General features: G+C 61.5%; 53 protein-coding genes and 3 pseudogenes (1 of these 56 running past the window's edge). 29 read left to right on the top strand and 27 right to left on the bottom strand.

Annotated features, from left to right (window positions below; genetic code table 11):
- Both CO667_RS29765 and ilvN read left to right on the top strand, forming a co-directional pair.
- On the top strand, positions 1 to 1,530 hold the 3' portion of the coding sequence (locus CO667_RS29765) for an acetolactate synthase 3 large subunit (RefSeq protein WP_097621757.1). It extends 261 nt beyond the left edge of the window; the window shows 1,530 of its 1,791 coding nt (coding positions 262-1,791); its start codon lies off the left edge, out of view; it ends in the stop codon at positions 1,528 to 1,530.
- Positions 1,531 to 1,561: 31 nt separating this feature from the next.
- On the top strand, positions 1,562 to 2,134 hold the full coding sequence (gene ilvN / locus CO667_RS29760) for an acetolactate synthase small subunit (RefSeq protein WP_097621756.1): 573 nt from the start codon (positions 1,562 to 1,564) through the stop codon (positions 2,132 to 2,134).
- A gap of 170 nt (positions 2,135 to 2,304) precedes the next feature.
- Here ilvN and CO667_RS29755 read toward each other — a convergent pair whose 3' ends face one another.
- Positions 2,305 to 3,153, bottom strand: coding sequence for an aldo/keto reductase (locus CO667_RS29755; RefSeq protein WP_097621780.1), 849 nt, complete (start codon positions 3,151 to 3,153; stop codon positions 2,305 to 2,307).
- Between the two features lie 153 nt (positions 3,154 to 3,306).
- On the opposite strand from CO667_RS29755, the gene CO667_RS29750 reads away from it, so the two are divergent.
- Positions 3,307 to 3,900, top strand: a complete 594-nt coding sequence (locus tag CO667_RS29750) for a LysE family translocator (RefSeq protein ID WP_097621755.1) — start codon at positions 3,307 to 3,309, stop codon at positions 3,898 to 3,900.
- Here CO667_RS29750 and CO667_RS29745 read toward each other — a convergent pair.
- Positions 3,892 to 4,368, bottom strand: coding sequence for a DUF2269 domain-containing protein (locus CO667_RS29745; protein ID WP_097621754.1), 477 nt, complete (start codon positions 4,366 to 4,368; stop codon positions 3,892 to 3,894). The two genes, CO667_RS29750 and CO667_RS29745, sit on opposite strands and share 9 nt — an antisense overlap.
- On the bottom strand, positions 4,368 to 5,642 hold the full coding sequence (locus tag CO667_RS29740) for an SDR family oxidoreductase (protein WP_097621753.1): 1,275 nt from the start codon (positions 5,640 to 5,642) through the stop codon (positions 4,368 to 4,370). The genes CO667_RS29745 and CO667_RS29740 overlap by 1 nt, the downstream gene beginning before the upstream one ends.
- Before the next feature lie 332 nt (positions 5,643 to 5,974).
- Between CO667_RS29740 and nthA the strand changes: the two genes are divergently transcribed.
- From nthA to CO667_RS29725, 3 genes are read left to right on the top strand one after another with little or no spacing between them, the layout of a single operon-like run.
- A complete protein-coding gene (gene nthA, locus CO667_RS29735; protein WP_097621752.1) occupies positions 5,975 to 6,628 on the top strand; it encodes a nitrile hydratase subunit alpha in 654 nt (217 codons plus the stop codon).
- Positions 6,625 to 7,284 (top strand): nitrile hydratase subunit beta, encoded by a 660-nt coding sequence (gene nthB, locus CO667_RS29730; RefSeq protein WP_097621751.1) that lies wholly within the window; start codon positions 6,625 to 6,627, stop codon positions 7,282 to 7,284. Before nthA ends, nthB begins: the two co-directional genes overlap by 4 nt.
- A complete protein-coding gene (locus CO667_RS29725; RefSeq protein ID WP_097621750.1) occupies positions 7,271 to 7,642 on the top strand; it encodes a nitrile hydratase accessory protein in 372 nt (123 codons plus the stop codon). Before nthB ends, CO667_RS29725 begins: the two co-directional genes overlap by 14 nt.
- A gap of 275 nt (positions 7,643 to 7,917) precedes the next feature.
- Here the strand turns inward: CO667_RS29725 and CO667_RS29710 are convergent, their stop codons facing one another.
- From CO667_RS29710 to CO667_RS29700, 3 genes are read right to left on the bottom strand one after another with little or no spacing between them, the layout of a single operon-like run.
- Entirely contained in the window at positions 7,918 to 8,700 is a 783-nt protein-coding gene (locus CO667_RS29710; protein ID WP_097621749.1) for an anti-sigma factor, read from the bottom strand.
- Entirely contained in the window at positions 8,697 to 9,212 is a 516-nt protein-coding gene (locus CO667_RS29705; protein WP_097621748.1) for an RNA polymerase sigma factor, read from the bottom strand. Before CO667_RS29705 ends, CO667_RS29710 begins: the two co-directional genes overlap by 4 nt.
- A 19-nt stretch (positions 9,213 to 9,231) precedes the next feature.
- A complete protein-coding gene (locus CO667_RS29700; protein WP_097621747.1) occupies positions 9,232 to 9,612 on the bottom strand; it encodes a hypothetical protein in 381 nt (126 codons plus the stop codon).
- 292 nt (positions 9,613 to 9,904) lie between these two features.
- Between CO667_RS29700 and CO667_RS29695 the strand changes: the two genes are divergently transcribed.
- Complete coding sequence (locus CO667_RS29695) at positions 9,905 to 10,393, top strand: Rrf2 family transcriptional regulator (protein ID WP_097621746.1); 489 nt, start codon at positions 9,905 to 9,907, stop codon at positions 10,391 to 10,393.
- 16 nt (positions 10,394 to 10,409) lie between these two features.
- Here the strand turns inward: CO667_RS29695 and CO667_RS29690 are convergent, their stop codons facing one another.
- The 4 genes from CO667_RS29690 to CO667_RS29675 all read right to left on the bottom strand — a co-directional run bounded on the left by CO667_RS29690 (position 10,410) and on the right by CO667_RS29675 (position 13,777).
- Positions 10,410 to 11,891, bottom strand: a complete 1,482-nt coding sequence (locus CO667_RS29690; protein ID WP_097621745.1) for a cyclic nucleotide-binding domain-containing protein — start codon at positions 11,889 to 11,891, stop codon at positions 10,410 to 10,412.
- 97 nt (positions 11,892 to 11,988) lie between these two features.
- Positions 11,989 to 12,405: a cupin domain-containing protein gene (locus CO667_RS29685; protein WP_097621744.1), complete on the bottom strand. Its 417-nt coding sequence runs from the start codon at positions 12,403 to 12,405 to the stop codon at positions 11,989 to 11,991.
- Positions 12,406 to 12,473: 68 nt separating this feature from the next.
- Positions 12,474 to 13,229, bottom strand: a complete 756-nt coding sequence (locus CO667_RS29680) for an SDR family oxidoreductase (RefSeq protein ID WP_097621743.1) — start codon at positions 13,227 to 13,229, stop codon at positions 12,474 to 12,476.
- A gap of 68 nt (positions 13,230 to 13,297) precedes the next feature.
- On the bottom strand, positions 13,298 to 13,777 hold the full coding sequence (locus tag CO667_RS29675) for a carboxymuconolactone decarboxylase family protein (RefSeq protein ID WP_097621742.1): 480 nt from the start codon (positions 13,775 to 13,777) through the stop codon (positions 13,298 to 13,300).
- Positions 13,778 to 13,909: 132 nt separating this feature from the next.
- On the opposite strand from CO667_RS29675, the gene CO667_RS29670 reads away from it, so the two are divergent.
- Both CO667_RS29670 and CO667_RS29665 read left to right on the top strand, forming a co-directional pair.
- Positions 13,910 to 14,836: a LysR family transcriptional regulator gene (locus CO667_RS29670; protein WP_097621741.1), complete on the top strand. Its 927-nt coding sequence runs from the start codon at positions 13,910 to 13,912 to the stop codon at positions 14,834 to 14,836.
- Positions 14,837 to 14,938: 102 nt separating this feature from the next.
- On the top strand, positions 14,939 to 16,066 hold the full coding sequence (locus tag CO667_RS29665; RefSeq protein ID WP_097621740.1) for an ATP-dependent RecD-like DNA helicase: 1,128 nt from the start codon (positions 14,939 to 14,941) through the stop codon (positions 16,064 to 16,066).
- 43 nt (positions 16,067 to 16,109) lie between these two features.
- Here CO667_RS29665 and CO667_RS29660 read toward each other — a convergent pair whose 3' ends face one another.
- A complete protein-coding gene (locus CO667_RS29660; protein WP_097621739.1) occupies positions 16,110 to 16,802 on the bottom strand; it encodes a MerR family transcriptional regulator in 693 nt (230 codons plus the stop codon).
- 441 nt (positions 16,803 to 17,243) lie between these two features.
- Between CO667_RS29660 and CO667_RS29655 the strand changes: the two genes are divergently transcribed.
- Positions 17,244 to 17,990 (top strand): pyridoxine 5'-phosphate synthase, encoded by a 747-nt coding sequence (locus tag CO667_RS29655; RefSeq protein WP_097621738.1) that lies wholly within the window; start codon positions 17,244 to 17,246, stop codon positions 17,988 to 17,990.
- A 173-nt stretch (positions 17,991 to 18,163) separates the two neighbouring features.
- On the top strand, positions 18,164 to 19,996 hold the full coding sequence (locus CO667_RS29650) for a WG repeat-containing protein (RefSeq protein ID WP_245433336.1): 1,833 nt from the start codon (positions 18,164 to 18,166) through the stop codon (positions 19,994 to 19,996).
- A gap of 113 nt (positions 19,997 to 20,109) precedes the next feature.
- On the opposite strand, the gene CO667_RS29645 is transcribed toward CO667_RS29650, so the two are convergent.
- Complete coding sequence (locus CO667_RS29645; protein ID WP_097621736.1) at positions 20,110 to 21,018, bottom strand: SDR family oxidoreductase; 909 nt, start codon at positions 21,016 to 21,018, stop codon at positions 20,110 to 20,112.
- Positions 21,019 to 21,140: 122 nt separating this feature from the next.
- On the opposite strand from CO667_RS29645, the pseudogene CO667_RS29640 reads away from it, so the two are divergent.
- Positions 21,141 to 21,558, top strand: a pseudogene (locus CO667_RS29640) (helix-turn-helix domain-containing protein).
- A 104-nt stretch (positions 21,559 to 21,662) separates the two neighbouring features.
- Here the strand turns inward: CO667_RS29640 and CO667_RS29635 are convergent.
- The 4 genes from CO667_RS29635 to CO667_RS29620 form a co-directional block, all read right to left on the bottom strand.
- Positions 21,663 to 22,886 (bottom strand): MFS transporter, encoded by a 1,224-nt coding sequence (locus CO667_RS29635; protein ID WP_097621735.1) that lies wholly within the window; start codon positions 22,884 to 22,886, stop codon positions 21,663 to 21,665.
- A 99-nt stretch (positions 22,887 to 22,985) separates the two neighbouring features.
- On the bottom strand, positions 22,986 to 23,609 hold the full coding sequence (locus CO667_RS29630) for a TetR/AcrR family transcriptional regulator (protein ID WP_097621734.1): 624 nt from the start codon (positions 23,607 to 23,609) through the stop codon (positions 22,986 to 22,988).
- Between the two features lie 72 nt (positions 23,610 to 23,681).
- A complete protein-coding gene (locus tag CO667_RS29625) occupies positions 23,682 to 24,599 on the bottom strand; it encodes a helix-turn-helix domain-containing GNAT family N-acetyltransferase (protein WP_097621779.1) in 918 nt (305 codons plus the stop codon).
- A 235-nt stretch (positions 24,600 to 24,834) separates the two neighbouring features.
- Positions 24,835 to 25,554 (bottom strand): aspartate/glutamate racemase family protein, encoded by a 720-nt coding sequence (locus tag CO667_RS29620; protein WP_097621733.1) that lies wholly within the window; start codon positions 25,552 to 25,554, stop codon positions 24,835 to 24,837.
- Positions 25,555 to 25,708: 154 nt separating this feature from the next.
- Between CO667_RS29620 and CO667_RS29615 the strand changes: the two genes are divergently transcribed.
- From CO667_RS29615 to CO667_RS29600, 4 genes are all read left to right on the top strand, one after another.
- Complete coding sequence (locus tag CO667_RS29615) at positions 25,709 to 26,173, top strand: Lrp/AsnC family transcriptional regulator (RefSeq protein ID WP_097621732.1); 465 nt, start codon at positions 25,709 to 25,711, stop codon at positions 26,171 to 26,173.
- A 163-nt stretch (positions 26,174 to 26,336) separates the two neighbouring features.
- Positions 26,337 to 26,867, top strand: coding sequence for a BA14K family protein (locus tag CO667_RS29610; protein WP_097621731.1), 531 nt, complete (start codon positions 26,337 to 26,339; stop codon positions 26,865 to 26,867).
- A 288-nt stretch (positions 26,868 to 27,155) separates the two neighbouring features.
- Positions 27,156 to 28,421 carry an NAD(P)/FAD-dependent oxidoreductase gene (locus CO667_RS29605; RefSeq protein WP_097621730.1) on the top strand — a complete coding sequence of 422 codons (1,266 nt, stop codon included), beginning with the start codon at positions 27,156 to 27,158 and terminating at the stop codon, positions 28,419 to 28,421.
- Between the two features lie 494 nt (positions 28,422 to 28,915).
- Positions 28,916 to 30,859, top strand: coding sequence for a TetM/TetW/TetO/TetS family tetracycline resistance ribosomal protection protein (locus CO667_RS29600; protein WP_097621729.1), 1,944 nt, complete (start codon positions 28,916 to 28,918; stop codon positions 30,857 to 30,859).
- Positions 30,860 to 31,218: 359 nt separating this feature from the next.
- Here the strand turns inward: CO667_RS29600 and CO667_RS29590 are convergent, their stop codons facing one another.
- On the bottom strand, positions 31,219 to 32,265 hold the full coding sequence (locus tag CO667_RS29590) for an NAD(P)-dependent alcohol dehydrogenase (protein WP_097621728.1): 1,047 nt from the start codon (positions 32,263 to 32,265) through the stop codon (positions 31,219 to 31,221).
- A 204-nt stretch (positions 32,266 to 32,469) separates the two neighbouring features.
- Between CO667_RS29590 and CO667_RS29585 the strand changes: the two genes are divergently transcribed.
- The 3 genes from CO667_RS29585 (at position 32,470) to CO667_RS29575 (ending at position 36,206) form a co-directional block, all read left to right on the top strand.
- A complete protein-coding gene (locus tag CO667_RS29585; protein WP_097621727.1) occupies positions 32,470 to 33,378 on the top strand; it encodes an AraC family transcriptional regulator in 909 nt (302 codons plus the stop codon).
- A gap of 93 nt (positions 33,379 to 33,471) precedes the next feature.
- A complete protein-coding gene (locus CO667_RS29580) occupies positions 33,472 to 34,524 on the top strand; it encodes a glycosyltransferase family 2 protein (RefSeq protein WP_097621726.1) in 1,053 nt (350 codons plus the stop codon).
- Entirely contained in the window at positions 34,524 to 36,206 is a 1,683-nt protein-coding gene (locus tag CO667_RS29575) for a hypothetical protein (RefSeq protein WP_097621725.1), read from the top strand. Before CO667_RS29580 ends, CO667_RS29575 begins: the two co-directional genes overlap by 1 nt.
- Positions 36,207 to 36,286: 80 nt before the next feature.
- Here CO667_RS29575 and CO667_RS29570 read toward each other — a convergent pair whose 3' ends face one another.
- Complete coding sequence (locus tag CO667_RS29570) at positions 36,287 to 36,652, bottom strand: DUF4087 domain-containing protein (protein ID WP_097621724.1); 366 nt, start codon at positions 36,650 to 36,652, stop codon at positions 36,287 to 36,289.
- A 23-nt stretch (positions 36,653 to 36,675) separates the two neighbouring features.
- Positions 36,676 to 37,116, bottom strand: a complete 441-nt coding sequence (locus CO667_RS29565; protein WP_097621723.1) for a hypothetical protein — start codon at positions 37,114 to 37,116, stop codon at positions 36,676 to 36,678.
- 170 nt (positions 37,117 to 37,286) lie between these two features.
- On the opposite strand from CO667_RS29565, the gene CO667_RS29560 reads away from it, so the two are divergent.
- Genes CO667_RS29560 through CO667_RS29550 form a run of 3 tightly spaced genes read left to right on the top strand, consistent with a single transcriptional unit; the run spans position 37,287 to position 39,878 of the window.
- A complete protein-coding gene (locus CO667_RS29560) occupies positions 37,287 to 37,952 on the top strand; it encodes a TetR/AcrR family transcriptional regulator C-terminal domain-containing protein (RefSeq protein ID WP_012558289.1) in 666 nt (221 codons plus the stop codon).
- A gap of 49 nt (positions 37,953 to 38,001) precedes the next feature.
- Positions 38,002 to 39,021, top strand: coding sequence for a ketol-acid reductoisomerase (gene ilvC, locus CO667_RS29555; protein ID WP_097621722.1), 1,020 nt, complete (start codon positions 38,002 to 38,004; stop codon positions 39,019 to 39,021).
- A 32-nt stretch (positions 39,022 to 39,053) separates the two neighbouring features.
- Positions 39,054 to 39,878 carry a hypothetical protein gene (locus CO667_RS29550; protein WP_143540765.1) on the top strand — a complete coding sequence of 275 codons (825 nt, stop codon included), beginning with the start codon at positions 39,054 to 39,056 and terminating at the stop codon, positions 39,876 to 39,878.
- Positions 39,879 to 39,920: 42 nt separating this feature from the next.
- Here CO667_RS29550 and CO667_RS29545 read toward each other — a convergent pair whose 3' ends face one another.
- From CO667_RS29545 to CO667_RS29525, 5 genes and pseudogenes are all read right to left on the bottom strand, one after another.
- Positions 39,921 to 40,508: a class I SAM-dependent methyltransferase gene (locus CO667_RS29545; protein WP_097621720.1), complete on the bottom strand. Its 588-nt coding sequence runs from the start codon at positions 40,506 to 40,508 to the stop codon at positions 39,921 to 39,923.
- Positions 40,498 to 40,833 (bottom strand): type II toxin-antitoxin system RelE/ParE family toxin, encoded by a 336-nt coding sequence (locus CO667_RS29540; protein ID WP_097621719.1) that lies wholly within the window; start codon positions 40,831 to 40,833, stop codon positions 40,498 to 40,500. The genes CO667_RS29545 and CO667_RS29540 overlap by 11 nt, the downstream gene beginning before the upstream one ends.
- The gene (locus CO667_RS29535) at positions 40,817 to 41,068 is read right to left on the bottom strand and encodes a transcriptional regulator (protein ID WP_097621718.1); all 252 of its coding nucleotides are present in this window, start codon (positions 41,066 to 41,068) and stop codon (positions 40,817 to 40,819) included. The genes CO667_RS29540 and CO667_RS29535 overlap by 17 nt, the downstream gene beginning before the upstream one ends.
- 118 nt (positions 41,069 to 41,186) lie before the next feature.
- Positions 41,187 to 41,382, bottom strand: a pseudogene (locus tag CO667_RS36035) (PIN domain-containing protein); the annotation flags it as partial.
- Positions 41,383 to 41,476: 94 nt separating this feature from the next.
- Positions 41,477 to 42,577, bottom strand: a complete 1,101-nt coding sequence (locus CO667_RS29525) for a branched-chain amino acid aminotransferase (RefSeq protein ID WP_097621717.1) — start codon at positions 42,575 to 42,577, stop codon at positions 41,477 to 41,479.
- Between the two features lie 241 nt (positions 42,578 to 42,818).
- Between CO667_RS29525 and CO667_RS29520 the strand changes: the two genes are divergently transcribed.
- A complete protein-coding gene (locus CO667_RS29520) occupies positions 42,819 to 44,039 on the top strand; it encodes a PLP-dependent aminotransferase family protein (RefSeq protein WP_097621716.1) in 1,221 nt (406 codons plus the stop codon).
- A 131-nt stretch (positions 44,040 to 44,170) separates the two neighbouring features.
- Here the strand turns inward: CO667_RS29520 and CO667_RS29515 are convergent, their stop codons facing one another.
- Complete coding sequence (locus CO667_RS29515; protein WP_097621715.1) at positions 44,171 to 45,214, bottom strand: DUF2278 family protein; 1,044 nt, start codon at positions 45,212 to 45,214, stop codon at positions 44,171 to 44,173.
- A gap of 94 nt (positions 45,215 to 45,308) precedes the next feature.
- Complete coding sequence (locus CO667_RS29510) at positions 45,309 to 46,367, bottom strand: aldo/keto reductase (protein ID WP_097621714.1); 1,059 nt, start codon at positions 46,365 to 46,367, stop codon at positions 45,309 to 45,311.
- Positions 46,368 to 46,642: 275 nt separating this feature from the next.
- Between CO667_RS29510 and CO667_RS29505 the strand changes: the two genes are divergently transcribed.
- The 3 genes from CO667_RS29505 to CO667_RS29495 are packed head-to-tail and all read left to right on the top strand — an operon-like array spanning position 46,643 to position 50,329.
- The gene (locus CO667_RS29505) at positions 46,643 to 47,620 is read left to right on the top strand and encodes an ABC transporter substrate-binding protein (protein WP_097621713.1); all 978 of its coding nucleotides are present in this window, start codon (positions 46,643 to 46,645) and stop codon (positions 47,618 to 47,620) included.
- A gap of 7 nt (positions 47,621 to 47,627) precedes the next feature.
- Positions 47,628 to 49,322 (top strand): iron ABC transporter permease, encoded by a 1,695-nt coding sequence (locus tag CO667_RS29500; protein ID WP_097621712.1) that lies wholly within the window; start codon positions 47,628 to 47,630, stop codon positions 49,320 to 49,322.
- Positions 49,310 to 50,329, top strand: a complete 1,020-nt coding sequence (locus CO667_RS29495) for an ABC transporter ATP-binding protein (protein WP_097621711.1) — start codon at positions 49,310 to 49,312, stop codon at positions 50,327 to 50,329. The genes CO667_RS29500 and CO667_RS29495 overlap by 13 nt, the downstream gene beginning before the upstream one ends.
- A 3-nt stretch (positions 50,330 to 50,332) precedes the next feature.
- Here the strand turns inward: CO667_RS29495 and CO667_RS29490 are convergent, their stop codons facing one another.
- Complete coding sequence (locus tag CO667_RS29490) at positions 50,333 to 50,539, bottom strand: hypothetical protein (protein WP_179874248.1); 207 nt, start codon at positions 50,537 to 50,539, stop codon at positions 50,333 to 50,335.
- Between the two features lie 209 nt (positions 50,540 to 50,748).
- Here CO667_RS29490 and CO667_RS29485 point away from each other — a divergent pair.
- From CO667_RS29485 to CO667_RS29475, 3 genes and pseudogenes are all read left to right on the top strand, one after another.
- A pseudogene (locus CO667_RS29485) lies at positions 50,749 to 50,949 on the top strand (endonuclease); the annotation flags it as partial.
- 498 nt (positions 50,950 to 51,447) lie between these two features.
- On the top strand, positions 51,448 to 52,074 hold the full coding sequence (locus CO667_RS29480; RefSeq protein WP_097621709.1) for a hypothetical protein: 627 nt from the start codon (positions 51,448 to 51,450) through the stop codon (positions 52,072 to 52,074).
- Positions 52,075 to 52,101: 27 nt separating this feature from the next.
- Positions 52,102 to 55,568: calcium-binding protein (locus CO667_RS29475; protein WP_143540764.1), on the top strand; the 3,467-nt coding region annotated here is incomplete at its 3' end.

Genomic DNA, 55,568 nt, shown 5'->3' with positions numbered 1-55,568 from the left:
ACCAATGCGGTCACGCCGCTGCAGGACGCGCTGATGGATTCGATTCCGCTCGTCTGCCTGACCGGTCAGGTTCCGACCCCACTGATCGGCTCCGACGCCTTCCAGGAATGCGATACGGTCGGCATCACCCGGCCCTGCACCAAGCACAACTGGCTGGTCAAGGATGTCAACCAGCTCGCCGCCATCATTCATGAGGCCTTCCGTATCGCCCAGTCCGGCCGTCCGGGGCCTGTCGTCGTCGATATTCCGAAAGACGTGCAGTTTGCGACCGGCACCTATACGCCGCCCGCCGATTACGCGATCCAGAAGAGCTACCAGCCGAAGATCCAGGGTGATCTCAACCAGATCCATGCAGCGATCGAACTGATGGCGACTGCGCGCCGTCCGGTCATCTACTCCGGCGGCGGCGTCATCAATTCCGGCCCCGAGGCTTCCAAGCTGCTGCGCGAGCTGGTCGAGCTCACCGGTTTCCCGATCACCTCGACGCTGATGGGCCTCGGCGCCTATCCGGCTTCCGGCAAGAACTGGCTGAAGATGCTCGGCATGCATGGCTCCTACGAGGCCAACATGGCGATGCACGACTGCGACGTTATGGTCTGCATCGGCGCCCGTTTCGACGACCGCATCACCGGCCGTCTCAATGCCTTTTCGCCGAACTCGAAGAAGATCCATATCGATATCGATCCGTCCTCGATCAATAAGAACGTCCGGGTCGATATCGGCATCCGCGGCGATGTCGGCCATGTGCTTGAAGACATGGTCCGACTGTGGCGGGCGCTGCCGAAGAAGCCGGAAAAGGGCCGGCTCGACGACTGGTGGACCGATATCGCCCGCTGGCGGGCGCGCAACTCCTTCGCCTATACGAAGAGCAATGACGTCATCATGCCGCAATATGCGCTGGAGCGGCTCTTCGCCCACACCAAGGACCGCGACACCTACATCACCACCGAGGTCGGCCAGCACCAGATGTGGGCGGCGCAGTTCTTCGAGTTCGAGCAGCCGAACCGCTGGATGACCTCGGGCGGCTTGGGCACGATGGGTTACGGCCTGCCGGCCGCACTCGGCGTGCAGATCGCCCATCCCGATAGCCTCGTCATCGACATTGCCGGCGACGCCTCGATCCAGATGTGCATCCAGGAAATGTCGGCGGCGATCCAGCACGATGCGCCGATCAAGATCTTCATCATGAACAACCAGTATATGGGCATGGTGCGCCAGTGGCAGCAGCTGCTGCACGGCAACCGCCTGTCGAACTCCTATACCGAGGCGATGCCCGATTTCGTCAAGCTGGCGGAAGCCTATGGCGCCGTCGGCCTGCGTTGCGAAAAGCCGGATCAGCTCGACGACACCATTCTGGAGATGATCGAGGTCAGAAAGCCGGTCATCTTCGATTGCCGCGTCGCCAATCTCGCCAATTGCTTCCCGATGATCCCCTCGGGCAAGGCCCACAACGAAATGCTGCTGCCTGACGAGGCGACCGACGAAGCGGTCGCCAATGCAATCGACGCCAAGGGCCGCGCGCTCGTCTGATAACTAGGTAGAGTAGAGGAAACTCAGGACCATGAACGCACATCTACAGCCCACCGGCTCTGCCTATTTCATCTCGCCGGAGACGGCGGCGGTCGAAAGCCACACGCTTTCGGTTCTCGTCGACAACGAGCCCGGCGTCCTTGCCCGGGTTATCGGCCTGTTTTCCGGCCGCGGCTACAATATCGAGAGCCTGACGGTTTCCGAGACCGAACATCAGGCGCATCTTTCCCGTATCACCATCGTGACCCGCGGCACGCCGCAGGTGCTGGAGCAGATCAAGGCGCAGCTCGAGCGCATCGTGCCGGTGCATCGCGTCGTCGATCTGACGGTGCGCGCCCGCGAACTCGGCCAGGAACGGCCGATCGAGCGCGAAGTGGCGCTGGTCAAGGTGATCGGTGAGGGCGACATGCGCGCCGAGACGCTGCGCCTCGCCGATGCTTTCCACGCCAAGGTGGTGGATGCCACGATCGACCACTTCATCCTGGAGATAACAGGCAAGTCGTCGAAGATCGACCAGTTCGTGGCGATCATGAAGCCGCTCGGCCTCATCGAGGTCTGCCGCACCGGTATCGCCGCGATGAACCGCGGCGGGCAGGGGATGTGAGCTGGCATCGCCCCTTGCTCGGCGTCATCCTCGGCCTTGTGCCAGGGCTGTTCGGTGAGTGAGGAACGGAGAGGCTGCCGCAAAGTCTCTTCTCCCCAGTGGGGAGAAGAGGGAACCGAGAGGTCGCGGCATATTACCGGATAGGCGTGAACAGTCTAACCCGCTGGCGATCAAAGCATCTCCAGCGGCTTTTTTCTTGCCGGCGGCGGGAAGGCGGCGTCCAGCGCATCCCAGTCCTCGTCGGTGATATCAAGCGAGACACAGTCGCGGTTTTCCGCTGCGCGTGCGGCATTCGAGGTTTTCGGGATGACAATGACGCCGTCGCGTTCGAGCAGGAAAGCCAGCGCCAGCTGCGCCGGCGTTGCCTGGTAGGCCTTGGCGATGCGGATCAGCTCGGGATGATGCAGGATGTTTCCCTGCTCGATCGGCGAATAGGCCATGACGGGAATCTTGCGGCTCTGGCACCACGGCAGCAGATCGAATTCGATGCCGCGGCGGGAGAGATTGTAGAGCACCTGGTTGGCGGCGACATTCGCGCCGTCTGGTACCCTGAGTAGTTCTTCCATGTCGTCGGTGTCGAAGTTGGAGACGCCCCAGGCGCCGATCTTGCCGGATGCCTTCAGGATTTCGAAGGCGGCGACAGTCTCGGCGAGCGGATAGTTGCCGCGCCAGTGCAATAGATGGAGATCGATGCGATCGGTGCGGAGCCGTTCGAGACTGCGCTCGCAGGCCTCGATCGTGCCTTTCAGGCTGGCGTTCCAGGGATAGACCTTGCTGACGATGAAGACCTCGTCGCGCCGTCCGCTGATCGCCTGGCCGACGATCTCCTCGGCGCCGCCGTCGCCGTACATTTCGGCGGTGTCGATCAGCGTCATGCCGAGATCGATGCCGGTTCTGAGGCTTTGGATTTCGGCGCGCGCATGGCCGGCATCTTCGCCCATGGCCCAGGTTCCCTGGCCGAGCGCCGGCACTTGCGCGCCGTTCGGGAAGGTGATTGTCGGGATCGGGTCGTCTTGCATGATCTTTTCCATTTTGGTGGAGATTGCCGTCAATTCTTATCTTTCAAGTAATCCTGTCACCATGACAATGATGTCATGGCATCAGCAATTTAGGACAGCTACATTGACCTAAATGAAACCGGCTACGAAGGATGGCCGGTCCCGGGAGGTTTCATGCCGCTGGATACGTTTCTCGCCCTCGTTCTCTTCGCCTTCACGACATCGATCACGCCGGGGCCGAACAATATGATGCTCTTCGCCTCGGGCGTGAATTTCGGCTTCCGCAGGACGATCCCGTATATGTTCGGCATCGGCGTCGGCTTTTTCTCGCTGCTGATAGGCGTCGGCCTTGGGCTCGGCGCGCTGCTGCACACGGTGCCTGTAGTCTATACGGCGCTGAAATTTGCGGGCGGCGCCTATCTCGTCTGGATCGCCTGGAAGATCGCTTCCTCGCGTTCGCTCAGCGACGGCAAGAGCGGCGTCGAGCCGATGTCGTTCTTTTCAGCGGCCGCCTTCCAGTGGATCAACCCGAAAGCCTGGGTGATGGCGGTCACCGCGATGGCGACCTATACCAATCCGGAGCTCTATCTCGTCAGCGTGCTCATCGTCGGCCTGGCCTTCGCGGCCGTCAATGTGCCGAGCGTTTCGACCTGGGCAGGTTTCGGTTCGGCGCTGCGGGAATGGCTTTCCGATCCTGCGCGGCTGAAATGGTTCAATATCAGCATGGCGGTGCTTCTGGTGGCGAGCCTCTGGCCGATGCTAAAATAGAGCGATCGCCGGTTTCGTCAGCATCAGCCAGAGAATGCAGACGACAGCTGAGAAGGCTGGAAAGCCGCAGGCGAACCAGATGCGGTAGAGGCTGAAATAGGCGGGCGGCAGAGCGCTTCCCGACATTGTTGCGGCGCGGGCAAGATCGCGCAGCCGGATCTGGATCCAGACGACCGGCAGCCAGAACAAGCCGGTCACGACATAAAGCAGCAGCGACAGGGCAATCCAGCCTTCCCAAAGATCCCAGCCGATCGATCGCGCCAGCAGCGTGCCGGTCACCGGCTGGAGAATGGCTGCGGTCGCGGTGAAGACCGTATCGGCAATGACGACGGTGCCGGAGACATGGGCGATCAGGACGGGATCACGGGTGCGATGTGCCATGACCATGAAGAAGGCGATGCCGGCGCCGGTGCCGAAGAGCACGGTCGCGCCGATAACATGGGCGAGCAGCAGCGATTCCTCAAGCATCAGCGTTCGTCCAGGGTGGCAAGGGCTGTGAGGGTCAGCAGGATCGACGGCTGCACCTTGACGAGGACCCCAAGCGGATCGAGCCAGAGCACGGGTTCGAGCAGGCTGGCGCCGGCGAGATAGGCGAGCGACACGCCAAGCATGCCGAGAAGGGCGCGTTTCGCCAGGGGACGGACAAGCACGGCGGCGCCGAGCGCGATGTCGATGAGGCAGGTCGCAAGCGTCGTCATCGTTGCCGCCGCCTCCGGCATGAACGGCAGGAAGTGGGCGGATGTCTTCTCCAGCGACAGCAGCGGAAACAGGCCGGAGAGCAGCCAGAAGGCGGAGAGGCCCGATATGACGAGCGGTTTCAGGAGATAGAGGCGGGCAAACCAGAGATCCTGCACGCCGGAAGGGTTGGCTGCGAGCGTTGCCGCCGCCGATGTGGCGGCAAGCCCGCTTTCTCCTCTGACGCTTCGTATGCCCTCCGACATGACGGTCATTGCCGTTGAGCGCAGCGGCGAACGCCAGCCGAGCAGGCCCGCCATATCGGCCAAGCGCGTCACGGGCTTTGCAAGCCACGGGGCAAGAGCAAACACGCGGGCAGGCGGCAGGCCTAGCCATTGCCGATGAAGGCGGACGAGATCGGCGAGCGTCAACATCTCGTCGGCGGCAAGAACAATATCCCCGCGGAGATCGCCTGCGACCGCCCGCGACACGGCTTCCGCCACGTCGTCCACGGAAAGTGTTTCGACCGGGCTTTCGGCATGGACGAGCGGCAGCGCCAGGGGGAAGGCGGCAAGTGCGCGCAAGAGCGACGAGCCGCCATGGGCATTGCGGCCGAGAACGAGGGCGGGGCGCAGTATGAGATGAGGCAGGCCGCTTGCCGCCAGTGCTTCGTCGGCCCGCCGCTTGGTGGCGAGAAAGGGCAGGTCGCCTGCCGGGCCTGCCGTCCTTGCGGATATCTGCACGATCAGAGGGCGCAATGAGCGTTTGGCGGCGGTGTAAAGCGCCAGCATCGCCTCGGCCTGCGTGGCCGCCAGATCGTCCGACAGACCGTCCTGCAAAGCGCCGGCGCAATTGACGACGGCGTGCTGGCCTTGGAGAAGATCGTCCCAGTCCTCGGGCTTCGTCATGCGTGAGAGATCGGCCTGGCGCCAGCCGATTGCAGGCTGCTTCAAGCGCGCTCGCCCGGGATTCCGGCCGAGGCCGGTCACGACGTAGCCGTCGGCCACGAGCCGGACCGCGACGACGGAGCCTATGAAGCCGGTAGCGCCGAGAATCAGGATGTTCATGGCAGGAGATTAGCGGAAAAGTTTGAAGGGGATAGGAGGGCTTGGCGGGCGCGTTGTGTGTGATAAAAAGAGGGAGGAATGCTTCGAAGGAGAACGGGGCTCGCCTCATTCCCCCTTCTCCCCCGGCGGGGAGAAGATGCCGGCAGGCAGATGAGGGGGCGAGCGGCGAAGCCGCGAGTGCACGAAGCGTAAGCGAAGGGCAACCATTACGGACGTGCCGTGCGGCCCCCTCATCCGACCCTTCGGGCCACCTTCTCCCCACCGGGGAGAAGAGGGAGCAAGCCGCGAACTCTGCCTTTCCCTTCAGGCCGCCGTACCAGGAGGACATTGCCTTGCACGATCATGACCACGACGACGAACATCACCGCGATAATCACTATTCCGACATGCAGGCGGGCGTGAAGGCGCTGGAAACGCTGCTGACCGAGAAGGGGCTGATCGATCCGGCGGCGATCGATGCGATCGTCGAGACCTATGAGACGAAGGTGGGGCCGAGAAACGGCGCGCATGTCGTTGCCAAAGCCTGGAGCGACGCCGATTTCGCCGAGTGGCTGAAGCGCGATGCGACGGCGGCGATATCAAGCCTCGGTTATACCGGCCGGCAGGGCGAGCATATGCGCGCCGTCTTCAATACATCAGAGACCCATAACCTCATCGTCTGCACGCTCTGCTCCTGTTATCCCTGGTCGGTGCTCGGCCTGCCGCCGGTCTGGTACAAGGCGCCCGCCTATCGTTCGCGCGCCGTCATCGATCCGCGCGGCGTGCTGGCCGAATTCGGGCTGACGCTGCCGGAGGACAAGAAGATCCGCGTCTGGGATTCGACGGCGGAGTTGCGCTATCTCGTCATTCCCGAGCGGCCGACAGGCACGGAAGGCATGGACGAGGTCGCACTTGCCGGTCTCGTCAGCCGCGATGCGATGATCGGCACGGCCGTTGCAGGCAGCTCGAAGGTCTCGGCTGCCGGCAGCCCGGAGGCTCTGCCATGAACGGACCGCATGATCTCGGTGGCCAGATGGGTTTCGGGCCTGTCGCGCCCGAAAAGGACGAGCCCTGTTTCCATGCCGAATGGGAAAAGCGGGCGCTCGGCATCACGCTTTCCTGCGGCGCTTTCGGCGCCTGGACGATCGATGAGAGCCGGCATGCGCGCGAGAACATTCCGCCGGCCGATTACCTCGCCGCCAGCTATTACGAGATCTGGATCCGCGGCATCGACACGCTGCTGGAACGGCACGGCTTTGCGACGCGCGAGGAGCTGTTGTCCGGGCGGAAGCTGCAAGATGGGACGGCGCCGAAGCGGGTGCTGAAGGCGGAGATGGTGCCGGCGGTTCTGGCGAAAGGCGGGCCTTGCGATCGTCCTGTCGAGGCCGCGCCGCTCTTTGCGGCCGGCGAGCGCGTGAAGACGAGGAATTTCAATCCCGCGACCCATACGCGGCTGCCGCGTTATGCGCGCGCTAAGATGGGCGTGGTCGAGGCGGTACAGGGCTCTTTCGTTTTCCCTGACGACAATGCGCATGGCAAGGGCGAGAACCCGCAATGGCTCTATACCGTCGTCTTCGACGGCGGCGAAATCTGGGGCGAGGGCGCGGACTCGTCGCTGACGGTCTCTATCGATGCGTGGGAGAGCTATCTTGAGCCTGTGTGAAACGCCATCGCAGCTCTCGCAATCACCTGATCTGCCGAAGTCGCCGGAGGGCGACCCCGTCTTCCCGGAACCCTGGGCTGCCGAAGTCTTCGCCATAACCGTGCATCTGCACGAGAAGGGTGTCTTCACCTGGAGCGAATGGGCTGCGGCGCTTTCGACCGCGTTGCACAGGCCCGGCCGGGCCGAAGACGGCAGCGATTATTTCGACTGCTGGGTGGAGGCGCTTTCGGACCTGCTCGTCAGTCACGGCGTGGCGGATGCCTCCGCCATCCTCGATCTGCAGAAGAGCTGGCAGCGGGCGGCCGAAGCGACGCCGCATGGGCATCCGATCGAGCTTGCCAACGATCCGCTGCTTTAGAGCCTTTCCGGGTTAGATTGCAGCATTCTGCCGGAGCAGGTTTTCGTCAGGGCAAAGGCGATTGGCGATGGGCATACCTCTTGGTACGTCCGAGCCGATCGCCTTTGATCCTGGCGGAAAGATGCCCGGCCCTTCGGGTTGGCTGAAACGGGCCGGCTGATCGACCGGCCGGCTTGGCCGTAAAGCTGGGCTACGACGCGCGCCGGCCGGTCGACCACCCGACTCCGTTTGAGCCAACAGAATGCTGCAATCTAACCCAGAAAGGCTCTAAACCTCTAGGATGGGAACTGCCTGTAGCATTCCTCGGCCACACCACGCAGCGTCTCCCGGGAGATTTCGCCGGTGACGGCATAACCGAGCTCGCCGTCGATCCAGTAGAAGGTTTCGAGATTGCCTGAGGAGGCGAAGCGGAAGCTGGTGGTGCGGTTTTCCTTATTGCGGCCGACCAAGACGGTCAGGCGCTCGCCGGCCTGGTTCTCGTACATGAACATCGCTCCCGGCCTGCCGTCGACCGGCACCAAGCGGCCGCCGACGAGCTTGAAGCCAAGCGGCTGCAGGTTCGGGATCTTGAGATTCTCTATTGCCAGGCGCTTGCCGAGCCAGGTGGCGAGGTGGACCTCCTCGTTGGCGAAGACCTCGACGGGATGGCGAACCTCGGCGGCGTAGACCGTAAACGCCGTCTCAGCCTGTTTCGGCAGAGTTTCGGAGCTGGCAAGCTGCAGCTCCGGCTTTTCCAGAAGTGCTGGGCCATAATGGCCGCTGACGGCGCCGAGCGCGAAGACGACGAGGGCCGAGGCGGCGATCGCCCAGCGTTTGCGTTCTGATGACACCGTGCGCCGGGGCATAACGAGCAAGGGATCGGTGTCCTTTGCCTTCTCATATCCTGAGAACAGCGACCGGATGCCGGTGTTCTGCGTCTGCCATTTCGCGACCATCGCCGCCTCGTCGGGATTGTCGGCAAGGTAAGCCTCGATGCGGGTGCGCGCCGTTTCCCCCAGCTGGCCGTCGGCATAGGCGTGGAGATCGGCTTCGGTGACGATCGGGTTGGCTTCGTTCATTTCGGTCTCCGAAGCGTAATGACGTTGTCGGCCTTCAGCCGCTCGGCGACGCGCTGGCGGGCGCGCGACAGGCGGGACATGACGGTGCCGATCGGAATATCGAGTACCGTGGCGACTTCGCCATAGGTATATCCCTCGACGACCACGAGCATCAGCACGGCGCGGTGCTCTTCCGAAAGGCTGTTCAGCGCGTTGTCGAGCCGCGCGCGCTCCAGCGGATCGGCCGGCGGTTCGGGTGCGGCGATATCCTCGGCGGCGACGAGCTCGACGAGGCCGTCGCGCGCCTTGCCGCGCCGGCCATTGCGGTAGAGATTGGTCATGATGGTCAGGACCCAGCCGCGCAGGTTGAGGCCGCGCCATTGGCCGCGGCGCGCCAGCACCTTTTCGACGCAATCCTGGAGCAGATCCTCGCCATCGGCATCCGAACGCGTCAGGCTGCGCGAATAGCGCCTGAGCGAGGGCAGGAGGGCCAGGATCTGGCCCTCGAAACTTTCGGGTGCGGGTGTCTTCACGCCGGCAACTCGCTTGTGATCAGGGTTTGGCGAGATCCCAATTGCCGCCGACGCCGTCGCCGGTGATGTCGCCTGCCTTCTTGTCCTTGACCCAATAATAGAGCGGCATGCCGTCCTTGGCCCATTGCTTTGTGCCATCCTTGCGGTCGATGATCGAATATGCACCATCGGCCTTGGCATCGGAAGCCGCCATCAGCGGCGGCCAGTTCTTGGCGCAATCGTCGTTGCAGTTGGAAACGCCCTTGGCATCCTTTTTGAAGGTGTAGAGGGTCATGTCGTTTTCGCCGGCGAGCACCTTGCCCTTGGCGGATTCGACTTCCTTGACGGGAGGGGCGGCGAAAGCAGCGGTCGCGGCAAGGGCGGCTGCCGCTACGACGGACAGGAATTTCACGGATGTCATGATGTCTCTCCTCAGGTTGGGCAACGCAATGCTGCGATACCTGAGATGAGACACGGGAGGAGGCGATTTTATTCCCGACGGAGCGAAAGTTTTGTCGCGGCAATGGTGCGTTGCGGCAAGCACACCGATCAGCCCTCATGGTGAGGCGAACCACGAGGGCGGGTGGCGCGTGCGTGCTGATGATGGGGAGAGGACGAGCTCCGCTTTCGCCGGTCATTTACATCACGCCGCTTTGTGGATATCATATATCCTTAATTCCGGCCGCTGAGCCGGCCATGACACGAGTTGCTGAATGATCCTGAAAAGCCAGGTCGAGTGGGCGCTGCACTGCTGCGCCATTCTCGCGGGCCTGCCTGAGGGCAGGTATCTCTCCACCAAGGCGCTCGCTGAGCTTCATGGCCTGCCGAAGGAATATCTCTCCAAGGCGCTGCAAAGCCTCTCGCAGGCCTCGCTCGTCGAGACCACGCTCGGCCCGACTGGCGGCTACAGGCTTGCGAGATCTCCGTCGGAGATCAATTTCCTCGACATCGTCGAAGCGGTCGAGGGAAAGGCGCGCAGCTTCACCTGCACGAATATCCGTGAGAACAATCCATGCCGGCCAGCGGGATATTGCGACAGCAAGCCTTGCGCGGTCGCGCGCGTCATGTGGGAAGCCGACGAGGCTTGGCGGAATACGCTGCGGCGCGTCCGGCTTGCAGATCTCGTCGGCACCTTGTCGGAGGAGGTCCCGGCCGACATTTGGCAAAGCACGTTCCAATGGGTCCTCAAACGCGCCGGCTGAAACGGCTTGCGGATTTCTACGCCCTGAAGATGGTCCTGATGGTTTTCAGGATGGCGCGCGCGTTGTGGGCGTGTTCCGGGGGCAGGGCGGCGCCGTCGCGGAAGCGCTCGGCGCGGCCGGCGAGGGCTTCGGCGATTTCCTCGGCCAGGGCGGGGCGTTTGGTGAGCAGCGGCGCGAAAGCCTCCTGGTCGATTTCATAGACCGTCACCGGGGTCAGGGCCTCCAGGGCGCAGACTTCCTGCAAGCCGGCGAGCAGCCCGGTCTCGCCGAAGAAATCGCCCGGCGCGAACCGCCCGCGCTCTTCGCCTTCGTGCCGCGCCACGATGATGCCGGCGCGCACCATCATCAGGGAGGGCAGCATTTCGCCCTCCCGCACGATCACATCGCCCTTGTGGAACTGGCGAACGGCGGTGGTCTCGGCGAGCTTCTGCTTTTCATCTGATGTCAGCGTCGCAAAGACCGGAATGGCTTCGATCAGCGCAAGTGGCGTCACGCTCGGTGGCTGTGCGTTTTCTTCCGTCGGCAGATCGGCGGTCAGGATTCTCGCCGAGGGTGGAACGGCGATAAGCAGGCCGGCTGATTTGCAATGGCGATAGACGAGATCGAGCACCTCGTTTCGCGCCGGCACGCGCTGGCTGGGGCTCGTCACCCGAAACTGCAGCTCGACCTCCAGCGCCGTGGCGTCCAGACCCTTCAAGGCGACGACCGGCGGCGGATCGCGCACGATCGTATTGCAGCTCGCAAGTGCCGTTACCATGACGCGCCGAACCGATGCCGGCATCCGCGTTGGGGCGATGCGGATGGTGAGGGTCAGAAGATGGCTCTCGTCCGGCCGGCTGATATTCGTCAGGCCGAGCTTTGCCAGAAAGCTGTTCGGCAGAACGACGACATTGTTGGCGCTGGTCAGGATATGTGTCGCGCGCCAGTTGCTTTCGACGACGCGTCCCTCCGTGCCGTCGCTGAGAAGGATCCAGTCGCCGATGACATAGGGCCGGCCGAGGGTCAGCGCGATGCCGGAGAAGACGTCTGCGAGCGTATTCTGTAGTGCCAGGCCGAGGATGATGGCGACAACGCCCGAGGTCGCAACGAGTGTTCCGATCGGCACGCCGAAGACGAAGGCCAGGATCGAGAGCGCCATGCCGATATAGACGACGCCGATGACGAGATCCTGCAGCAGGCGGGCTTCCTGCGGACTGCCCTCCAGCACCAGATAGAGCCGGATGAAACCGATGACGGCCCATGCCAGGTGGACCCACCAGAGCGATTTCGCGAGAACGACGAGCAGGGCCTGCGGATCTTCCGATTGATATCCCTGAAACCGGTGGGGTTCGATGCCGCTGCCGACGAGGATCAGCGTCATAAGGCCAAAGAAGAGGATCTGCACCACCAGCCGCGTCGTCGGCCGCTGGCGGGAAAGCAAATGCCAGACGACGATGCCGGCGAAGCCGACTGTTATGAGGGAAATCAGCGGCTTGCCGAAGAGCGCGTCGTAGATCATCTCTCTCTGTCTCCGGGAAGGGGCGGGCGGCACATGATTCAGCATGTCGGCCGCCCGCGCAAGCAGCGAAGCTTCGCGCTGAGGCCATTGGCAATCGTCAGTTCTGCAGCGGGGAGGTCAGCTCTTTCTGGGCGGTGTCGACCACGAAGACGGCGAGCAGGCGGGCAGGCTTGGTCTCGCTGCCATTGGCGCTGACGCCATGACGGTCGCCCGGCATTTCGGAAAAGCTCTCTCCTGCCTTATAGACCTTGACCGGGCCGTCATTGACCTGGCTGCGGATCGACCCTTCGAGCACGGTGGCGTAGATGAAAGCCGAGTCCGGATGGGTGTGGCCTTCGGAGAAGCCGCCGGGACCGTATTCGACCAGTACGCCCTTGATGCTTTTGCCGGGCACGTTCGGAAGTTCGTGCTGATAGACGAGCGTTACCTTTGCAGACTTGCTGCTGTCGTGGGCGCTGGCGCCGGTGACCGCCAGAAGGGCGAGAGCGGCGGTGAGGATTGATTTTCTGATCATGGGGAATCTCCGTGTTGCTGGAGTGGAGAGGACGCGCCCGAGCGGCCGTGTCCTGAGGGCAAGTGAAATCACTTCGGCTGGGCGGAGTTTGCGAACCACTCTTCGAAGGTGATCGAACCGAGCCGCGGATTGTCGTCGGAAACGAGCGACTGGTCGTTCAGCCTTGCGCCGAAATATCTCGCCTCGGCATCGGCCTCGACGGTCCTCGGGTCTTTCATGGCCTTCAGATAGCGGGCCACGAGTTCGCTGAGGCGGGCCCGTTCCGGGCCTGATATCTCGACCGTCGCGTTGGCAGGCGGTGCGAGCGCCACCTCAGCCATGGCGTCGGCGACGTCGTCCGAGGCGATCGGCTGCACATAGGCCGGCGACAGGTGGACCGTCTGGCCGACGGTGCCGGATTGGGCGATGCCGTTCAGGAATTCCATGAACTGCGTCGAATGCACGATGGTGTAGGGGATGCTGGACTGCTTGATCAGCTTTTCCTGGGCAAGCTTGCCACGGAAATAGCCGCTTTCCTGCAGGCGCTCGGTGCCGACGACGGAGAGCGCGATGTGGCGCTTCACGCCGGCGACTTTTTCGGCGGCGAGAAGATTGCGGCCCGAGGTTTCGAAGAATTCGAGCACGGCCTTGTCCTCGAAGGAGGGCGAATTGGCCAGATCGAGTACGACTTCGGCGCCTGCGAGCGCCTCTGCCAATCCTTCTCCGGTGATGGTGTTGACGCCGGTATTCGGCGATGCGGCAATCACTTCATGGCCGCGCTTGCGCAGGCGTTCGACAGTCTTCGAACCGATGAGGCCGGTTCCGCCGATGATAACGATTTTCATGACAGATCTCCGTTCGCTGCCGGGGTGCGGCAACGTCAAAGTTGAATCTTCTCAAAGAATTGCGAGGATTAGTTCAGGCCAGCCTTGTCGAGGCCGTAGACCTTGTCGGCTGAACCGGGAACGGTCTTGAAGCCAACATTGACGCGGTTCCAGGCGTTGATGGCCATGACGACGAAGGTCAGGTCGGAGATTTCCTTTTCGGAAAGCTGGCCGCGAACCCGTTCGTAGATCTCATCGGGAATGCCGCCTTCGGGCAGCTTTGTCAGGACTTCGGTCCAGGCAAGGGCGGCGCGCTCACGGGGAACGAACAGGTTCGATTCCCGCCAGATGGCGACATGGTGGAGCCGCAATTCGCTCTCGCCGAAGATCTTCGCCTGCTTCACATGCATGTCGAGGCAAAAGCCGCATCCGTTGATCTGTGAAGCGCGGATCTCGATGAGGGCCTGCAGCTTTTCGTCGATCACGCTGCTCTTCAGCGCCATGCTGAATTCCATGAACTTCTTGAAAAGCTCGGGGGACTGCTGGGCGTAGTTCAATCGCTGGCTCATATCATCTCTCCTCTAATTAAGGATACAAAATATCCTTATGGATAAAAGATATCCTTAATTTCTGGACTGTAAAGCCATTCCGGCCTAGTCTGGCTGCATAAAGCCTATGCGCAAAAGTATGAGGGGTGGGGGATGGATATCGTTTCGGCATTGCGGACCTTCCTGCGCGTCGTGGAGACGGGCTCGTTTTCGGCGGCGGCGCATGATCTCGATGTGACGCAGCCGGCGGTCTCGCGGCAGGTCGCGGGCCTCGAAGGCCACTTCAACACCCGCCTCCTGCATCGCACGACGAGCGGTCTGTCGCTGACGGCGGAGGGGGAACGGATGCTGCCGATGGCGCTCCGGATACTCGAAGCGGTGGAGGAACTCGGCGATGCCGCCGGATCGGGCGGCGCCACGGCTTCCGGAAAAGTCAGGCTCAGCGTTCCGGCGCCGTTCGGTCTCTATCTCAGCGAGCGGCTCGGTGATCTTCTCGCCGTGCATCCGAAACTCTCGGTGGAACTGCTGTTCAGGGAGCAGAGCTCCGATATGATCGAGGAGCGCCTGGACCTCGAAGTGCGCCTCGGCCCGGTCGCCGACAGCAGCCTCGTCTGCCGGCGGATCGGCTGGACGACCGCTTTCCTTGTCGCCTCTCCCGCCTACCTCGCGCGCAAGGCGGCGCCGCGCCAGCCGAGGGACATCAGGGACCATGAATGCCTCTGTTACAACAGGGCGGGCGACGCCTGCACATGGTCGTTTTCCAACGGCTCGGAAGACATCTCCGTCAGGATCTCGCCGCGGCTGACCGCCTGCAACGCCGTCGCCATTCACAGGGCAGCCCTCGCCGGCGCTGGCCTGGCGGTGCTCTCCCATATCCTCGCCGTGCCCGATATCGCCGCCGGCCGGCTGATCCCTGTCATGGCGGATTTTCAGCCGAGCCGCCTGCCGATCACTGTCGTCTATCCCTCACGACGCAACATGCCGTTGCGCGTCAAAACGGTTCTGGACTTTTTGAGCGATGCCATCGCGCAAGACCCATCGATGGGCACGAGCGGCATGGACCGGCGGTGGGAGCTATGATTGCCCAGCCGAACGGTTCGGCCGGGATCTTGCCGTCATCGGCCCTGCCACATCAGTTTCCGCCTTGCCTAACGCCCGCGAATCCTGCCAAGTCGTGCAATCATGCAATTTGCGCCGCAACAAGACGAAGCCCTCAAGGCTGTTTCGAAATGGCTGAATGAAGGGCGCTCGCCGCTCTTTCGCCTGTTCGGCTATGCCGGAACGGGAAAGACGACGCTTGCCAAGCATTTCGCCGAGAATGTCGACGGCGACGTGCTGTTTGCCGCCTTCACCGGCAAGGCCGCGCAGGTGCTGCGCTCACGCGGCGCCTCCAACGCCAGGACGATCCATTCACTGATCTACCGGCCACGCGGCGAAGAGGCGGTGGAGGACGAGGAAACCGGCAAGACTTCGATCGCGCCGATGTTTTCGATCAACCGGCAGAGCCCGGTCGCCAAGGCGGCGCTGATCATCGTCGATGAATGCTCGATGGTGGACGAGGCGCTCGGCAAGGACCTGATGAGCTTCGGCACGCCGATCCTGGTACTCGGCGATCCCGGCCAGCTGCCGCCGGTCAGCGGCGGCGGTTACTTCACGAATCAGGACCCGGATTACCTGCTTACCGACATTCACCGCCAGGCGCGCGACAATCCGATCATCAAGCTTGCCATGCAGGTGCGCGAAGGCAATGAGGTGACGTATGGCGATTACGGCACGGCCAAGGTGATCTCGAAGAACGAGGTGACGCAGGATCTGGTGATGAAGGCCGACCAAGTGCTCGTCGGCACCAACCGGACGCGGCGCCGCTACAATCAGCGCCTGCGCGAGCTGAAAGGTTTCAACGCCGATTATCCGCAGACCGGCGACAAGCTCGTCTGCCTGCGCAACGATCCGGCCAAGGGCCTGCTCAACGGCTCGCTCTGGCAGGTGATGACTTCGTCCAAGGAAACGACGAAGCCCGGCATCAATCTGCTGGTCCGTCCCGAGGACGACGACATGGACCGGGGAGCCGCCAAGATCAAGCTCCTGAAACAGGCCTTCGAGGATGTCGAAGGCGAGATCCCCTGGAACACCCGCAAGCGCTACGACGAGTTTGACTATGGCTATGCGCTCACCGTTCACAAGGCGCAGGGTTCACAATGGAACGACGTTGTGCTGTTTGACGAGAGCTGGGCGTTTCGTGACACGCGGGAGCGCTGGCTCTATACCGCGATCACACGCGCGGCGGAGACGCTGACGATCGTCCGTTGATGATTGGCGGGGGAGGCGACGGTGGCGGCCGTCGGAGGGGTGTTCAGGCCTGCACGATGCCGAGCAGAACCGCCTTGGCGATGGCCTGGAAGCGGTTGTTGGCGCGGAATTTCAAGATGATTCCGGCTTCGAGATCCCTAGTCTCGTCATGCTTAAGGTCGAGCGCCCGGGCGATGCGCTGGGTGGAGTAACCTTCCGCCATCAGTTCCAGGCAACGCCGCTCCTGCGGGGTCAGGCTGGCGCTGTCCCGATTGTCGTTCAACGGCGGCTCTTCGATGCTGTCGTCGAAATCCAGGAGGTCGCCGACCTGCTGGAGCTGGCGGTGCAGCGTCGACATTTCGGCTGTCAGCTCGCGCTTGCGCACCTGCAGGGCCTCGCGGAACATCCCCTCGGCTCTTTCCTGCGAATCGGCCTTGCGAAGCTCGTCCATCAGTTCCTGGATGACGGCGATCGGCATGCCTGTCTCGCGGCAGACGGTGATAACCGCCATGCGCATCACGTCGTCTTGTCCGTAGACCCGCATCAGGCCGATGCGATTGGCCGAAATCAACCGTTTTTCTTCGTAAAAATGCAGTGTCCTGTGCGTAACGCCAAATGCGTTGGCCATGTCGGCAATGGGCACGGGACCGTCTGGCAGATCCGGCGGCAGCGCGGCCGAAGGCAGAAACCGGTATTTCGACCGGGCCTCCGACGCAATACCGGCGGTAGCAAACAGGCGTTTGGAAACGTCTGGCATGAACCCTCCTAGGGCATCGTGTTGCACCTCATGCGGATTTGCCAGTTGCTTCCCGGGCGCGGCGAGTGGGGTTTTCCTCTAGGCATTCTTATCATGGGAAAGAAGCAGTACGCGGCCTACGTTTACGCGATACAATGTCCACGTTATGCGTGAACGATCTTTTTTATAAGTGCTAAAAATAATCTCTTTTAAATGGGATAGCAACGTGACGGCATATTTTGCGCCGGTTGCCGGGTGTGTTGCAGCAAAACATCTGCTGCGCTGCGGTATCTGCCGGTCATCTTCAAAGGCGACGGGAATTACTATTTGCGGTACGGGCGGGGTGAATGCCCTGGCCCATCAGCGATCTGCATCGCATCCATCTGCGAATCTCGTTGGCCATCGCACGGCACTTGCCTTAAAAGCAGGGCCTCTTATTTCCGTGACCGATGGATGCCAGCCATGCCCGCCAAGCTCTCCGTAAACCTCAACGCCATCGCCATGCTGCGCAACCGGCGCGATCTGCCCTGGCCGAGCGTCGAAGCGCTCGGACGTGTGGCCCTTGCTTCCGGCGCCAGCGGATTGACGGTGCATCCGCGTCCCGACCAGCGGCACATCCGCTTCTCCGACCTGCCTGTGATCCGCAATCTGATCGACGATGAATTCCCCGCGGCCGAATTCAACATCGAGGGCTACCCTACAGAGGAATTCTTCGAGCTCTGCGCCGGCGCGGCCCCTGAGCAGGTGACGCTGGTGCCCGACGATCCCGCCCAGGCGACCTCCGATCACGGCTGGGATTTCCGCAGGCACCGCGCGTTCCTGACCGATGCCGTCGCGCGGCTGAAGAGGATGGGATGCCGGGTCTCACTGTTTGCCGATGGCGATGGCGACACCGAAGCCGTCGAGATCGCCAAGGCGGTCGGCGCCGACCGGATTGAACTCTACACCGGCCCCTATGGCGGCTGTTACGACGCGCCGGAGCGGGCTGCCCCGATCCTTGAAGCGCTCGGACGGACGGCGGACGCGGCCCTGGCGATCGGCCTCGCCGTCAATGCCGGTCATGATCTGACGGTGGCGAACCTGCCCACACTGGTGAAGCGCATTCCTGATCTGGCCGAGGTTTCGATCGGCCACGGACTGACCGCCGATGCGCTGGAATATGGTATGGCGGAAACGGTGCGGCGGTTCTGCAGGGCTTGCGGGCAGTAGGTTTGAGGAAGGTCGGTTCCTTTTTGCGTATTGGCGGCGACTATCTTGCCCTGCAAGGGTTTCCCGTGCCCGAATGACGGTGCAGGATTCCTGTGCTCGTGACATCCGACCTGCGAAGCGGCCATATTTCCAACACACGAGCATCTCCTAGTTTCTTCAATCGGGGCGCTAGGATGAGAGTTATTGCTCGTCAACTTATGTTTATCACCGCGGCATGGGCGTGTTTGCTCTGCTCCGTTGGAACAGGCGTCGCCGATCCCCGGCCGGAAAGATGGGTGGAAAGGTGCGGCGGCGTCTATGCTCTTTGCGGCTATATCGACAGAGCGATGCTAGAACCGCGGATCGATCGCAAGTTCGAAGTTGCGCTTCCTTTCTCGGAGGGGCTGGCTGCCGTGCGCTCCGAGGGCAAATTCGGCTATATCGATTCGAGTGGCGAGATGGTGATTGCCCCGATGTTCGATCTTGCCCGGGGATTTCGCAAGGGCCACGCCGAAGTGGTGGTCGGTGACAAGGCAGGAATTATCGATAGAACGGGAAAGTTTCTGCTGTCGCCGAACTATGCGCGTGCCATTCCATTCAGTGCCGGGGCGGCGCTCGTTCGTCCCGGCAAGGCGATCGCGTCGGAATCCTATGGCCTTTTACGCTTTACGGCCCGGGAACTTTTTCTCCAAAGAGACAACCGGCACTATCTGCTCATAGATCTGCCTTCGGGGAAGATCCTGAAGGACGAGCTGGCCATTAAAGAATTCGAATTTGGCACTTTCGTCTGGGCGGCTCAACCGGGAGATAAACGATACGGATTGCTTGCTCCCGACGGGACCTGGAAGATCGAGCCTCGCTTCGAAACAGTTGGTGAACTCAGCGGAGGAAGAGCAATTGTCTGTTATGGCGGGTCGGACGGACACCGAGGCCGGTCCAGCCAACGTGACCGGGCCGACGCCACCCAATGCGGCGTGATCGGCCGGGACGGTCAAACTATTCTCTCCCCACAGCAATTTAGAATCCAGGGCTATCGAAACGGTTTTTACCGTGTGGCCGAAGACCAGAAAGTGGGCGTTCTTGACGAGGCGGGACGGTTGCTTGGCGGGCGTCTGTTTGACGATGCGAGACTGCCCGGTTATTCCGGTGAGGTGGCAAGGGTATTGGCCGATGGCCGGTGGATTGGGCTCAATCGAGCCGGGAATCTGGTCCCGAACCCGGAGGACGGGAAGACGCTGGCGGTATGTCCTTCGGGTATCAAACTCATGCACAACGGCGGCCGCATTCAGGTCGTCGGAGCGGACGAAAGGCCGACGGTTCCGTATCTCTTTGACGACACATACTTGACTTGCGAATTCCCCATATCGGTTCGGTACAATGGAAAATGGGGATTTCTGAAGCAGGACGGCAAACTGCTTGTCGATCCGCCGTCATTTCAGACCCAATCTGGTTTCATCGATGGCTATGCCGGCGTCAAGGTTGAGGGCAAATGGGGAATACTGGACAGCAACGGTGTGATGGCCCTCGCTCCCCAGTTCGATGAGATGCAGTCCGATTCCGGCGCCTATGCGGTCTCGAAGGATGGACGGAAATTTTGGATCGACGCATCAGGACGCGAAGTCTCCGAGCCGCGCCGCCTGGAAGATCGGCGATCAAAGTTGCGTTGCGAACCAGATGGCGGACAGCGCGTCTCCAGGAATTCGAACGGAACCTTGCTCTGGGGGATTGCGGACGCCGCCGGAAACATTGTCATCGAGCCGAAATATCGAGCCATCACCTGTTTCCGGGACGGTCTCGCTTGGGTTCCGTTCGACGAACAACGAGAATGGTGTGCGATCGACCGGAATGAGCGGAAACGCGAGAACGTCGCGTGCGTCAAGAACTGGCCTGACGGCAATGTCGCCGACGCGCGAACTGAGACAATGTCTGACGATCCCTATGAAAGCGGTGTGCTCTGGATGCGTGCCGAGCTTGAATACGGGCTTGATCTTAGGGAGAAACCGCCTGGCTTCGTTTCGCAATTCTGAAGGGCGACCCTGCGGCGCGTCGGCGCCGTGAGTGCCTCATCTGACGTGATTAGGGATCCAGAATCGGAGTTCGCTGCATCCCTGCGACTCGCGCAGGGATGCAGCATAAAGGCTCAATGGCCTCCGGCATTGCCTGTCGCCGTCAAAGCAGCCTTATGCTCCACGAAGAAATCCTTCAGCGGCTGCGGCTGCTTGCCGGTCAGCTTGGTGAAGTCTTCGGTGACGATGTCGAACTTGCCGGCGCGGGTGTTGGCGTCGGCCGACACCAGCATGTCGGCGACGAAACCGGGAAGGCCGGCGCCGCGGATGCCCTGGCCGAGCTGTTCGTCATTGACGTCGACCACTTCGAGCGGCTTGCCGGCGACATCCGAGACGATGGCGGCGATCTGCCTGTTGGTCAGCCGTTGCGCGCCGGTCAGCGTATAGGTGGCGCTATCGGAGGTGCCGGAGGCAAGGGCCGCGGCGATCGCCAGCGCGCAGTCGTTGCGCGAAATGGTCGAGATCTTGCCGTCGCCCGTGGCGCTGTACCATTTGCCGCCCTGGAGATTGTGTGGCATGCCGTGCAGATAGTTGTCGTGATACCAGGCGTCACGGATGATCGTGTAGGCGACGCCGCTCGCCTTGATGGCGTTTTCGCTGCCGAGGTGGTCGGGTGCGAAGGTGACGAGCGAATCGTCGGGCGCCGGCATCGAGGTATAGGCGATGTGCTTGACGCCCGCCTTGGTGGCGGCAGCGACGGCCGCCTTGTGCTGGGTGAGGCGTTTGCCGGGGGTATCCAGCGCGTCGGTGCTGATGATCAGCAGCCGGTCGACACCGGCGAAAGCCTTCTCCAGTCCGGCCACGTCATCGAAATCGGCCTTGCGGGTGACGACGCCCTTGCTTGCGAGCTCGGCGAGCTTTTCCGGGCTGCGCGTCGCCGCGACGATGTTGCCGGAGGCGACCTTGTAGGTCTCGATGAGGTGATGGATGACACGCTGGCCGAGCTGTCCGGCAGCACCGGTGACCAGGATGGTTTCGCTCATAAGTCGCTTCCTTTTCCGTTTTCATGTGGTCTCAAAAAGAGAGTAGCACTAAAATAGGAATTGACTTCACGGTGTAAAGGAGGCAGTTTTTCGGCTCTACGTTACCAAAAGGGAACCAGCAGATGAGCGGTGAGGTCCTCAGCCTCAAGAACAGGATGCCGGGGGATGCGGCGTGAGATCGATCTCGCCGGGCTCGATTTTTCCAATTGCCCGGTCAGGGACATGATGCAGCATATCGGCGGCAAATGGTCGACGCTGCTGCTCGAGGTTCTGGCGGCCAAGCCCTGTCGGTTCGGCGAGCTGCGGCGCTTGCTTCCCGATATCTCGCAGCGCATGCTGACGCAGACATTGCGCGACCTGCAGAGGGACGGTTATGTCAATCGCGAAGTCTTCCCGACCAAGCCGCCGAGCGTCGAATATTCGATGACCGATCTCGGCCGCTCGCTCTATCAGCCGCTGTCGCAGCTTCTGAATTGGGCGGAAGCCAACCACGATGCCGTGCGCGCCGCCCGCTCGCGTTTCGATTCCGCCGACGGCTAGGGCCGTTGATAAGGAAAAAACCAAATCTGCACCGATAAGCGGGTGCGTGCCTGCTCACCGTATGTCCGCATTTATAAGCCGGCATTGAGTTTTTTATATCGGTCTCAGATTTTACCTTCCTGCTTGCCGCGTCCTTCCGTCAGGAACAGCAGGAAGGCCAAGGCCGGGAAGCAGAAGCCAATCCAGGCCGCCATCGTCCAGCCGCCGGTCGCATAGGCCCAGCCGCCAAGCGCCGAGCCGAGCGCGCCGCCGGCAAAGAAGGTGGCCATGAAGAGGCCGTTCAGGCGGCTGCGGTGTTCCGGGTTCAAGCCATAGATGGCGCGCTGGCCGCAGACGAGATTGGTCGTGACCCCGAAATCGAGCATGATCGCGGCCACGGTCAGAAGGATCAGCGCGGTGAGCGAGCCGTCGCCGGCGAAATGGCCGATCAGGAAGGAGGCCATGCCGAGGAGCATGGCGATCGTCGAGGCGATCTTCGTCATGCCGCGGTCGGCGAGCCGGCCGGCGATCGGCGAAGCGACGGCGCCGGCGGCACCGGCAAGCGCGAAGAGGGCGATGCCGTTCTGCGTCAAGCCGAAAGCCGGGCTGGCGAGCAGCAGCGGCGTCGTCGTCCAGAACAGGCTGAAGGCGCCGAACATGCCGGCCTGATAAAGGGCCCGGCGCTGCAGCACGCGTGACGTCAGCGCCAGGTGGCCCATCGAAGCGAGCAGCTCGCCGTAGCGCAGCTTCGTCTTCGGCCGGCGAACCGGCAGGTTGGCGCGCAGGACGACGGCGAGCACGATCATCAGCACTGCGGTGATGTAATAGACCGTGTGCCAGGAGGACGCCTCGGCGACGAAGCTTGCGAAGGGGCGGGCGAGCATGATGCCGCAGAGCAGGCCGCTCATGACATTGCCGACGACCTGGCCGCGTGTTGCATCGGGTGCCATGTTGGCGGCGAAGGGAACCAGAACCTGGACTGCGACCGAAGAGAGGCCAATGCAGAGCGAGGCGACGAGGAAGGCCGTGGGTGTCGAAGAGAGCGCTGCGCCGATCAGCGCGACGGCGGAGACCGATATCAGCATCAACACCAGGCGACGGTTCTCCGTGAGGTCGCCGAGCGGCACGATCAGCAGCAGGCCGAGGCCGTAGCCGATCTGCGTCAGCGTGACGATCAGGCCGGTTGCGGCGGGCGTGAAGCCGAGATCGGCGCTGATCAAGCCGGCGAGAGGCTGGCCGTAGTAGAGATTGGCGGCCACCAGCCCGCAGGCGGCGGCGAAAAGGAAGGTGAGCCAGGGAGATAGCGCCCGTGGAATGGCCTTGTCCGGCGTGGTGGCTGAAATGCTCATCAGAAACTCCGGTATGATCGAAAAATTAGTCGCAAATCGTTCTGCCGCCGGCCACCCGTTTCCCGCCGGAGAAATGCACGGCATTTCCCCGGGGGAACATCATGTCACCAGTTTCATCGCGGCCTCGGCCGCCGCCGCCATTTGCTCGCCGCTGCGGCCCGTCTTGCCGATTACGCGCATGCCCTTGGTCAGGCAGAGAAGAGCAAGTGCTGCCGCCGGCACATCGATATCCGCCGAAATCGAGCCGTCCGACTGGCCGAGGCGGATGAGGTCGACGAGAAGCGTCTCGTCGGCCGTGAAGGCGGTGGCGACGCGCGCGGCCGCCTCTTCGTCGAAGAGCGCGAGATCGCCGGCGCTGCCGACAACGAGGCAGCCCTGCCTGCCGATCTGCCCGTGCGAGGAGGAGGCAAAGAAGGTGATCAGCGCATGGAGCTTGTCGCGGCCGGTCTCGGCGCCGGCGAGCCTGGCGTCGAGCAAGCCGCGGCGTACCGCGCGGTAGCGATCGAAGGCGGCAAGGAAGATGCCGCGCTTGTCGCCGAAGGCCTTGTAGACGCTGCCGGCAGCAAGCCCCATAGCTTCGGTAAGTTCGCTGATCGAGGCGGCGTTGTAGCCGCGCTCGGAAAAGACGCGGAGGGCCGCATCGAGGGCGGCCTCCGCATCGAATTCCCTCGGACGGCCGCGGCCCCGGGTCTTCTCCTGATGGTCGAGGGTCGTTGCATTCATGTCCGCCTAATTAGGAAATGATCGTTTCCAAATCAAGCGAAATTTTGCGACGCGGCAAGCCGGAAGGCGAGGTTACAAGGTCAGAACCCAGTTTTGGCCGTTGGCCTCGGGACCGAACATCCGATGTCTCTCCTCGGAGACAAGGCGGAAGCCTGTTTTGACGTAGATGGCGCGGGCAGTCTCCAGCATGTCGTTGGTCCAGAGCGAGAGCTCGCGGTAGCCCTTCTGCCTGGAGAAGCGGATGCATTCGTCGACCAGCAGCTTGCCGAGCCCGAGGCCGCGGGCGGATTTGTCGACATAAAGCAGCCGCAGCTTGGCGATGCCCTCGCCGCCATTGGTGACGAGGACCGAGCCGACATTGATGCCGCCGCGCTCGGCGATCCAGCAATATTCAAGGGCAGGATCGAAATTGGCGAGGAATTTTCCGGCGACCTCGGCGACCAGCGCCTCGAAGCGCAGATCCCAGCCGTATTCCTCGGCATAGAAGCGGCCCTGGCTCTGAACGATCCAGCCGATATCACCGGCGCGATGGGCGCGGATGACGGCCGGTGCCGGTTTGGCCGCCGGGTCGAGCAGGGCGCGGATCGTGCCCATGGCGCGCACCGCCGCCTCCGGCTCGCCGGCCGCCAGGCCATCGAAACGGGCGGCGATCTGGGCGTTGGCGCGCCGGCCGAGTTCCTCGAACTGCTCTCGTCCCCGATCGGTGACAATGATGACCTGGCTGCGCAGGTCGGCCGGATCGGGACTGGTCTCGACCAGTCCCTCGGCGCGAAAGCGCTTGAGGATGCGGCTGAGATAGGCAGGGTCGAGATGGAGGTCGCGGACGAGGCTCACGGCGCTGACGCCGTCATGCGAGCCGATCTCGAAGAGGATGCGGGCATCGGTCAGCGTGAAGGGCGAGTCGAGATAGGCCTTGTTCAGGAGGCCGAGGAAATTCGTGTAGAAGCGGTTGAAATCGCGGGCGGTTTCGATGAGGGCGATGTCGGACATGATGATCTCCAAGGGAGATCTCGCCGGATTGCTGACAAGGCCCGCTCCTCGCCAGCGTCATCCTCGGCCTTGTGCCGAGGAGCTGCTGCCCTATCGACCGGAAGCAGATGCTCGGGACAAGCCCGAGCATGACGAAAGAAGGGTTGGCCGACTGTGTCAACAAACTGAAAAAAGTCTCCGTGAAGACCTTTGTCCTGTATTTAGTTGACTGCGTCAACTAAATTGTCGATCCGATTCAGGCCGCTTCCTCTTCCACCACTTCCTCGGCGCCGAGCGCGAAATCGACCGCCGCCCGAGCATGGATGGCGGTGGTATCGAAGCCCGGCAGCGGCAGGCGGGCGGGGTCGAGGATCAGGCAGATCTCGGTGCAGCCGAGGATGATGCTGTCGGCGCCGTGATCCATGGCGCGGTCGATGATAGCGATCAGCTTTTCGCGCGAGCTGTTGTGCACTCTGCCGGCGCAGAGCTCGTTGAAGATGATGTCGTGCACGGTGGTGCGGTCGGCTGCATCAGGCACCATGATGTCGAGACCGAGGCTCTTCATGCGGTCGGCGTAGAAACCGTGCTCCATGGTGTAGCGGGTCGCAAGCAGCAGCGGGCGTTTGCTGCCGGCGGCATGCAGCGATTTTGCCGTCTCGTCGATGATATGGATCAACGGCACGGAGATCTTCTTCGCAACCTCGTCGGCGATCAGATGCATGGTGTTGGTGCAGATGAGCACGCAGCCGGCGCCGCCTACCTGCAGGCGCAGAGCCACGTCGGCGAGGCGACGGGCGGCCATATCCCAGTCGCCGGCCTTCTGAAGGGCGACGATCTCCTCGAAATTGACCGAATGCAGGATGAGCTCGGCCGAGGCGAGGCCGCCCCTGCGAGCACGCACCATCTCGTTGACGAGGCGGTAATAGACCGCCGAACTTTCGAAACTCATGCCGCCGATCAGGCCGATCGTTTCCATCTCTTCATGCTCCCATGCTTGAACTTCGAAAATGATGCCGCATTCCCGGCGCGGCGTGTTTGCGTTGTTTGTCCCTCATGCGAGGAGTGTGCTACAATTTTGCGCGATTTGGTAATATTATGCAAAACAAAGGCGCGAGGTTGACTTCACACACATGCTGGATGATCGCGACAGACGTATTCTGGACATGCTGCAGAAGGATGCCGGCATATCCGTGACGGATCTTGCCGAGCGCGTGGCGCTTTCGGTCTCGGCCTGCTCGCGGCGCATCCAGCGGCTGGAGGAGAGTGGCCATATCGCCCGGCGCATCGTCGTGCTCGACCGGGAGCGGATGGGCGTGCCGACGACGGTCTTCGCCCTCGTCAAGACGGCGCATCATTCCGACGAATGGACGGAAACTTTCCGCAGGATCATAAGCGACATTCCCGAGATCGTCGAGGCGCACCGGCTGACCGGCAACCACGATTACATCCTGAAGATCGTGCTGCCGCGTGTCGAGCATTACGACGTGATCTATAAGCAGATCGTGCGCAAGTTGGAACTCTTCGACGTCTCGGCGTCGATCTCGATGGAAGAATTAAAACATGGAATGGCGATACCCGTGGGCTACGCCCGGTAGCGTCATTTGAAGGGCGTGACAGATTGCTCTAGGAGCCGATAATTCTCGCCATCGGTAGGGATTAATTTGTCTCGATACGGAACGTTTTTCGAAATAATGCGTTCACCTTTGGTTCAAGAGGGGGGAGATGTCTCCTCCACTTGGAGTGTAGAGGAGAACAGTCATGAGAAAGCTAAGCGTCGCCGCGTTATGCTTGATCATAGGTGTCCCTAGCGTCACGCCGGCTCAGGCGTTTCCGGCTATCAACCCACCCAGGATCGAAGCACAGCAGCAGATAGAGCAGGTGCAATGGCGTGGCCGAGGCGGCCACTGGGGTGGCGGCCATTACCGAGGCGGTTATTACAGGGGTTATCGCCATAACCGTGGAGCGGACTGGGGCTGGGCCTTGGGTGGTCTAGCCGTCGGCACCATCATTGGCGGCGCATTGGCACAGCCCTACTACGGCTCGTATTACGGTTCGCCCTATGGCTATTACGGCTCGCCCTACCGCTATTACGGTTCGCCTTACCGTTATTATGGCTCGCCTTATCGCTATTATGGCCGGCCCTATCGAGCCTATGCGTCGTCTGCCTATTATGGAGGCGGCGGCAGCCACGAGAGATGGTGCTATTCGCGTTATCGGTCGTACAGGGCGTTCGATAATACCTTCCAGCCCTATTACGGACCCCGTCGCCAGTGCGTCGGTCCCTATTGATTGGCGCGTTACGCATATGTCGCTGCGAACCGGTTGCAGGCCGACGACCGTCTTGCGACCCGTTCGAACGGCATGTCTGTCACATCTCGGCCGAGGTTCGGTCTGGGCAGATATAACTCTGCCTGACTTCCGCTCCACAAACTTCGCGGCGCTGGATCGCAGCAATAGCCGATAATCTCAGCGCCATCGACTGCGATCGGCGCAGGGGAGACATGCCGAAACGGCGGTTGCAACCATTGCGCCGAGGGCCACATTGGCTTTGAGCAAAATGGCGCAAAGGGGTATGTCATGAGCGACCATCATGTCGTCGTTGTCGGCGGCGGTTTCGGCGGGCTGCAACTCGTCAACGGGTTGAAGGGGGCGGGTGTGAAGATCACGCTCGTCGACCGGCGCAATCATCATCTTTTCCAGCCGCTGCTCTATCAGGTGGCGACGACCATTCTCTCCACCTCGGAGATCGCCTGGCCGATCCGCCGCCTCTATGCCGACCGGCCCGATGTGACGGTGCTGCTCGGCGAGGTCACCGGCGTCGACAGTGGCGAGAAGACCGTTTCCTTACGCAACGGCATGACTCTTGGTTACGATACGCTGGTGCTGGCGACCGGGGCGACGCATGCTTATTTCGGACATGACGAATGGGAGCCGGTGGCGCCGGGCCTGAAGACGCTGGAGGACGCGACGACGATCCGCCGGCGCGTGCTGCTCGCCTTCGAAAAGGCGGAGATGGAGTGCGATCCTGCGGTGCGCGATGCGCTTTTGACCTTCACCATCGTCGGGGCCGGGCCGACCGGCGTCGAGCTTGCCGGCATCATCGCCGAGCTCGCGCATTTCACGCTGCCCAAGGAATTCCGCAACATCGACACGCGCAAGACCCGCGTCGTGCTGGCCGAGGCCGGCCCGCGCGTGCTGCCGACCTTCGCGGAGGAACTTTCGGCCTATGCTCAGAAGGCGCTGGAGAAACTCGGGGTCGAAATCCATCTCGGCAAACCGGTGACGGACTGCAATGCGGACGGCGTGAAGATCGGCGAAACCTTCGTTGCCAGCCGGACGATCGTCTGGGCCGCTGGCGTCACCGCCTCGCCGGCGGCGCGCTGGCTTGGCGTGCCCGCCGACCGCGCAGGGCGCGTCGTCGTCGAAAAAGATCTGAGCGCGCCCGGCCTGCCCGATGTCTTCGTCATCGGCGACACCGCATCGGTCATGCGCGAGGATGGCAAGCCGGTGCCGGGCATCGCACCGGCGGCCAAGCAACAGGGCGGCTACGTCGCCAAGGTCATCCATGCCCGCCTGTCCGGCAAGCCAACGCCCGCACCCTTCCGCTACCGGCACCAGGGGAGCCTGGCGACGATCGGCCAGAGTGCCGCGATCATCGATTTCGGCCGGATCAAGCTGAAGGGCTGGATCGCTTGGTGGATCTGGGGCCTTGCCCATATCTATTTCCTGATCGGCACCCGCTCGCGTTTCTCCGTCGCCTGGAGCTGGCTGTGGATCTATCTCAGCGGCCAGCACAGCGCCCGGCTGATCACCCAGCGGGAGACGATGCGGGAGGAGGGGTAGGCTCTTTTCGGGTCAAGCTCGAGAACCGAAATGGCGCAAGGGCATACCATGTGGGCCTCCTAAGGCCCCACGGCCCCGGGCGGCAAGGCAGAAGGGACCATGGCACACCCTCTCCGTCATTTCTGTGCTTGTCACAGGAATCCAGTCACGGCGCGTCTGCGCCGTGAATGACTCTCCACAGACAAGGGAGCCTTCCGCGCCCAAGGACTTGGGCTTGCTGGATCCCTGTGCAAGCACAGGGATGAGGGCGAGTGGGGTGACGTCTCCGCGCTAGATTTCAGCCACAGATGAGGCGTGAGCTGGCTTTCGCCATACGGCGGCCGGGCGATACGCCCAAGCTTGACATATCTCCACACCCACCCTTAGCATCCCGCCTGCGTCTCTCAACCACCGGGAGTTTCGCATCCAGCTGTCCTGTCACCAGGTAGAGGTCCCAATGCGCCGATTCACTTCTCACGAAAATCACATCCGAAATTCTGAGAAGTTGGTGGTTCATGCGCACTTTGAATCTGGGCATCCTCGCCCATGTGGATGCAGGCAAGACTAGCCTTACCGAAAGACTGCTTTTTAACGCCGGTGTCATCGACAAGCTCGGCAGCGTCGATACCGGCAATACACAGACGGACAATCTCGAACTCGAACGGCAGCGCGGCATGACGATCCGGGCTGCGCTGGTGTCGTTTAAGATCGGCGACAGGACCGTCAATCTGATCGATACGCCCGGACATCCCGATTTCATCGCCGAGGTCGAGCGGGTGCTCGGATTGCTCGACGCCGCGGTCGTCGTCGTTTCGGCGGTCGAAGGTGTGCAGGCGCAGACGCGCGTGCTGGTGCGGGCGTTGCGGCGACTCGGTGTTCCCTTCATCTTTTTCGTCAACAAGGTCGATCGTCTCGGCGCCCGCTATCCGGAGGTGCTGGCGGCGCTTGCCGCGCAATTGCCGGTTCGTCCCATCGCCATGTCGTCCGTCATCGATGCCGGCAGCAAGCTTGCCCGGGTGGCGGCGCTCCATCCGGAATGCGAGCCACTTTTTTCGCCGCTCTGCGAGGCGCTCGGGGAAAACGACGAGGCGTTGCTTGACGACTACGTGCTCGCGCCCGATCGGCTCACCGCGGACAGGCTCCGAGACTGCCTCGCCGATCAGATGGCAAGCGGCCTGGTGCATCCCGTCTTCGCAGGAGCGGCCATGACCGGTGCCGGTATGCCTGCGTTGACCTCGGCCATCGCGACGCTATTGCCTGACCGGCAGCTCGATCCGGACGGGCCGATTGCCGGAAAAATCTTCAAGATCGAGCGCGGCTGGGGCGGGGAAAAGCTATGCTATCTTTCCCTGGCATCGGGCACGGTGCGGCTCCGGCAATATCTGGATCTGCCGAAAGGTCCGGAAAGAATAACCGCGATCCAGATCTTCGAGGCCGGCCGCCGTCATGCGGCCGAGAGCCTGCGCGCCGGGCAGATCGCGTGCGTCAGCGGCCTCACCGGCGCCCGCATCGGCGATGCGGTCGGCGGCGATCCCGTGAGCGGGCGGGTTCATTTCGCGCCGCCGACACTCGAAACCCGCGTCCTTGCCCGGCGGCATTCCGACAAGGCGGCGCTCTGGCTGGCGCTGAACCAGATGGCCGAACAGGATCCCCTGATCAATCTGCGCCGCAATGAGAATGCAGAGGAGGTCTTCGTTTCGCTCTACGGCGAGGTGCAGAAGGAGGTTGTCCAATCGACCCTGCTGACGGATTTCGGCCTTGAGGCAGGCTTCGAGGAAAGCACGGTCATCCTGGTCGAGAGGCCTGTCGGAACCGGGGCCGGCCTGCAGATCCTCTTCAAGGAGCCCAATCCCTTTCTCGCGACCATCGGCCTGCGCGTCGAGTCGCGTCCGCCCGGGACGGGCAACAGCTTCGCGCTCGAGGTGGATGTCGGGCAGATGCCCGTTGCCTTTTACCGGGCGGTCGAGGAAACCGTGTTCGAAACGCTGAAGCAGGGCATTTCAGGCTGGCAGGTCATCGATTGCCACGTGGCGATGACGGCGGCCCGGCATAGTTCGCCCGCAAGCACCGCCGCCGATTTCCGGCAACTGACGCCATGGGTGCTGGCAACGGCGCTATCGGCTGCGGGGACCGTCCTCTGCGAGCCGGTCGACCGTTTTCATCTCGAAACGCCGGCAGAAAGTTTGAGCGGCGTGCTCACCTTGCTTGCAAAATCCGCCGCGACGACGACGGATTCGGTGATTGCCGATGGCGTCGCCCGGCTCGAAGGCACCATGGCGTCTCAGATGGTCCAAAGCATCCAGCAGCAATTGCCGGGGCTGACAAGCGGGGCGGGGACTATGGAAACCGCTTTCGATCATTATGCCCCGATGGCCGGCCAGCCACGCGTCCGCCGGCGTTCGGGGCCTGATCCGTTCAACCCGGTCGAATATCTGCTGCGGCTGCGGGGGAGTGGTTGAGAGGCGCGGTTGGTCGCGAGTGTACTGGATGCCTGGCGCAGGAGCGCGAGAATCAGGATGGAGACGGTGTGCCGTGTGGCACCCCCTCTGTCCTGCCGGACATCTCCCCCACAAGGGTGGAGATCGGCAAGAAGCCATGTCCGGCCCTAAATTCACGGTTCATGCGACGGGCAGTTGTTTGGGGATGCCATTGCGGCCATCCGATCTCCCTCCTTGTGGGGGAGATGCCCGGCAGGGCAGAGGGGGGTGTCCCACGGCAAGCCGGTACGGGATCCAGCCATCGCGTGTCCGCAGGAGAGCCGATGGGGGCCGGCTCATCGTCAAAAAAGGCGGCTCCCGAAGGAGCCGCCCCTCGTTCCTCAGGCAGCCAGCGAGGCGATGTCGATGACGAAGCGGTAGCGGACGTCGCTTTTCAGGACGCGTTCATAGGCTTCGTTGACCTGCTGGATGTTGATCTTCTCGATCTCGGAGACGATGTTGTGTTCGCCGCAGAAGTCGAGCATTTCCTGGGTTTCCTTGATCGAGCCGATCATCGAGCCGGAGATACTCTTGCGGCCGGGGACCAGCGAGAAGGCGTGAACCGGGATCGGGTTTTCGGGAACGCCGACCACGACGAAGGCGCCATCCACCTTCACGAGGCCGAGATAGGCGTTCCAATCGATCTCGGCGCTGACGGTGCAGATGATCAGGTCGAACGTGCCGGCGAGCTTGGTGAAGGTTTCCGGGTCGTTGGTAGCGTAATATTCCTTGGCGCCGAGCTTCAGCCCGTCTTCCTTCTTGGAAAGGCTCTGGGAGAGGACGGTGATATCCGCGCCCATGGCCGAACCCAGCTTGACGCCCATGTGGCCGAGACCGCCCATGCCGACGATCGCGACCTTCTTGCCGGGGCCGGCGTTCCAGTGGCGCAGCGGCGAGTAGAGCGTGATGCCGGCGCAGAGCAGCGGTGCGGAGGCATCGAGCGGAAGATTATCCGGGATGGACATGACATAGCCTTCCCTGACGACGATCGAGTCGGAATAGCCGCCCTGGGTGCGTGTCTTACGGTCGGCCTCGAAATCATTGTAGGTGCCGGCGAGGCCCGGCATATACTGTTCGCGGTCGAGGTCGCGCTCGGCGCAGCCGATGCAGGAATCGACGAAGCAGCCGACGCCGACGCGGTCGCCGACCTTGAACTTGGTGACGGCGGAGCCGACCGCCGAGACGATGCCGGCGATCTCGTGACCCGGCACGATCGGATAGACGGCATTCTTCCATTCGTTGCGGACGGTGTGGATGTCGGAATGGCAGATGCCGGCGAACTTGATGTCGATGACGACGTCATCGGCATTCGGCTCGCGGCGTTCGAAGGTGAACGGGGTCAGCGGTTTGGAAGCGTCGGTTGCGGCGTAGCCTCTTGCAATAGGCATGGGAACCTTCCTTTTCGTTTTTTGGGAGGGGTTGAAGGGATGGCGGACTATTGCCCGGAACGGCGGGAGAGGGTTAGAGCGATCCTCTCAGCTTTTTGCACGATCCTGCAAAAGTGAGGCGCCCGCCTGTTTGCGAAATGGCCAAGGCACTCTAGATAGAGGCGGTATCGACGGTGTCGGCCAGTTGACAGAAAGAGTTGCCGCATGACCTTGCCTTTCAGCCCCTATCAGGAAATCGTCGACATCGCGATGCGCTTTGCACCTGGCGATGGTGAGTTCTCAACTGCGATCGGCAATCTTCACGTCAGTCGCCGGTCGAAGCCGAGCGATCCCTTGCACAGCAGCTACCGGCCCTGTTTCGCCTTCGTGCTGCAGGGGGCCAAGAGCCTGCAGCTCGGCACGGAGCAGATCAGCTACGGCACCGGCGACTATCTCCTGACCTCGCTCGATCTGCCGGTCGCCTGGCGGGTCACGGAGGCGAGCCCCGAGGTTCCCCATCTCTGCCTGGGGCTGGCGATCGATTCCGAGAAGCTGCTGGAGCTGCTCAGCCGCATCGATATTCCGCGCCCGGCCGCCCATACTGACGGGCAGCGCGGAATGGTGGTCAACGTCGCGCCGCCGGAGCTGATGGATGCCGCCGTCCGCCTGCTGCGTTTGCTCGATCGTCCAGGCGACATTCCCGCCATGGCGCCGCTGATCGAGCAGGAAATCCTTTACCGGGTGCTGACCGGACCGCATGGCGCCCGGCTGATCAACATCGCCACGGCAGACAGCCACAGCAACAGGATCGCGCGCGCCGTCGCATGGCTGAAGGAGAATTTTGCGCGGCCGCTGCGCATCGAGGATCTTGCCGACCGCGTCAATATGAGCGTGTCGTCCTTCCATCACCACTTCAAATCGGTGACGGCGATGACGCCGGTGCAGTATCAGAAGCAGCTTCGCCTGCATGAGGCGCGCCGGCTGATGTTCGTCGAGCGCCTCGATGCGGGCACCGCCGGCCACCGCGTCGGTTATCAAAGCCCGTCGCAGTTCAGCCGCGAATATAGCCGCCTCTACGGCGCCTCGCCGGCCCGCGATATCGACGGCACGCGCGAGGTCATAGCGGCGGAATAGTCCGTCGCGCGTCCTTGGGCATCCGATCATTAAAGGATGTTTGACATTTCGTGGCTAGTCTGGCGTCAAACATCCAGCAGGCCCGATGTCCGCATGACGCAAATACCATTTCTCTCCATCGTCGCGCCTTGTCATAACGAGGAAGAGGGCCTGCGCGAGTTCTGCCGCCGCGCCGCCGCCGCTGCTCATAGCGTCGCCGGCGATGCCTTCGAGGTGATTCTTGTCGACGATGGCTCGTCCGACCGCACCTGGGAGATCATTTCGGATCTGGCGGCTGATGTGCCGCAGGTGCTCGGTGTTCGTCTTTTGCGCAATCACGGCCACCAGCTGGCATCGACGGCGGGTCTTTCCGTGTCGCGGGGCGAGCGCGTGCTCCTGATCGACGCCGATCTCCAGGATCCGCCCGAGCTGCTTTTGATGATGGTGCCGATCCTCGAGCGCGGCGCCGACGTCGTTTACGGTCAGCGCACGCGCCGCCAGGGCGAAACCTGGTTCAAGCTCGCCTCCGCCTCGCTTTTCTATCGTGCGCTGTCCAGGCTCGCTTCCGTGACCATTCCGCGCGATGCCGGCGATTTCCGGCTGATGCGCCGGCGCGTCGTCGATATCCTGCTGGCGATGCCGGAGCGAGATCGTTTTATCCGTGGCATGGTCAGCTGGATCGGCGGCAGGCAGGTGGCTCTCCCCTACGAGCGCGACCCTCGTTTTGCCGGTACGACGAAATATCCGCTGCGCAAGATGATCAATTTTGCGCTCGATGCGATCACCAGTTTTTCGACGACGCCGCTGCGTATAGCCACATGGCTTGGCATGATCAGCGCCGGCGTCGCCATCGCGTTGCTCGTCTACACCTTCGTTCGCTGGTTGGAAGGCGAGACGGTCACCGGCTGGTCGTCGATCATGGCCGCCGTCAGCGCCTTCAGCGCCATCCAGCTGATCTGCATCGGCATTATCGGCGAGTATCTCGGCCGTCTCGTGCAGGAGAGCAAGAAGCGGCCGATGTTCATGATCGAGACGGTCCTGCGCGGCAGCGAACGCGCCGAGCTGTCGACGGCCTTTCCGGAGATGAGCGCCGGCGACAAACGTGCCGCGCTGGATGCGGCCTTCGCATCCGATGAGCCGCCGCAAAAGAACAGTCGGATCGGATAATGGACCATATCGCCACACCTGCTGTGGTCGCAGCCGAGCCTGAGGAATCGACTGCCAGACAGGATTCCACCATCGCGATCGTCGCTTTCGTCGCGTTTGCCGCGGCTTTGGTGGTGCTGTTTCGCTTTCCGCCGATTCTCGATTACCCCAATCATTACGCCCGGATCTGGCTCCTTTCGGGCGGGATTGGCGAGCAACCGTTTCCTAAGATCTATGCGGTCGACTGGAACCGCACCTTCACCAATGTCGGGATCGATGTTCTGGCCATCTGGCTGGGGCCGCTTGTCGGCGCCGACAGGCTGGCGCGGGCTTTGCTTTTCCTGGCGATCGTGCTGCCGCCGCTCGGCGCGATCGGCCTGCACCGCGCGCTTTTCGGCGGCCAGCACCACTGGCAGACCGCCATGCTGTCGCTCGGCTGGTGCGCCACCATGATCGGCGGCTTCATCAACTTCCAGATCGGCCTCGGCATGGCGCTCGCCTTCGCCTGCGTCGACCTCCGGCTGCAGGGCGGAAATCCCGCCCTGGTCTTTGCCTGGCGGCTTGCCGCCGCACTGCTGCTGACAGTGATGCACCTCTTCTCGCTTGGCTTCTATATGGCGATCGTCTGCGGCCTCGAATTTTCCTGGCGCGTCGACATATTGCGATCGAAGGCGGATCTCACCAGGCTCGTCGGCCGGTTGGTGCTGGCGCTTGGCGCCTGCGTCCTGCCGCCGCTCGTGCTCTATCTCCGTGCGCCAGCCTTGCCCAATGCCGGTGGCAACGGCCTTGCCCTTGCCTGGAACGATGGCGTCGTGCTGATCCTCATGAATTTGCTCTCCGCTATTACCACCTACGTCCCGCTGGTGGATGTCGTGCTGGTTCTGCCGCTGATCCTCATCTGCACGCGTGCCGCACGCGCGGGTGACATCCGCATTCATGCGGGCCTTGCCGTCGCCGCCGGCGGCCTGCTGCTGCTCTCCAGTGTTTCGCCTCGCCACATGCTCGGCACCGGATGGATCAGCTGGCGCTTTCCGATCATGACGGCGCTCGTCGCCATGGCGATGGTGTGCCCCTTCGCCAATCTCACACGCCGGCAGGCGCTGCTGCTTTCGCTCGTCATCAATCTTGCGGTCTTCGGCCGTACCGGCTGGGTCGGCTGGAACTGGTGGCTGGCACAGAAGGACGTTGCTGCCGTCGAAACTGTGCTCAAGAACGTGCCGGCCGGTGCGGCCGTTCTGCCTCTCGAGCATGACCCCGAGACGGTGAGCAGCATTGCCTACTCCAGCCGGTATTTTTTCATGAGAGAGGAAACCTTCTGGCACCTACCGACGCTTGCCGTGCCCTTCTCGCATGCTTTCGTGCCGACGCTCTTCACCGCAAAAGGCAAGCAGCCGCTGTCGGTTCTGCCAGCATGGTCTGAGATCGCTGTTCCCGAGGGCAATCTGCTGTCGATCGGCGTGCTTTCATGCCCGGCAATGATGCAGGAATATAAGGGCTTCACGCCCTATCTGTCGGATTGGCGCAGACGTTTCGATTTCGTCCTCGTCGCCAATGCCGATATCCCCGACCGCTATGTCGGCACCTTGATGCCGTCGGGGCTGACGCTGGTCGAAGATGCGGGTTTCGCGAAGCTTTATGCGATCGACAAGGCGATGCCGGCAGAGCGTGTCTCGATCCCCGCCGGCTGCGCTGCGGCATCATAGGCGCGGCTCTTCGCGGACCGATTATCCTTGGTTCAAGTCATGGTCGCGGCCGCCATCCGGTCTTCGGGTGATGCGGCTCATCAGCCGGGGAATTTCAGCGCCTTGTCGGCCCGGCATTTGGCGAGCTTTAGCTGGCGGAAGGAGAGGATGCGGGTGATGCGATCCTTGCCATCCGTTTCCACACTCATGCAGGCGCAGGCATAGCCGTAATTGCCGTTGGTTTTGACGTAATCGTGCTCGGAGATGTCGGGGATCAGTTCCATGCCTTCCACCGCGTCGGCATCGTCGCCCTGGGTCATGATCGTCCAGGTGTTCTCCGCATCCTCCAGCCACCAGTTGGCGGGCGTCGGGTTCTCAATCCAGCCGCAGCGGGTCTCGGCCGCCTGTACGTTTGCGGCGATGGCGAGGGCTGCGGTGATGACTGCGGCTGTTATTCGGTATTTCATCGGCGTTTCCTCATCGCCAGATTTCAGTTGTTGATCGCGATGATCGCCCAATGGCTTTGCTCGCAGGCGTCGTCTTCGCAGACCGCGCCCATCCAGACGGCGCCGTTCGCCAGCATGACACCGTCGCTGTTGACGAAGAGATCCTGGTATTGCTGGCGGCCGACGGCGCGGCGCGTTTCCGGCGTCACCAGATCGTCGAAATTGTCGATGAAATCTTCCGCATTCTCCACATCATAGGTCTCACCGTTGGCCTTGACGGTCAGCGGATATTCGGCAAGGCCTGCGATAGCCTCGGCATCGCCTGTGTGCATCGCTTGGACGAGCTGGCGCAGGGGCCGGTCGAAACCCGCGGCGTCGCCGTGCAGCTCCTCGATCCTGCTGTAGACGTCGCTATCCCGCGCGAAGGCGCCGGAGGCGGCGAGGAGCGTTGCCCCGAGCAGGAGAAGGGTAGGCAGGCGCGACATGGAAGGCTCCCGGCAGATGGCGTGGCGCGACATTATGCAATCGTCCGGAGCGCGCCTATCCAATTCTGGCGTCTCACCGCGCTTTCCCGTATAAAAAATCTGTCGGGGCTTCTTGACGGCCTGACCGGTTTATCGCATAAACCTCACGAACCGTACCGTACGGTACTTGCCTGGGAGCCGTGACCGTGTCCGTCGATACCGCAGAGCCGAGCGAATTTTCGCCGCGCCAGAACGCCGTTCTGGAGCAGGCGCTGCGGTTGCTTGTCGATGGCGGCGAGAAGGCGCTGACGACTTCGGGTGTGGCGCGCGCCGCCAATTGCTCCAAGGAAAGCCTCTACAAGTGGTTCGGCGATCGCGACGGGCTGCTGTCGGCGATGATTGCCTACCAGGCGAGCAAGGTGCGGACTTTCGAGCGCAACGGCGAGCGGTTGACGGCGGCGAGCCTGCACGACCATGTCGTCATTTTCGCGCGTGACCTGCTGGAGGTTCTGGCCGGCGACGTCTCGCTGGCGCTGAACCGGCTGGCGATCGGCCAGTCCAACCGCGACGGCTCGAAGCTCGGCAAGCTGCTGCTCGAACGCGGCCGCCGCCAGATCGACCGGCGGGCCATGGCGCTGATCGATGCCGGAAAGAGGGCAGGGCTGCTGCGTTTTTCCGATGCCGACGAGGCTTATCATACGCTTTACGGCCTTGTTGTTTCCGACCTGCATGTGCGCATGCTGCTCGGCGAACCCGGGCTCAAGGATACCGCACGCCAGGCGGAGAGGGCGGTCACCGCCTTCCTCCGGCTCTATGGCACGGACAAGGTTCTGGCGGAGATGCCGGTTCTCGGCTGACCCGCTTTCATGACAGTCAACAAGACAAGCAAAAGGGAAGGAACTTCAAATGCGCGTCTATTACGATCGGGATGCCGATCTCAACCTCATCAAGGCCAAGAAGGTCGCTATCATCGGTTACGGCTCGCAGGGCCGTGCCCATGCGCTGAACCTCAAGGACAGCGGCGCCGGCAACGTCGTCATCGCGCTGAAGGCCGGCTCGCCCACGATCAAGAAGGCCGAAGCCGACGGCTTCCAGGTCAAGACGGTTGCGGACGCCGCCGGCTGGGCGGACCTGATGATGATGGCAACCCCGGACGAGCTGCAGGCCGACATCTACAAGGCCGATATCGCTCCGAACATCCGTGACGGCGCTGCGATTGCCTTCGCACACGGCCTCAACGTTCACTTCGGCCTCATCGAGCCGAAGGCGACCGTCGACGTCGTCATGATCGCCCCGAAAGGCCCGGGCCACACGGTTCGCGGCGAATACCAGAAGGGCGGCGGCGTTCCCTGCCTCGTTGCCGTTCACCAGAACGCTTCCGGCAATGCGCTTGAACTCGCTCTCTCCTACGCCTGCGGCGTCGGCGGCGGCCGTTCGGGCATCATCGAAACCAACTTCCGCGAAGAGTGCGAAACCGACCTCTTCGGCGAACAGGTCGTTCTCTGCGGCGGTCTCGTCGAGCTCATCCGCGCCGGGTTCGAAACGCTCACCGAAGCCGGTTACGCTCCCGAAATGGCCTATTTCGAGTGCCTGCATGAAGTGAAGCTGATCGTCGACCTGATCTATGAAGGCGGCATCGCCAACATGAACTACTCGATCTCGAACACCGCCGAGTGGGGTGAATATGTCTCCGGTCCGCGCATCATCACCGCCGAGACCAAGGCCGAGATGAAGCGCGTCCTCAAGGACATCCAGACCGGCAAGTTCACTTCCGACTGGATGCAGGAATACCGCGCCGGCGGCGCACGCTTCAAGGGCATCCGCCGCCTGAACGACAGCCACCAGATCGAGGAAGTCGGCACGAAGCTCCGCGCCATGATGCCCTGGATCGGCAAGAACAAGCTGGTCGACAAGAGCGTGAACTAAGCGGTTCCGGTGAAATAAAACGGGAGGTCGGAGTGAAAGCTCCGGCCTCCTTTGCTATTGGTGCGTCTGTTGTCGAAGCTGATATTGGATCTGGCGTGTTTGAAGCGATCATGCGGTCGGCAAAGAAGGACCTGGAAGATGGTCTTGGAACCCTCTATCCCGCATTCCTGGAATATCCCTTCCCGTCGTCCCTGGACGCTTCGCCGTTGCGCGACGCCGAGAAAATTCTTACCGCACTCAAGTCCGCGCCTTTGTGCGAGATCCAGGCGGCGGAGCTGGCCGAGTATGCGGCAAGTGCGATAACGACGGTCGGCTCGGCCGATGATTTCAAGCATTTCCTGCCGCGTATCCTGCATTGTGCCGTCCTCAGCCCATCCTCGTATGGTTTCGAGCCGCCGATCATCGCTTCCAAGCTTTTATTGTGCGACTGGCAGCAATGGCCGATAGCCAAACAGACAGCTGTCGCGAATTTTTTCTACTCGGCGTGGGCCTATAAGAGACTGCTGGATCCTGATTTCGATGCGTCGGCTTGGGACTGGATCGTGGCGCTGGCAAGACTCGATCTGCAGTTCGAGGCATGCCTTGATCTATGGCTGAAACAGCCGACGCCGAACGCTTTCATTCAGCTTGCCGGTGCCGATCTTCAAAGCCTCTACCGGGGCAACGGTTTTTGGCAGGATGTCGCGCGGGAAAAGCGCGATCTCGTCCTGGAATGGTTCAAGGGGGATGTGATTGAGAATGCATTCATCGGGCTGATCGATGCGATACCGCCGCAACGGCACTGGATTGTCGATCGCCTCCTCGATGAAATCAGAGAATTGCGACGTCTGCCTTCTCGCGTTGGGGCGCCGGAGTGAGAAAATAGACGTGATGTCCCGCCGGCGCGAAAGCTCCGGCCTTTATCGTTGCGCGTCGATGGTGAGCCAGGGGGTCGGCTTGCCATCATATCCGCCGCCGTCATATTGGCGTATGGCGATATTCCGCCAGCCGCCTTTCGTCAAAAGCTTAGACAGCCATTCGGCGGAGGGATAGTTGTAGTAACGCCCGAAGCCGTCATGGCCCTCCGCATCTCCCGCTTTGAAGCTTGCGTGAAGGAGGCCGCCGGGCCGCAAGGCGCGGCGGATGCGGGAGAAGACGTCGGGCAGTTCAGGCCTCGGGACGTGGAGAAGGCTCGCATGCGCCCAGATGCCGTCGAAGGCGCTGTCGGCGTCGAGCTCTTGGAATAGCATGACCCTGACCGGCCTGCCGATCAACCGTTCCGCCTGTCTTGCCAGCTCGGCCGAGCCATCGGTCGGCGTCACGTCGAAACCTTGCGACAGCATGTAGGCGCTGTCCTGCCCGCCGCCGCAGCCAAGTTCGAGGATTACGCCACCCGGCGCAAGACCGGCGAGGAAGGCTTCGAGCTGTTGCTTGGGCAGGCTGCGCGCCCGATTGGCATATGTCTCGGCGTTTTCCGCGTAAAAGGCGGAGGTCGTGTCACGAGGCATGCGGGTCGGCCGTTCGGGGACGTCGGTTGGATTGGAGATGTCTTTCGGGAAGCCGGTCGGCGCCGATGATGTCGATGACGAGGATGCCGTCCGGTATTTCGCGGTAGAAAGCAACATGGCGCATGTGGAGGAGGCGGCGAAGGCCGGCGCCGAGTTCGTCGCACTCGTCTCCCATGGAGGGCACGCGCGAAAGAAGCACGAAAATCCTGTCCCAATCGAGAAGATAGGCATCCGCCTGCGCCTCGCCGAAATGCAGGCTGGCATATTCGTCAATGCCTGACAGCACGGCGTCCGCGGTTCGGGTCAGCCTATAGGTGGTTGTCACGCAGTTTCGCCTTCGTTTCCAACAGGATGTCGGCAATGCGCCGGTCGCTGATGCCGCTCTCCTCAGCCAGCCTCAGAATCTCACGTATTTCGTCGTCATCAAGCTTGCGATGATCCTGGTCCTTCAGGATGAGTTCCGTCAGATATGTGCTGGCACTCTCGTATCTGCCGCTTGCGACACGGCGCGCGACGTAATCCGCCAGATTATCCGGAAGCGAGATCGTCATTTTCGCCATTGAATTTGCTGCCGCCCGTCCATGCCGGCTTTCAGCTGTCCCTGATGCCAGATTACCATTCCCTCCACTGTGATAGAAGCGTTAACCGCCGCCGTCGAGCACTTGGGTCACATGAAGGTCAGTCTTTTTTATCGATGTAGAGGACGCGCTCGAGGCCCTTGAAATGGGCATCGCATGTCAGGATATCGGCATTGTGGCTCGGCCGTCGCATAGATGATCGTGTCGGCGGTGGCGAGTTTGTGGGCTGTCGATATTTCGGCGGCAAGGCGGGCAAGCGTCGCGCCGAGGGGCACCTCCACGCATCTTGCGGTGTGCATGTTGCCGGCCCCGGCGGCTTTTGCGGGCGACGCGGAAAGCGGCGCCCACCATGTCGGTGTTGACGCCGCCTTCGCGTGGAGCGTCCGTGGTTCAGGCCGGGATAAGGCGCGTCCAGCCACGCTCATCGTTCGTTACGCCTTTCTGCAGACTGACGAGCTGCTGGCGCAGTTCGCTGGTCAATTTGCCGGTCTGTCCGTCTCCGACCAGAAACTCGCCACCGGCATGTCGAACCAGGCCGATGCCCGCCAGGACCGCGGCAGTGCCGCAAGCGAAGGCTTCGACGAGCTTGCCACTGGCAGCATCGGCCTGCCATTCCGCGAAGGAGTAGGGACGCTGCTCGACGCGCAAGCCCTTTTCTCCAGCGAGCGTGATTACCGAGGCCCGGGTGATACCCGGCAGGATCGTGCCGCCCAGAGGCGGGGTGACCACCGATCCGTCATTCATGACGAAGAAGACGTTCATGCCGCCGAGTTCCTCGACCCAGCGATGCTCTGCTGCATCCAGGAAGACGACCTGATCGCAATCCTTCTTCGCGGCTTCCGCTTGCGCCACGAGGCTGGCTGCGTAGTTTCCGCCGCATTTTGCAGCACCGGTGCCGCCGGCGGCTGCGCGGGTGTATTCGGTCTCGACCCATAGGGAGACCGCCTTCGCGCCGCCTTTGAAGTAGGCGCCGACCGGAGAGGCGATGATGCAGAAGATATATTCCTGCGCCGGACGAACGCCGAGGAACGCCTCGTTGGCGAACATGAAGGGGCGAAGGTAGAGGCTGGCGTCGCCTGATGGAATCCAGGCCTTGTCAACGCGGACCAGTTCTTCGACCGCCTTCAGGAAGAGTCCTTCGGGCACGGGAGGCATTGCCATGCGGGTCGCCGACTGCGCGAAGCGGCGGGCGTTCTCTTCAGGCCGAAAGAGCAGAATCCGGCCATCATCCGCCTTGTAGGCTTTCATGCCCTCGAAGATTTCCTGAGCGTAGTGCAGCACGGCGCTCGCAGGATCGAGCTCCAGAGGGCGCCTCGGTGTAACCTTCGCATCGTGCCAGCCCTTGTCGGCAGTCCATCGTGCCAGGACCATATGATCCGTGAAGACCTTGCCGAAGCCGGGCGTCTCCAGAGCTTGGATGCGGTCAGCGTCGGAGACGGGAGACTTGTGGAGTTCGATTTTGATTTCAGGAGAGGCCGACGTCACGGTCATTGCTGGCACCTTGATAGTACATTGAATAGTGGCGGCGACACTACTGCCGCCGGGCTGGTTTTGGAAAGGTCTGAATCAGCCGGTTTCGGCTTTGATCAGAGGAATAATCGCTTGAGGTGACCGACGTCGAGCAGCAAATTCGGGTTGAGCGTGTCACCATGACAAGAAAATAGGTCAGTATTGTTGACATAAATTACCCGGCATGGTCTGCTGGGGGAATAGAAAAATATGAGGAAACCCCATGCTGAACTGGGACACGATGTTTGCGTCGCGCTCGTCGCGTATGCGCGCATCCGAAATCCGCGAGCTGCTGAAGCTTCTCGACCGGCCCGATATCATTTCCTTTGCCGGCGGCATTCCGGATCCGGCGTTGTTTCCGGCTGAGGAATTCCAGCGGGCCTACGCCGATATCTTCTCCGGCGCCGCCGTCAATTCGGCGCTGCAATATTCCGTCAGCGAAGGCTACAAGCCGCTGCGCGAATGGCTGGTCAGGCAGATGGTCGATCTCGGCATTCCCTGCGAACTCGACAATGTCTTCATTGTATCAGGCTCACAGCAAGGGCTGGATTATCTCGGCAAGCTGTTCCTGTCGCCTGGTGATACCGCGCTGGTGACATGGCCGACCTATCTCGGCGCGCTGCAGGCTTTCAACGCCTATGAACCGGCTTATGACCAGCTGACGCCGAACGGCAACCGGACGCCAGAGTCTTATCGTGCGGCCGCTTCCGCTGCCGGCGGCAAGGTAAAGTTCGCCTATCTCTCCGCCGATTTCTCCAATCCCACAGGCGAAACGGTCGACCTCGCCGGCCGCAAAAAGGTACTGGCGCTTGCCGAGGAGCTGGATATCGCCCTCATCGAGGATGCAGCCTACCAGTCGCTGCGGTATGACGGCGATCCCATCCCGCCGATCCTGGCGCTCGAGATTGCCGAGAAGGGCCATATCAACGATACGCGCACGATCTATTGCGGCAGCTTCTCGAAGACCCTGGCGCCCGGCCTTCGTGTCGGCTTCATCGTCGCCAATGCATCCGTCATCCGCAAGCTGGTGCTGATGAAGCAGGCGGCCGACCTGCATTCCTCGACGATCAACCAGATGGCGATATCGGATGTCGCCGAGCGCGGCTTCGATGCGCAGGTCGCCAAGATCAAGGCGGCCTACAGCCATCGGCGCGACTGCATGCTGGCGGCGCTCGAGAAATATATGCCCGAGGGCACGAGCTGGACGAAGCCGGAAGGCGGCATGTTCATCTGGATCACGCTGCCCGAGGGCATGGACGGCGCCAAGCTGCTCGCCAAATCGCTCGAAACCGCCAAGGTTGCCTTCGTGCCCGGCAAGGCCTTCTTCGCCGACGGTTCCGGCGTCAACACCTTCCGCGTCAGTTTCTCCTGCGCCAACGAACAGATGATCGAGGACGGCATCGGTCGGTTGGGCGCGCTGATTTCGGCGGAGATTGATAGCTGAGCAGGGTTAGGTGGCAAGCGGGACGCTGCCACGATTCTCTTCTCCCCGAGGGGAGAAGAGAGGAGCGCGCCGCTTGCCCTCCGTCACTCCTATAAGCGTTTCAGGTTGCAGTCAGCCAGAAAGAACGCCCATCAAAAGATCGTCGTCCAGCCCTCGTTTGCCGTCTCGCTCTTGCCGTAGCCGACCCGGTCGGCCACGGCGCCGTCGGCATTGCGCAGGATGATGTCGCCGCCTCTGTTGGCAAGCTGTGGGCCGCCGGCGGCGGCATCGAGCGCTATGGTGTGCAGCTCGCCCGCCGCAAGCGTTCCCGACAGCGTCTGGGTCCGGCCGTTTTCGTCCTCCAGTTTCCAGCCGTTGAGCGATGTCTCCATGTCGGAGCGGTTGATGAGCGTGACCGTTTCGGCTTCCACGCCGCCTGCGCCGTTCACCGGGTTGATCAGCGCGGCGATGATGCGCAGCGACGAGGCGACGACCGGCTGCGGCCGGCGGGTGCCTTCGCCGCGGCCCTGGCCGCCGCGGTTTTCGGAAACCGGATGGCCGGTCGCCGCATCGGTGTTCCAGTTCTGCGACTGGAAGCAGAGGAAGATCGCCGCCCATTCGTCGGTATCGTTGAAATGAACGAGCAGGGCGCCATCCTGGTTCGGTCCGTTGGTGGCCTTGAAGCTGCCGCCGTCGCCCTGGTTCATGTGGATGTCGTGGATGCCGTTGCCCGGCTCAAAACGGAAATACTGGTCCGGCTTCTCGTGCTCGGGCCCCCAAGCCTCCCCGAAGGCGTAAAAATGCACGTCGGTATCGGCAATGCCTTCCTGGACGATCGGCTCGATGAAATCGCGGAGATCATTCTTCGGGCCGGACAGTTGGAAGGGCGCGACATTCATGTCCTCGCGCTCGATCAGCCCGCCGCGAACATAATCGATCGCCAGCTCCGGATGGTCCTTGCGGATGTCGGTCAGGCCCATCGGCAGGGCTTCCAGCGCCTCGGTCAGCGCCCCGTGCTTGAAATCGACGATGTTGGCGTAGAGCAGGTCGTGCGGCGATTCCTTGGAGCGGACGTTGAGCGCGATGCGGTAGCTGACACCGTTCGCCTCGATGCGGATCTCGATATGGGGATCGTTGTCGTCGTCGAGGGCGAGTGCGCTCGCCGTACCCTTCAGGACCTTGTAATTCTTCAGCATGACGAACCTCGCGGGTTGAGCGGGGTCGCAAAGTAACACGGCGAAAGTGCATCTTTTGTGACGTCTGTCTTTCGCCGTGCAATGTCGCGGTGCGTTATTGCTGGATGTGCGGGCCGAAAAGCTCGAGATCGGCTTCGCCAAGTCTGTCGCTAACCGTATTCAGCTGGTGCCAGTAGGGATAGATCACCGGCGGCAGGCTGACGGCGTCGAGGCGCTTGCGCTCCTCGTCCGTGAGCTTCAGCTCAGCGGCGGCGATGTTGTCGCGGAACTGGGCTTCGGTGCGCCCGCCGATGATGACCGAGGTCACCGCCTTGCGGCCGATCAGCCACGCAAGTGCCACTTGAGCGGCGGAGACGCCGCGCTCCGCGCCGATTGCCACCAGCGTCTCGACGATGTTCCACAGGCGGTTCTCGTCGCGGATCGGCGGTTCGGTCCAGCCGGCGAACTGGCGCGTGCCCTCCGGGGCCGCCTGGTTGCGGCGGTGCTTGCCGGAGAGCAGGCCGCCGGCAAGCGGGCTCCAGACCAGCACGCCGAGGCCCTGGTCGATTGCGATCGGCAGCAGCTCGTATTCTGCGTCGCGGGCTTCCAACGTATAGTGGATTTGCTGGCTGACGAAGCGCTGGTACCTGTGCTCGTTGGCGATGCCAAGCGCCTTCATAATGTGCCAGCCGGAATAGTTCGAGCAGCCGACATACCGCACTTTGCCCTGTTTGATCAGGGTGTCGAGGGCTTCCATCGTCTCTTCGAGCGGCGTCTGGCCGTCCCATTCATGCACCTGATAGAGGTCGATGACATCAGTCTTGAGGCGTTTGAGGCTCGCCTCGCATTCGCGGATCAGGTGGTAGCGCGACAGGCCCTGGTCGTTCGGGCCATCGCCCATGCTGAAGCGGGCTTTGGTGGCGAGCAGCACGCCTTGCGGCCGCTTGCCGCCGAGCACCTCGCCGATGATGTTTTCGCATTCGCCTGATGAATAGGCATTGGCGGTGTCGAGCAGGTTGATGCCGGCATCGATGCACATATCGATCATCTTGCGGGCCTCGGAAACGCCGAGGTCGCCGACGGTCTTCGCCCAGCCGACGCCGCCGAAGGTCATCGTGCCCATGGTCAAAGTCGAAATCTTCAGGCCGGAACGGCCAAGCGAACGATATTCCATTGAAACTCCTCCTTCATCGAAACGTGATTGACGTACCGCGAAGCGGCACAATGGCAAATGGCAGGGTGTTCACGCCTGCGTGAGCCGCTTGCGCTTGTGCAGGCCGGCGTACCCATAGCGATTCCAGAAATTGGAGGCGTGATCAACCCATTGTCGACAGTGCGACAAGCCATAAAGGAGCGCGCTGAATCCAGGCCCGGCGGCAGCGGCCCGCTGTCACATCGCTGTAAAGGACCCCTAATAAGGGAGGGGTATCGAAATCGAGGATCCTTCCCATGAAAACGATCGTTTCCGCCGCAGCACTTGTCGCTGCGAGCCTTTTTGCCATTCCGGCTTCCGCCGCAAACCTCGTTCTCTACACCAGCCAGCCGAATGAAGACGCGCAGGCGACGGTCGATGGGTTCATGGCCGCCAATCCCGATATCAAGGTCGACTGGGTACGCGACGGCACGCCGAAGATCGTCGCCAAGCTGCAGGCCGAGATCCAGGCCGGCAACCCGGTCGCCGACATCCTCCTGATCGCCGACGTGGTGACGCTGGAGCGCCTCAAGGAAGACGGCAAGCTGCTCGCCTACAAGTCACCGGAGGCTGCTCAGTACGACGCCGCCCTCTATGACGCCGACGGCTATTATTACTCGACCAAGCTGATCACGACAGGCATCATGTACAACACCTCGGCGGCGATGAAGCCGACGAGCTGGAAGGACCTGACCAAGCCGGAGGCCAAGGGCCTCGTCACCATGCCGAGCCCGCTTGCCTCGGGTGCGGCCCTTATTCACGCCCAGACGCTCGCCGCCGTTCCCGGCCTCGGCTGGGATTTCTACAAGTCGCTCGCTGAAAACGGCGCAATCGCTGCCGGCGGCAACGGCGCCGTGCTGAAGTCGGTCGCCTCGGGCGAAAAGGCCTATGGCGTGGTCGTCGATTACCTGCCGATCCGCGAGAAGGCCAAGGGCGCTCCCGTCGAGTTCGTCTTCCCGAGCGAAGGCGTCTCCGCCGTCACCGAGCCGGTCGGTATCCTTGCCAGCAGCAAGAACGCCGAAGCCGCCAAGAAATTCGTCGATTACGTGCTCTCCGAGAAAGGCCAGGAGGGCTTCCTGAAGCTCGGCTATATCCCGGCCCGCAACGACATGAAGGTTCCGGAAGGTTTTCCGGCGCGCGATACCATCAAGATGCTGCCGATCAAGGCGGCCGAAGCATTGAAGAATGCCGATCAGGACCTCAAGACCTTCTCGGGCATCTACGGTTCGAACTGATCCTTTCATGCACGGATATGTCAGAACCGGAAACAGCCAGCCTGCCTGGCTGTTTCCTTTTGTCGTCATCACAGTCCTGATCCTCAGCGTGCTGCCGCTCGCCCGCCTTGCCATGGTCGGGATATCAGCCTTTGCCAATGGCGGCGTGATCGATGTGCTGAGCGCGCCGTCGCTCTGGGCGGCGACCTATTACACTGTCGTCACATCAATTCTGGGCACGATCATCTCGCTTTTCATCGGCTGCCTCTTCGCCTTCCTGCTGACGCTGACCGATATTCGCGGCAAGGGGCCGCTCAGCTTCTTCTTCGTGCTGCCGATGATGATCCCGCCGCAGGTGACGGCGCTTGCCTGGGTGCATATGTCGGGTCCATCAAGCCCGCTGTTGAAGGCGCTCTCGCTTGCCCCGCCGCTCGGCTCGCCGCAGCCGCTCTATTCGGTGGGCGGCATTGCGCTGCTCTATGGCGTGCAGCATGCGCCGCTGGTCTACCTCGCGCTCCGGGCCGGGCTGATGACGCTGCCGCGCGACGGCGTCGAGGCGGCGCGGCTGTCCGGCGCTTCCAGTCTGCGGGTGTTCAGCGATATCATCCTGCCCTTGTCGCTGCCCGGCATCATCGCCGGGGCGGCGATCTCCTTCGTCTCCTGCACCGGCAATTTCGGCATTCCCGCCATTCTCGGCATTCCCGCCTCGATCTTCACGCTGCCGACCTTGATCTTCACCAAATTCTCAGCCTTCACCAGCCGCACCTTCGGCGATGTCGCCGTGCTCTCGGCGATCATCGCCATCATCTCGGTCGTCGGGCTGATGATCCAGGACCGGGCGCTGCGCGGCCGCGATTACCGCGTCATCGGCCTGTCGGGCGCGAGTGCCGCCTTCGAACTCGGCGCCTGGCGCCTGCTGTTCACACCGCTGCTCTGGGTCATCCTGTTCTTCATGCTGGCTGCACCCTTCTTTGCGCTGGTTGCCGGCGCGCTGGTGCCGGCCTATGGTGTGCCGCTCACCTTCAAGACCATGTCGCTGCATGCCTTTCAGGAGATCCTGTTCCGGCAGGCGGTCACGCGCACGGCCTTCGTCAATTCGCTGTCGCTCGCCAGCGCCACCGCCGTTGGTCTCCTCATGATGACGGTGCTTGCGGCCTATGCCCTGACGCGGCGCAGGGACGCGCTGTCGCGCATCGTCTCCAGCCTGATCGAAATACCTTATTCGCTGCCCGGCATCGTCATGGCGGTGTCCTTCATCCTCGTCTTTGCCGCGCCGATCCCGCTCCTCAACGTCTCGCTCTACGGCACGATCTGGATCATCCTGATCGCCTATTTCTCCTCCTTCTTCGCCGTCAGCCTGAAGCCCGTGGTCAGCGCCTTCCATCAGCTCGATCCGGCGCTGGAAGAGGCCGCACGGCTTTCCGGCGCCGGCTTCTTCCGCCGGCTTTTCGATATCATTGTGCCGCTGATTGCGCCGGCCGCCGGCGCTTCCGTCATCCTCGTCTTCCTGATCGCCTGCAACGAGCTGACGATCTCGGCACTGCTCTGGTCGGCCGGCACCCAGACGCTCGGTGTCGCCATCTACAATCTCGACGACAGCGGTAGCTCGGATCTTGCCTCGGCGCTCTCGGTGCTTGTCGTCCTCATGGTCGTCGTCATGATGCTGTTGCTCGAGTGTCTCGCCAAACGCCTGCCGAAAGGGGTGGTCCCATGGCGCAACTGATCCTCAACCGGGTGGCCAAGGATTTCGGCACCGGGCGGGCCGCCGTCAGCGATTTTTCGCTCGATGTGCGTGAGGGCGGCTTCCTGGCGCTGCTCGGTCCTTCCGGCTGCGGCAAGACGACGGTGCTGCGGATGATCGCCGGTTTCGAGACGCCGACCGATGGCTCGATCCATCTCGGCGAGCGGCTGCTGGCCGACGCATCTCAGTCGCTGCCGCCTGAGAAGCGCAACATGGCGATGGTTTTCCAGTCCTATGCGCTGTGGCCGCATATGAGCGTCGCCGACAATGTCGGCTATCCCCTGAAAGTGCGCGGCATATCAGGCGAGACCTACCGGGCGAAGGTGCGCGATGCGCTTGGCACCGTCCGGCTTGCCGATTACGCCGAGCGGCGGCCGACCGATCTCTCCGGCGGCCAGCGCCAGCGCGTGGCGCTCGCGCGCTGCCTGGTGACCTCGCCCGACGTCGTGCTGCTCGACGAGCCGCTTGCCAATCTCGACCGGCACCTGAAGCAGGAGATGGAGGAGACGTTCCGCGAGTTCCACCAGCGCTCGGGTGCTGCGATGATCTACGTCACCCACGACCAGAGCGAGGCGATGGCGCTGGCAACCGACGTCGCCGTCATGTCGGAGGGCCGGCTGCTGCAGGTGGCGTCGCCGGCCGAAATCTACGCCCGGCCGGAAGGGCGCATCGTCGGCGGGCTGATCGGACGCGGCGCGATCCTGACGCTGCCTGTCATGGGCGGCGAACGCCAGCTGGAGTGGGACGAGCTTGAGGATGCGCTCCAGGCCGCCAATACCGACGGCGTCGATATCCTGGTGCGACCGGAGGATGTGATCATCGGCGGCGAGGGGGCTCCCGCGATTGTCGAATCCGTGCTTTTCGAGGGCGAGCGCTACGCCGTCAAACTCACGCTCGGCAACGGCCAGACGCTGCGCGCCTATAGCCGCGTCGTCGTCGAGGCCGGTGAAACCGTGCACGCCGTCATCCGCGCCGGCTGGCGGCTTTAAGCCTTACGAACCTTCAAGAAGAAGCAGGCCTTCTTCAGTCCAGCTGTCACCTTGAATATCCGACTTAACGAAACCGTAGGAGGCAAGGACTTCGATCGCTAGCTCGCCGGCGTGCATCGCTTTGTGGTCCAGAAAGCCATTGCCGCGGCTGAGGTATTGCTCGCACATCCACGCCAGCGCTTCCAGGATCTCTTTCTCTTTGGGGGTCATGATTTTCGCGACTCCAGAACATCCAGAATTCATAAGCAATACAGAAGACATTACATGACTGTTCTAACCGCTGCCACCGCTCGTCGAGCTGACACACAGCTCACTGCGTCCGGGATGCAAGCGGGTGGTTATTCGCATATTTCTTGCGTCCGCCACCTTTTCCTGCGGCAATTGCCGGATAAGGTACGGTCCGCAACCGGACTCCTGCCATGTCGCTTCGCCTCGCCACCTTCAATGTCGAAAATCTGCTGACCCGTTTCGATTTCACCGGCTTTCGCAACCAGCTGCGCCAGGACCGCGTCATCAAGCTTTTCCAGGTGTCGAGCGAGGGCGTCTACCAGCAGCTCGAGCAGGCCCGCGTGATCGCCGCGACCGACGACACGCGGCAGATGACGGCGCTGGCGATCGCTATCTAACGTCAGATAAACTTCCACAGGCCGTAGATCGAATTTGGCAACAAGTCTATTAAACTTCTCTCGCTCTTAGAAATTCGCGCACGTTAACCTTGGTTAAAGTTCGTTTTTGTTTGATGTAAATACAATCGTGCTCCTACGAGCATATATTTAGTCATCATAACTTTATCAAAATCTTGGCTATTAATACATTTCCGGACCGTTCTTCGAGTGGTGGTATTTCACAATGTGTTGCAAATTCTGGTTGACATCGTAACTATAATTCATCATGAATTGTGATTGTAATTGCAAATGCGAGTGGGGGAGGCGTGTTTGTAGTTTTATTTTCTTTGCGCTGAAGTATCGTTTCCGGAAACAACTGTCTGAAATCAAGAGATGCGTCGTCACGCAGCGCATTCGCGTGCGCATGATTTGTGAGCAATCCCGCTTTACCCCGGCTGTTATTCAGGATTTTGTCGGTGCGGATGTGAGCTGAAGCAGGAGATTATTGCAGCTATGACGCAGTCTCAAAGCGCACGAGTCTGGGCCAGCCGCGCCTTCATGGATCCAACGCGGATCAAGGGGTTTACCGCTGATCCGTTGCCAACGGGCATGAGCCTCGGCCAGATGGCCGAATTGAATCAAGCCGGCGAGCCGATGTCTGCCGAGCATTTTCCAACCGAGATCTTTGCCATATATCCGGACAAGAAGGAAAAGAAGCAGGCTGATCTCGTGCTTGCTGCCGGTGCGGTGGTGGTTTCGGCGGCCTGCGCGGATGTGCTGCGGCAATTCGATCTCGGCCATTCCTCGCTCTATCCAATCAAGCTTTTGCAGCATGACCGCAAGACGCCGGTCGAAGGCGAGTATTTTTGTCTCAACATCGGGGAGCGCAAGGATACGTTCCTGCGCGAGCACTCGCCGCTCGTAAGGGTGCTCGGCAGTGGACGTATGAGGATGCCACCCAACCTGCACGACGACGATGTGGTCGTCAGCCCGGCCGCGTTAGAGGGGCCTGACCTGTGGGTGAGTCCACCGTTGATCCGCATGTTTTTCCTGAGCGACCGTCTTACGCAGGCTCTGCGAGCGGCAAAAATGGGTAGGGTCTTTGGTTTTCGTGCCTGCCGCGTCGTCAAAGCAGACTAATTGGGGCTCTCTGAGGGGGACAGATAAATGGCAGTGCCTTTTGCATTCCAAATACATCATATCTTTCCCGTGGAATTGTTGCTTGACCCGACGATTGCCGAACGGCTGGCATCGTTGCTTGCCGAAACTAATTTCACAATGGATATGGCTGGCAACGAGATCGCACTTTTCAGCGATCCCCAAGACGCGGCCTATGTGCGGGCACTCACAGGCGTGGATGGAAAAAATATTTACTATGAGAGCGGTTTCGGGAGTTCGCTGCACATAGGTAGCCATCCAGGTTACACCCAATTTCTAATCTTAGAGATCGATACGATTTTAGATTCGAGCGCTAGCCCCCAAACGCAGCTCGCTAAAGTGTACAAACTCCATTTCTTTGCAAGACAGTTGAGTCAAGGACTTGTCACTATTGAAGGACAGACCCTGGGCGTGATGGGCACGACTGAGTATGCGGCTAATCTTGCCAGCGCATATGACAGTTGGACAGTAACTGACACCTCATTGGAAGCCTACATTACCGGGCTGGATAGGACGTTGACGGATGTCGGGGTGGATCACAATTTGCAGGCACGGCTGGATGCGGTCACTTCTTTAATAAACCATGCGCATGACGCCGGCCATCTCACAATTGATCAATATAATATAGCAATCTCCCGCATTTCGACGGTGCAACTCGGTCTCAGCGAATCGGGGGGGTATCAAAATGATCTGAGTGGGCAGATTGAGGCTAACAAGGCTATAACGCAGATCAGTATTGTCGCGAATTTTGAGGTCAAGAATAACCTCGGCAGCGATGTAAGTATAAAGGAATTCTTGTCGTATTACATCACGAACTTTGCGGTATCGGAGGATGGATACCTCGATGCCAACCAGTTCGACAAGGCGATGGCAGACATTTCGAATTTCTCGAATCTGTTGGCGGGTGTTTCCGACAGACTGCCCGGCGATCTGTCTCATCTTGACCAGGCTACTATCGACCGGATGGCAGCAATTCTCGATAGTAAGCTTGTTGGGCTGGGCGGCGGGCTTCTGGGCGACACAGTGGAATTCCTCAATCTGTCTTATGACGCCATCAAAACCGGTATACAGACCGGGGACTGGAGCGATTTGGTAGGGGTCATCGCCAACTATGGCGTTTCGGCGGCTCTGAGCGCTGTGGCAATAACGACCACGGTTGCTATTGCAGGCGAGTTTTCTGTGGCCGCCGCAGCCGTTGTAGCAGCCGCCTGGGCAGTCGGTGGCGTTATCGATGCGATTTCCAACGGCGCGCAGTTGCTCCATAAGATTCTAACGGACCTTGGGCTACTCGATCCCAATGATCTGCCTGGGTGGTATACGGCTCTCTCCTTGCTGTTCAATCCGCCTTCCTGCGAACCTCTTGTCATTGATCTGGACGGGGACGGTATCGAACTCACAAGCCTTGGTGCCTCAACGGCCTACTTCGACCTTGACGGCGATGGCTTCGCTGAACGGACTGGTTGGGTTGGACCAGATGACGGGCTGTTGGTCTTGGACGAAAACGGAAACGGGCGCATTGATGATATCGCCGAGTTGTTTGGTTCCCAGACCTCCTTTGGATATCAGGAGTTGCGTCTCCTCGATAGCAATGGCGACAATGTCATCGATGCAAACGATGCCGCGTTCCATTCCTTGCAGATATGGAAAGATGCAAACGGCGATGGTTCGTCGTCGTCCGACGAGCTTCACTCCCTGACGGACTACGGTGTCAGGTCCCTTAGTCTTGAGGCTTCTCCTTCCGGAGCAATGTTAAGTGGCAACAGGGTTCTCAGCACAAGCCACGTCACCTGGAACGATGGTGCCGTAACACAATCCGCCGAAATTGTATTTGCACTTTCGCAGTTTCAAAGCAGCTACATTGTGCCAGAGAACTTCGCATACAGCGCTGACGTGTATGATCTGCCGAAGCTTGCCGGCTACGGCGACGTCCCCGGCTTGTGGGTCGCGATGACGCAGGATAGTTCGCTCAAGGCCGAGGCCCAAGCTTTGATCGAGGTCGCCCGCAGTGGCAACTTCAGCGAATTCCTCGGCGGGATGGACCATCTTCTCTTCAATTGGGCGGACGTCGAGAACGTTCAGTGGATGGAGGAAATCGACAATCTCCTTGTTTATTTTGCCTACGATCCCGACAAACTGGCCGATTATCTCGGGGATGGATACGGAAACTCCTCCAGTCCACCGATACCTAAGGGATACGTGTTCTCACCGGAAAACATAGATCCTGGAAAGCTTCATGATTGGTTGGAAGAGAACAATCTGGCTTTGGCACCAGGCTCGTTCGCGAACGGCCTTGGTCTTAAAGGAATGATACTGAACCCAACAGCAACGTTCACCTCTTCAGGTGGACGGGGTGGGACCCAAATCTTCCTTTCGCCAAGCGACGAGGAAGACGAACTTCCCTCCATTCCCGCTCCGGCACTGGCCCTTCTGCAAAAAATGATGGGCCAAGACTATCGCATCGCGGGCAATTTCATAGCCCCCGGATCCATTATGGTTGGAGAACCAACCTCCCAGAACGCGACGGCGCTGATGAAATCGTTCTCGGAGTTGAAGGATTATTATACTGCTCACTTCCTCGCTCAATCTGCTTGGTCTGTCATCGCGCGGGAAGGGCTCGGAGCAGACCTGGGTTCACTCGCACCGTTCAAACATATTTTCATCAACCCGCTGAACCAGCACATTTGCGGGGATGTCAGAAGCTTCGCACTTCAACTAGTTGAGATGTTCAGATCCCATAGCTTGGGCTCAGACTCCAGCGCGCTCGCGCTTCTGTCTGTATTTAAAGATGAAATGCCGTCGCTGGCATCGCAGGTCGTAGAGCTATTCGATGACATTGATCGCTCCTTCATAGTCGAAGCATTCGACCTGAATTCGATTGTCGAGGGAACGAATGATGGAGAGTCGCTGAGCACTAGTGTCGCTGCCCTTATGGCAGGTCGTGATGGCAACGATAGTCTGACAGGCAGCGGCGGAAACGACACGCTGTCAGGTGGCAGAGGCGATGACAGTCTCTTTGGACTGAACGGCAATGACACTTACGTCTATGCCCGCGGTGACGGCAACGATACGATCACGGAGGCTGCCAACAAAGGCACCGCCGATATGCTGAGGCTCATCGATCTGAACCCGTCCGACGTTACCCTGGCAAGCAACGGCAATGACGTCACCTTTATTATCGCCGAAAGCGCAGCGGGTGCCGGTGACGCTGGTTCGGTGCTGGTGAAGGATACCGTCGACGACTGGTTCAGCCAAGGCATCGACCAGGTGGTCTTCGCCGACGGCACCGTGTGGAGCCGCTCTGACATTCGCACTAGGCTGCTCGATCAGGCGGGCACTGCCGGTAACGACAACATAGCGGGCTTCAACACAGCCGACAGGCTCATTGGCCGGCGGGGTAACGACGCCTTGAATGGCGGAGATGGAAACGACACTTATGTCTATGCCCGCGGCGATGGCAACGACACGATCACGGAAGC

Source organism: Rhizobium sp. L43 (assembly GCF_002531725.1).
GTDB lineage: Bacteria > Pseudomonadota > Alphaproteobacteria > Rhizobiales > Rhizobiaceae > Rhizobium.
Note: the sequence above shows the minus strand (reverse complement) of the source record. Positions and strands in the feature narration are given on the sequence as shown.

Bases quoted from the DNA above. Each gene is read 5' to 3' on its own strand.
- CO667_RS29500 (WP_097621712.1), top strand. From the start codon at position 47,628: ATGCACGGATATGTCAGAACCGGAAACAGCCAGCCTGCCTGGCTGTTT.
- CO667_RS29495 (WP_097621711.1), top strand. From the start codon at position 49,310: ATGGCGCAACTGATCCTCAACCGGGTGGCCAAGGATTTCGGCACCGGG.
- nthB (WP_097621751.1), top strand. From the start codon at position 6,625: ATGAACGGACCGCATGATCTCGGTGGCCAGATGGGTTTCGGGCCTGTC.
- CO667_RS29750 (WP_097621755.1), top strand. From the start codon at position 3,307: ATGCCGCTGGATACGTTTCTCGCCCTCGTTCTCTTCGCCTTCACGACA.
- CO667_RS29515 (WP_097621715.1), bottom strand. From the start codon at position 45,214: ATGCTGAAGAATTACAAGGTCCTGAAGGGTACGGCGAGCGCACTCGCC.
- CO667_RS29585 (WP_097621727.1), top strand. From the start codon at position 32,470: ATGACCTTGCCTTTCAGCCCCTATCAGGAAATCGTCGACATCGCGATG.
- CO667_RS29700 (WP_097621747.1), bottom strand. From the start codon at position 9,612: ATGACATCCGTGAAATTCCTGTCCGTCGTAGCGGCAGCCGCCCTTGCC.
- CO667_RS29675 (WP_097621742.1), bottom strand. From the start codon at position 13,777: ATGAGCCAGCGATTGAACTACGCCCAGCAGTCCCCCGAGCTTTTCAAG.
- CO667_RS29490 (WP_179874248.1), bottom strand. From the start codon at position 50,539: ATGACCCCCAAAGAGAAAGAGATCCTGGAAGCGCTGGCGTGGATGTGC.
- CO667_RS29620 (WP_097621733.1), bottom strand. From the start codon at position 25,554: ATGGAAACGATCGGCCTGATCGGCGGCATGAGTTTCGAAAGTTCGGCG.
- CO667_RS29570 (WP_097621724.1), bottom strand. From the start codon at position 36,652: ATGAAATACCGAATAACAGCCGCAGTCATCACCGCAGCCCTCGCCATC.
- CO667_RS29685 (WP_097621744.1), bottom strand. From the start codon at position 12,405: ATGATCAGAAAATCAATCCTCACCGCCGCTCTCGCCCTTCTGGCGGTC.
- CO667_RS29480 (WP_097621709.1), top strand. From the start codon at position 51,448: ATGACGCAGTCTCAAAGCGCACGAGTCTGGGCCAGCCGCGCCTTCATG.
- CO667_RS29590 (WP_097621728.1), bottom strand. From the start codon at position 32,265: ATGCCTATTGCAAGAGGCTACGCCGCAACCGACGCTTCCAAACCGCTG.
- CO667_RS29575 (WP_097621725.1), top strand. From the start codon at position 34,524: ATGGACCATATCGCCACACCTGCTGTGGTCGCAGCCGAGCCTGAGGAA.
- CO667_RS29610 (WP_097621731.1), top strand. From the start codon at position 26,337: ATGAGAAAGCTAAGCGTCGCCGCGTTATGCTTGATCATAGGTGTCCCT.
- CO667_RS29650 (WP_245433336.1), top strand. From the start codon at position 18,164: ATGAGAGTTATTGCTCGTCAACTTATGTTTATCACCGCGGCATGGGCG.
- CO667_RS29580 (WP_097621726.1), top strand. From the start codon at position 33,472: ATGACGCAAATACCATTTCTCTCCATCGTCGCGCCTTGTCATAACGAG.
- CO667_RS29745 (WP_097621754.1), bottom strand. From the start codon at position 4,368: ATGCTTGAGGAATCGCTGCTGCTCGCCCATGTTATCGGCGCGACCGTG.
- CO667_RS29635 (WP_097621735.1), bottom strand. From the start codon at position 22,886: ATGAGCATTTCAGCCACCACGCCGGACAAGGCCATTCCACGGGCGCTA.
- CO667_RS29755 (WP_097621780.1), bottom strand. From the start codon at position 3,153: ATGCAAGACGACCCGATCCCGACAATCACCTTCCCGAACGGCGCGCAA.
- CO667_RS29525 (WP_097621717.1), bottom strand. From the start codon at position 42,577: ATGACCGTGACGTCGGCCTCTCCTGAAATCAAAATCGAACTCCACAAG.
- CO667_RS29510 (WP_097621714.1), bottom strand. From the start codon at position 46,367: ATGGAATATCGTTCGCTTGGCCGTTCCGGCCTGAAGATTTCGACTTTG.
- CO667_RS29625 (WP_097621779.1), bottom strand. From the start codon at position 24,599: ATGTCCGACATCGCCCTCATCGAAACCGCCCGCGATTTCAACCGCTTC.
- CO667_RS29645 (WP_097621736.1), bottom strand. From the start codon at position 21,018: ATGAGCGAAACCATCCTGGTCACCGGTGCTGCCGGACAGCTCGGCCAG.
- CO667_RS29670 (WP_097621741.1), top strand. From the start codon at position 13,910: ATGGATATCGTTTCGGCATTGCGGACCTTCCTGCGCGTCGTGGAGACG.
- CO667_RS29695 (WP_097621746.1), top strand. From the start codon at position 9,905: ATGATCCTGAAAAGCCAGGTCGAGTGGGCGCTGCACTGCTGCGCCATT.
- CO667_RS29680 (WP_097621743.1), bottom strand. From the start codon at position 13,229: ATGAAAATCGTTATCATCGGCGGAACCGGCCTCATCGGTTCGAAGACT.
- CO667_RS29535 (WP_097621718.1), bottom strand. From the start codon at position 41,068: ATGGCGAAAATGACGATCTCGCTTCCGGATAATCTGGCGGATTACGTC.
- CO667_RS29740 (WP_097621753.1), bottom strand. From the start codon at position 5,642: ATGAACATCCTGATTCTCGGCGCTACCGGCTTCATAGGCTCCGTCGTC.
- CO667_RS29665 (WP_097621740.1), top strand. From the start codon at position 14,939: ATGCAATTTGCGCCGCAACAAGACGAAGCCCTCAAGGCTGTTTCGAAA.
- CO667_RS29660 (WP_097621739.1), bottom strand. From the start codon at position 16,802: ATGCCAGACGTTTCCAAACGCCTGTTTGCTACCGCCGGTATTGCGTCG.
- CO667_RS29565 (WP_097621723.1), bottom strand. From the start codon at position 37,116: ATGTCGCGCCTGCCTACCCTTCTCCTGCTCGGGGCAACGCTCCTCGCC.
- ilvN (WP_097621756.1), top strand. From the start codon at position 1,562: ATGAACGCACATCTACAGCCCACCGGCTCTGCCTATTTCATCTCGCCG.
- CO667_RS29690 (WP_097621745.1), bottom strand. From the start codon at position 11,891: ATGATCTACGACGCGCTCTTCGGCAAGCCGCTGATTTCCCTCATAACA.
- CO667_RS29505 (WP_097621713.1), top strand. From the start codon at position 46,643: ATGAAAACGATCGTTTCCGCCGCAGCACTTGTCGCTGCGAGCCTTTTT.
- CO667_RS29605 (WP_097621730.1), top strand. From the start codon at position 27,156: ATGAGCGACCATCATGTCGTCGTTGTCGGCGGCGGTTTCGGCGGGCTG.
- CO667_RS29615 (WP_097621732.1), top strand. From the start codon at position 25,709: ATGCTGGATGATCGCGACAGACGTATTCTGGACATGCTGCAGAAGGAT.
- CO667_RS29710 (WP_097621749.1), bottom strand. From the start codon at position 8,700: ATGAACGAAGCCAACCCGATCGTCACCGAAGCCGATCTCCACGCCTAT.
- CO667_RS29600 (WP_097621729.1), top strand. From the start codon at position 28,916: ATGCGCACTTTGAATCTGGGCATCCTCGCCCATGTGGATGCAGGCAAG.
- CO667_RS29545 (WP_097621720.1), bottom strand. From the start codon at position 40,508: ATGCCTCGTGACACGACCTCCGCCTTTTACGCGGAAAACGCCGAGACA.
- CO667_RS29520 (WP_097621716.1), top strand. From the start codon at position 42,819: ATGCTGAACTGGGACACGATGTTTGCGTCGCGCTCGTCGCGTATGCGC.
- ilvC (WP_097621722.1), top strand. From the start codon at position 38,002: ATGCGCGTCTATTACGATCGGGATGCCGATCTCAACCTCATCAAGGCC.
- CO667_RS29630 (WP_097621734.1), bottom strand. From the start codon at position 23,609: ATGAATGCAACGACCCTCGACCATCAGGAGAAGACCCGGGGCCGCGGC.
- CO667_RS29655 (WP_097621738.1), top strand. From the start codon at position 17,244: ATGCCCGCCAAGCTCTCCGTAAACCTCAACGCCATCGCCATGCTGCGC.